This is a genomic window from Flavisolibacter tropicus, from assembly GCF_001644645.1.
In the GTDB taxonomy this organism is placed as follows: Bacteria; Bacteroidota; Bacteroidia; order Chitinophagales; family Chitinophagaceae; genus Flavisolibacter; species Flavisolibacter tropicus.
Genome location: NZ_CP011390.1, coordinates 5,705,075 through 5,762,745 on the forward strand (window position 1 = coordinate 5,705,075; position 57,671 = coordinate 5,762,745).

The 57,671-nt window shown below is 40.4% G+C and carries 58 protein-coding genes and 2 tRNA genes (2 of these 60 running past the window's edge); 17 read left to right on the top strand and 43 right to left on the bottom strand.

The window, feature by feature from the left end:
* From SY85_RS24220 to SY85_RS24235, 4 genes are all read right to left on the bottom strand, one after another.
* Nucleotides 1-2,508: the 5' portion of a valine--tRNA ligase gene (locus tag SY85_RS24220; protein ID WP_066408781.1), read on the bottom strand. It extends 123 nt beyond the left edge of the window; 2,508 of the gene's 2,631 nt are visible here — the first part of the coding sequence; it begins with the start codon at nt 2,506-2,508; its stop codon lies beyond the left edge, outside the window.
* Between the two features lie 69 nt (nt 2,509-2,577).
* Nucleotides 2,578-3,000: a response regulator gene (locus SY85_RS24225; RefSeq protein ID WP_066408783.1), complete on the bottom strand. Its 423-nt coding sequence runs from the start codon at nt 2,998-3,000 to the stop codon at nt 2,578-2,580.
* A 158-nt stretch (nt 3,001-3,158) separates the two neighbouring features.
* On the bottom strand, nt 3,159-3,806 hold the full coding sequence (locus SY85_RS24230) for a response regulator (RefSeq protein WP_066408790.1): 648 nt from the start codon (nt 3,804-3,806) through the stop codon (nt 3,159-3,161).
* Between the two features lie 2 nt (nt 3,807-3,808).
* Nucleotides 3,809-6,832, bottom strand: a complete 3,024-nt coding sequence (locus SY85_RS24235) for a PAS domain-containing protein (RefSeq protein ID WP_066408793.1) — start codon at nt 6,830-6,832, stop codon at nt 3,809-3,811.
* 231 nt (nt 6,833-7,063) lie between these two features.
* Here SY85_RS24235 and SY85_RS24240 point away from each other — a divergent pair, with 231 nt between their 5' ends.
* On the top strand, nt 7,064-7,795 hold the full coding sequence (locus SY85_RS24240; RefSeq protein WP_066408796.1) for an esterase family protein: 732 nt from the start codon (nt 7,064-7,066) through the stop codon (nt 7,793-7,795).
* Here SY85_RS24240 and SY85_RS24245 read toward each other — a convergent pair.
* The 7 genes from SY85_RS24245 to mtaB all read right to left on the bottom strand — a co-directional run bounded on the left by SY85_RS24245 (nt 7,792) and on the right by mtaB (nt 13,563).
* Nucleotides 7,792-8,103 (bottom strand): ATP-dependent Clp protease adaptor ClpS, encoded by a 312-nt coding sequence (locus SY85_RS24245; protein ID WP_066408799.1) that lies wholly within the window; start codon nt 8,101-8,103, stop codon nt 7,792-7,794. The genes SY85_RS24240 and SY85_RS24245 overlap by 4 nt on opposite strands.
* A 165-nt stretch (nt 8,104-8,268) precedes the next feature.
* Nucleotides 8,269-8,880 carry a hypothetical protein gene (locus SY85_RS24250; RefSeq protein WP_066408801.1) on the bottom strand — a complete coding sequence of 204 codons (612 nt, stop codon included), beginning with the start codon at nt 8,878-8,880 and terminating at the stop codon, nt 8,269-8,271.
* A gap of 231 nt (nt 8,881-9,111) precedes the next feature.
* Nucleotides 9,112-9,666, bottom strand: coding sequence for a glutathione peroxidase (locus SY85_RS24255; protein ID WP_066408806.1), 555 nt, complete (start codon nt 9,664-9,666; stop codon nt 9,112-9,114).
* Nucleotides 9,667-9,897: 231 nt separating this feature from the next.
* Nucleotides 9,898-11,436, bottom strand: coding sequence for a hypothetical protein (locus SY85_RS24260; protein WP_148661284.1), 1,539 nt, complete (start codon nt 11,434-11,436; stop codon nt 9,898-9,900).
* A gap of 376 nt (nt 11,437-11,812) precedes the next feature.
* Nucleotides 11,813-11,887, bottom strand: a tRNA-Val gene (locus SY85_RS24265).
* 93 nt (nt 11,888-11,980) lie between these two features.
* Complete coding sequence (locus SY85_RS24270) at nt 11,981-12,271, bottom strand: hypothetical protein (protein ID WP_066408814.1); 291 nt, start codon at nt 12,269-12,271, stop codon at nt 11,981-11,983.
* Between the two features lie 14 nt (nt 12,272-12,285).
* Nucleotides 12,286-13,563 carry a tRNA (N(6)-L-threonylcarbamoyladenosine(37)-C(2))-methylthiotransferase MtaB gene (gene mtaB / locus SY85_RS24275; RefSeq protein WP_066408815.1) on the bottom strand — a complete coding sequence of 426 codons (1,278 nt, stop codon included), beginning with the start codon at nt 13,561-13,563 and terminating at the stop codon, nt 12,286-12,288.
* Between the two features lie 460 nt (nt 13,564-14,023).
* Between mtaB and SY85_RS24280 the strand changes: the two genes are divergently transcribed.
* From SY85_RS24280 to priA, 4 genes are read left to right on the top strand one after another with little or no spacing between them, the layout of a single operon-like run.
* The gene (locus SY85_RS24280; protein WP_066408816.1) at nt 14,024-14,422 is read left to right on the top strand and encodes a hypothetical protein; all 399 of its coding nucleotides are present in this window, start codon (nt 14,024-14,026) and stop codon (nt 14,420-14,422) included.
* Nucleotides 14,422-15,180, top strand: coding sequence for a lysophospholipid acyltransferase family protein (locus SY85_RS24285; protein WP_066408817.1), 759 nt, complete (start codon nt 14,422-14,424; stop codon nt 15,178-15,180). Before SY85_RS24280 ends, SY85_RS24285 begins: the two co-directional genes overlap by 1 nt.
* A gap of 50 nt (nt 15,181-15,230) precedes the next feature.
* On the top strand, nt 15,231-15,638 hold the full coding sequence (locus tag SY85_RS24290) for a GxxExxY protein (RefSeq protein WP_066408818.1): 408 nt from the start codon (nt 15,231-15,233) through the stop codon (nt 15,636-15,638).
* A 25-nt stretch (nt 15,639-15,663) separates the two neighbouring features.
* The gene (priA, locus tag SY85_RS24295) at nt 15,664-18,105 is read left to right on the top strand and encodes a replication restart helicase PriA (RefSeq protein WP_066408821.1); all 2,442 of its coding nucleotides are present in this window, start codon (nt 15,664-15,666) and stop codon (nt 18,103-18,105) included.
* A gap of 1 nt (nt 18,106) precedes the next feature.
* Here priA and SY85_RS24300 read toward each other — a convergent pair whose 3' ends face one another.
* Nucleotides 18,107-18,781 carry an NAD(P)H-binding protein gene (locus SY85_RS24300; RefSeq protein ID WP_066408827.1) on the bottom strand — a complete coding sequence of 225 codons (675 nt, stop codon included), beginning with the start codon at nt 18,779-18,781 and terminating at the stop codon, nt 18,107-18,109.
* Nucleotides 18,782-18,809: 28 nt separating this feature from the next.
* Between SY85_RS24300 and murB the strand changes: the two genes are divergently transcribed.
* Together murB and SY85_RS24310 are read left to right on the top strand one after the other, a co-directional pair.
* Nucleotides 18,810-19,823: a UDP-N-acetylmuramate dehydrogenase gene (gene murB, locus SY85_RS24305; protein ID WP_082886680.1), complete on the top strand. Its 1,014-nt coding sequence runs from the start codon at nt 18,810-18,812 to the stop codon at nt 19,821-19,823.
* A gap of 213 nt (nt 19,824-20,036) precedes the next feature.
* The gene (locus SY85_RS24310; protein WP_066408833.1) at nt 20,037-20,582 is read left to right on the top strand and encodes a hypothetical protein; all 546 of its coding nucleotides are present in this window, start codon (nt 20,037-20,039) and stop codon (nt 20,580-20,582) included.
* Nucleotides 20,583-20,659: 77 nt separating this feature from the next.
* Here SY85_RS24310 and SY85_RS24315 read toward each other — a convergent pair whose 3' ends face one another.
* From SY85_RS24315 to SY85_RS24365, 11 genes are all read right to left on the bottom strand, one after another.
* Complete coding sequence (locus tag SY85_RS24315) at nt 20,660-22,198, bottom strand: MoxR family ATPase (protein ID WP_226998948.1); 1,539 nt, start codon at nt 22,196-22,198, stop codon at nt 20,660-20,662.
* A gap of 258 nt (nt 22,199-22,456) precedes the next feature.
* Complete coding sequence (locus tag SY85_RS24320; protein WP_066408835.1) at nt 22,457-23,554, bottom strand: vWA domain-containing protein; 1,098 nt, start codon at nt 23,552-23,554, stop codon at nt 22,457-22,459.
* 87 nt (nt 23,555-23,641) lie between these two features.
* Nucleotides 23,642-26,947, bottom strand: a complete 3,306-nt coding sequence (locus SY85_RS24325; RefSeq protein WP_066408837.1) for a glycosyltransferase family 117 protein — start codon at nt 26,945-26,947, stop codon at nt 23,642-23,644.
* 174 nt (nt 26,948-27,121) lie between these two features.
* Nucleotides 27,122-27,853: a YqjF family protein gene (locus SY85_RS24330; RefSeq protein WP_066408839.1), complete on the bottom strand. Its 732-nt coding sequence runs from the start codon at nt 27,851-27,853 to the stop codon at nt 27,122-27,124.
* Nucleotides 27,854-27,945: 92 nt separating this feature from the next.
* The gene (locus SY85_RS24335; protein ID WP_066408841.1) at nt 27,946-28,233 is read right to left on the bottom strand and encodes a putative quinol monooxygenase; all 288 of its coding nucleotides are present in this window, start codon (nt 28,231-28,233) and stop codon (nt 27,946-27,948) included.
* Complete coding sequence (locus SY85_RS24340; protein WP_066408843.1) at nt 28,230-29,057, bottom strand: SAM hydrolase/SAM-dependent halogenase family protein; 828 nt, start codon at nt 29,055-29,057, stop codon at nt 28,230-28,232. Before SY85_RS24340 ends, SY85_RS24335 begins: the two co-directional genes overlap by 4 nt.
* Before the next feature lie 82 nt (nt 29,058-29,139).
* Nucleotides 29,140-29,949, bottom strand: coding sequence for an SDR family oxidoreductase (locus SY85_RS24345; protein WP_066408846.1), 810 nt, complete (start codon nt 29,947-29,949; stop codon nt 29,140-29,142).
* A gap of 273 nt (nt 29,950-30,222) precedes the next feature.
* On the bottom strand, nt 30,223-30,954 hold the full coding sequence (aqpZ, locus tag SY85_RS24350) for an aquaporin Z (protein WP_066408849.1): 732 nt from the start codon (nt 30,952-30,954) through the stop codon (nt 30,223-30,225).
* A gap of 151 nt (nt 30,955-31,105) precedes the next feature.
* A complete protein-coding gene (locus SY85_RS24355) occupies nt 31,106-31,696 on the bottom strand; it encodes a nuclear transport factor 2-like protein (RefSeq protein ID WP_148661285.1) in 591 nt (196 codons plus the stop codon).
* A 115-nt stretch (nt 31,697-31,811) separates the two neighbouring features.
* Nucleotides 31,812-32,468: a YiaD family glycine zipper/OmpA-like lipoprotein gene (locus tag SY85_RS24360; protein WP_066408857.1), complete on the bottom strand. Its 657-nt coding sequence runs from the start codon at nt 32,466-32,468 to the stop codon at nt 31,812-31,814.
* A 17-nt stretch (nt 32,469-32,485) separates the two neighbouring features.
* Complete coding sequence (locus SY85_RS24365; protein ID WP_066408864.1) at nt 32,486-33,307, bottom strand: tetratricopeptide repeat protein; 822 nt, start codon at nt 33,305-33,307, stop codon at nt 32,486-32,488.
* Between the two features lie 937 nt (nt 33,308-34,244).
* On the opposite strand from SY85_RS24365, the gene SY85_RS25220 reads away from it, so the two are divergent.
* The 3 genes from SY85_RS25220 to SY85_RS24380 are packed head-to-tail and all read left to right on the top strand — an operon-like array spanning nt 34,245 to nt 38,500.
* Nucleotides 34,245-36,230, top strand: a complete 1,986-nt coding sequence (locus SY85_RS25220; RefSeq protein WP_082886681.1) for a tetratricopeptide repeat protein — start codon at nt 34,245-34,247, stop codon at nt 36,228-36,230.
* 49 nt (nt 36,231-36,279) lie between these two features.
* A complete protein-coding gene (locus tag SY85_RS24375) occupies nt 36,280-36,609 on the top strand; it encodes a nucleotide pyrophosphohydrolase (protein WP_066408866.1) in 330 nt (109 codons plus the stop codon).
* A 22-nt stretch (nt 36,610-36,631) separates the two neighbouring features.
* Entirely contained in the window at nt 36,632-38,500 is a 1,869-nt protein-coding gene (locus tag SY85_RS24380; RefSeq protein WP_066408868.1) for a DUF2075 domain-containing protein, read from the top strand.
* A 165-nt stretch (nt 38,501-38,665) separates the two neighbouring features.
* Here the strand turns inward: SY85_RS24380 and SY85_RS24385 are convergent, their stop codons facing one another.
* Genes SY85_RS24385 through SY85_RS24395 form a run of 3 tightly spaced genes read right to left on the bottom strand, consistent with a single transcriptional unit; the run spans nt 38,666 to nt 40,427 of the window.
* Nucleotides 38,666-39,445 carry an ImmA/IrrE family metallo-endopeptidase gene (locus tag SY85_RS24385; RefSeq protein ID WP_066408871.1) on the bottom strand — a complete coding sequence of 260 codons (780 nt, stop codon included), beginning with the start codon at nt 39,443-39,445 and terminating at the stop codon, nt 38,666-38,668.
* The gene (locus SY85_RS24390; protein ID WP_066408874.1) at nt 39,426-39,827 is read right to left on the bottom strand and encodes a hypothetical protein; all 402 of its coding nucleotides are present in this window, start codon (nt 39,825-39,827) and stop codon (nt 39,426-39,428) included. The genes SY85_RS24385 and SY85_RS24390 overlap by 20 nt, the downstream gene beginning before the upstream one ends.
* Nucleotides 39,828-39,830: 3 nt before the next feature.
* Entirely contained in the window at nt 39,831-40,427 is a 597-nt protein-coding gene (locus SY85_RS24395) for a hypothetical protein (RefSeq protein ID WP_066408880.1), read from the bottom strand.
* A gap of 190 nt (nt 40,428-40,617) precedes the next feature.
* On the opposite strand from SY85_RS24395, the gene SY85_RS24400 reads away from it, so the two are divergent.
* The 4 genes from SY85_RS24400 to SY85_RS24415 are packed head-to-tail and all read left to right on the top strand — an operon-like array spanning nt 40,618 to nt 43,259.
* Nucleotides 40,618-40,848: a DUF2188 domain-containing protein gene (locus SY85_RS24400; RefSeq protein ID WP_066408881.1), complete on the top strand. Its 231-nt coding sequence runs from the start codon at nt 40,618-40,620 to the stop codon at nt 40,846-40,848.
* 29 nt (nt 40,849-40,877) lie between these two features.
* The gene (locus SY85_RS24405) at nt 40,878-41,696 is read left to right on the top strand and encodes an SMODS-associated NUDIX domain-containing protein (protein WP_066408883.1); all 819 of its coding nucleotides are present in this window, start codon (nt 40,878-40,880) and stop codon (nt 41,694-41,696) included.
* 1 nt (nt 41,697) lies between these two features.
* On the top strand, nt 41,698-42,828 hold the full coding sequence (locus tag SY85_RS24410) for a nucleotidyltransferase domain-containing protein (RefSeq protein ID WP_066408885.1): 1,131 nt from the start codon (nt 41,698-41,700) through the stop codon (nt 42,826-42,828).
* 35 nt (nt 42,829-42,863) lie between these two features.
* Nucleotides 42,864-43,259, top strand: a complete 396-nt coding sequence (locus SY85_RS24415) for a type II CBASS E2 protein (protein WP_148661286.1) — start codon at nt 42,864-42,866, stop codon at nt 43,257-43,259.
* A gap of 252 nt (nt 43,260-43,511) precedes the next feature.
* On the opposite strand, the gene SY85_RS24420 is transcribed toward SY85_RS24415, so the two are convergent.
* From SY85_RS24420 to SY85_RS24480, 13 genes are all read right to left on the bottom strand, one after another.
* Nucleotides 43,512-43,778, bottom strand: coding sequence for an HIRAN domain-containing protein (locus tag SY85_RS24420; protein WP_066408891.1), 267 nt, complete (start codon nt 43,776-43,778; stop codon nt 43,512-43,514).
* Nucleotides 43,779-43,821: 43 nt separating this feature from the next.
* Entirely contained in the window at nt 43,822-44,505 is a 684-nt protein-coding gene (locus SY85_RS24425) for a recombinase family protein (RefSeq protein WP_066408894.1), read from the bottom strand.
* A 94-nt stretch (nt 44,506-44,599) separates the two neighbouring features.
* Entirely contained in the window at nt 44,600-44,815 is a 216-nt protein-coding gene (locus SY85_RS24430) for a hypothetical protein (RefSeq protein ID WP_066408896.1), read from the bottom strand.
* A gap of 132 nt (nt 44,816-44,947) precedes the next feature.
* Nucleotides 44,948-45,298, bottom strand: coding sequence for a hypothetical protein (locus SY85_RS24435; protein WP_066408898.1), 351 nt, complete (start codon nt 45,296-45,298; stop codon nt 44,948-44,950).
* Between the two features lie 56 nt (nt 45,299-45,354).
* Nucleotides 45,355-45,996 carry a hypothetical protein gene (locus SY85_RS24440; protein ID WP_066408899.1) on the bottom strand — a complete coding sequence of 214 codons (642 nt, stop codon included), beginning with the start codon at nt 45,994-45,996 and terminating at the stop codon, nt 45,355-45,357.
* Entirely contained in the window at nt 45,996-46,253 is a 258-nt protein-coding gene (locus tag SY85_RS24445; RefSeq protein ID WP_148661287.1) for a helix-turn-helix domain-containing protein, read from the bottom strand. Before SY85_RS24445 ends, SY85_RS24440 begins: the two co-directional genes overlap by 1 nt.
* Nucleotides 46,254-46,336: 83 nt before the next feature.
* Nucleotides 46,337-47,167, bottom strand: a complete 831-nt coding sequence (locus tag SY85_RS24450; protein WP_066408903.1) for a hypothetical protein — start codon at nt 47,165-47,167, stop codon at nt 46,337-46,339.
* The gene (locus SY85_RS24455; protein ID WP_066408912.1) at nt 47,151-48,404 is read right to left on the bottom strand and encodes a site-specific integrase; all 1,254 of its coding nucleotides are present in this window, start codon (nt 48,402-48,404) and stop codon (nt 47,151-47,153) included. Before SY85_RS24455 ends, SY85_RS24450 begins: the two co-directional genes overlap by 17 nt.
* A 154-nt stretch (nt 48,405-48,558) precedes the next feature.
* Nucleotides 48,559-48,631: transfer RNA gene (locus SY85_RS24460), tRNA-Lys, on the bottom strand.
* A gap of 62 nt (nt 48,632-48,693) precedes the next feature.
* On the bottom strand, nt 48,694-49,506 hold the full coding sequence (locus SY85_RS24465) for a hypothetical protein (protein ID WP_066408913.1): 813 nt from the start codon (nt 49,504-49,506) through the stop codon (nt 48,694-48,696).
* Between the two features lie 58 nt (nt 49,507-49,564).
* Nucleotides 49,565-50,509: a phosphate acyltransferase PlsX gene (gene plsX / locus SY85_RS24470; protein ID WP_066410132.1), complete on the bottom strand. Its 945-nt coding sequence runs from the start codon at nt 50,507-50,509 to the stop codon at nt 49,565-49,567.
* Nucleotides 50,510-50,595: 86 nt separating this feature from the next.
* Nucleotides 50,596-50,790, bottom strand: coding sequence for a 50S ribosomal protein L32 (gene rpmF, locus SY85_RS24475; protein WP_066408915.1), 195 nt, complete (start codon nt 50,788-50,790; stop codon nt 50,596-50,598).
* Between the two features lie 165 nt (nt 50,791-50,955).
* Nucleotides 50,956-51,507, bottom strand: a complete 552-nt coding sequence (locus SY85_RS24480; RefSeq protein WP_066408917.1) for a YceD family protein — start codon at nt 51,505-51,507, stop codon at nt 50,956-50,958.
* Nucleotides 51,508-51,596: 89 nt separating this feature from the next.
* On the opposite strand from SY85_RS24480, the gene SY85_RS24485 reads away from it, so the two are divergent.
* Nucleotides 51,597-52,691 (top strand): DUF3810 domain-containing protein, encoded by a 1,095-nt coding sequence (locus SY85_RS24485; protein WP_082886682.1) that lies wholly within the window; start codon nt 51,597-51,599, stop codon nt 52,689-52,691.
* 104 nt (nt 52,692-52,795) lie between these two features.
* The gene (locus tag SY85_RS24490) at nt 52,796-53,269 is read left to right on the top strand and encodes a TspO/MBR family protein (protein WP_066408932.1); all 474 of its coding nucleotides are present in this window, start codon (nt 52,796-52,798) and stop codon (nt 53,267-53,269) included.
* A gap of 14 nt (nt 53,270-53,283) precedes the next feature.
* On the opposite strand, the gene SY85_RS24495 is transcribed toward SY85_RS24490, so the two are convergent.
* Nucleotides 53,284-53,787, bottom strand: a complete 504-nt coding sequence (locus SY85_RS24495; RefSeq protein WP_066408935.1) for a hypothetical protein — start codon at nt 53,785-53,787, stop codon at nt 53,284-53,286.
* A gap of 664 nt (nt 53,788-54,451) precedes the next feature.
* On the bottom strand, nt 54,452-54,988 hold the full coding sequence (gene dcd / locus SY85_RS24500; protein ID WP_066408938.1) for a dCTP deaminase: 537 nt from the start codon (nt 54,986-54,988) through the stop codon (nt 54,452-54,454).
* A 67-nt stretch (nt 54,989-55,055) separates the two neighbouring features.
* On the opposite strand from dcd, the gene SY85_RS24505 reads away from it, so the two are divergent.
* On the top strand, nt 55,056-55,784 hold the full coding sequence (locus SY85_RS24505) for a 4'-phosphopantetheinyl transferase family protein (protein WP_066408939.1): 729 nt from the start codon (nt 55,056-55,058) through the stop codon (nt 55,782-55,784).
* Here SY85_RS24505 and SY85_RS24510 read toward each other — a convergent pair.
* Together SY85_RS24510 and treY are read right to left on the bottom strand one after the other, a co-directional pair.
* Nucleotides 55,777-57,102: a DUF2130 domain-containing protein gene (locus SY85_RS24510; RefSeq protein WP_066408941.1), complete on the bottom strand. Its 1,326-nt coding sequence runs from the start codon at nt 57,100-57,102 to the stop codon at nt 55,777-55,779. The genes SY85_RS24505 and SY85_RS24510 overlap by 8 nt on opposite strands.
* Before the next feature lie 165 nt (nt 57,103-57,267).
* A protein-coding gene (treY, locus tag SY85_RS24515; RefSeq protein ID WP_066408943.1) for a malto-oligosyltrehalose synthase crosses the window boundary here: on the bottom strand, nt 57,268-57,671 show its 3' end. The gene runs 3,811 nt beyond the window's last position; the window shows 404 of its 4,215 coding nt (coding positions 3,812-4,215); the start codon falls outside the window, past its right edge; it ends in the stop codon at nt 57,268-57,270.

Here is a 57,671-nt window from a genome sequence, read left to right on the forward strand (position 1 = left end):
TTTCTTCTCTACAGAGACCAAGAAGCCTTTAAGGTATTCCAGTTCTTTTTCCAATTGCTCTTTTTGTGCAGTTGTATCAAGTTCCTGTTCTGTTTCAATGTAAATTTTATCCTTTCCAACTAATACAGCAATAGCGCCTGCTACTGCATCGTTTACCAGGTTTACTTCTTTAGCATTTACTTGTTTAGTGAGAATGGATGTAATTGCTGCGTATTGACTACTTTGAGATGCTTGTACGTGTACATTAACCGGATCTTTCGGTTTAATATTATTTTTTACGCGTACATCGCGAATCGCTGAAATGGTCTGTTTTAGCAGATCGCCCTGTTGGAGTAAACTTTGTTGAATGTTTGCTGATTTGCTGAATTGTTTTACACAGAGATCATCAGTTTGATCTTTTAACTGATGATAGATTTCTTCTGTAATAAACGGCATGAACGGATGCAGTAGTTGCATTAGTTCTTCAAAAAAGCGAACAGTGCTTTGATAAACATTGCTATCGATAGGCTGTTCAAACCCTGGTTTTGCCCACTCCAGATACCAGCTACAGAAATCATCCCATATGAGAGAGTAGATGGTTTTTAGTGCTTCACTCAAGCGAAATTGAGCATACATTTCTTCCACCTGACCTTTTACTTCATTCAATCGTTGTTCAAACCATTGAACCGCAAAATGGGAAGACGAAGATTCGTTTGTTTGTGCTTGACGCGACTCCCACATTTTAACCAGCTTCAGTGCATTCCAAAGCTTGTTATTAAAATTGCGACCTTGCTCACAACTGCTATCATCAAATAATAAATCGTTACCAGCCGGAGCTGAAATAAGGATACCAAAGCGAACAGCATCTGCCCCAAAGCGCTCAATTAGCTCAAGCAAATCTGGTGAGTTACCCAGGCTTTTACTCATTTTGCGGCCTTGCTTATCGCGTACCATACCGGTGAAGTATACGTGATCAAATGGCTTCTCATTCATATACTCCATGCCAGCCATAATCATACGTGCTACCCAGAAGAAGATAATGTCCTGGCCAGTTACCAATACTGAAGTAGGGTAGTAGTAATTAATATCTGGATTATTCGGTTGGGTAATACCATTAAACACTTCCATGGGCCATAACCAAGATGAAAACCATGTGTCGAGAACATCTTCATCTTGCCTGATATCTCCGCCTTCAAGTTTCAGGTCTCTAGCTTCAAATTGCTTAAGAGCCTCTTCTCTTGTAGCGGCTACTACAAAGCTGCCGTCTGGTGCATACCAGGCTGGTATACGCTGACCCCACCAAAGCTGGCGACTGATACACCAATCTTTCACATTTTCCAACCAATATCTGTAAGTTGCCAAAAAGCGTTCTTCCGGGTGGATCTTTACATCTCCGCTAACCACTGCAGTTAATGCTTGGTCTGCCAGTTCTTTCATTTTTACAAACCACTGTGTGGAAATACGAGGCTCTACCACAGCATTTGTGCGTTGAGAATAACCTAAACGGGTTTGGTATTCTTCTTCTTTAATTAAAAGACCGTCAGTATGTAGTTTTTCTATAGCTTGTTTACGTGCTTCAAAACGATCTATGCCAATGAATACCTCTGCGGCTTCACTTAGCGTTCCATCCTCATTTAACGTGTCAACAATTGGAAGGCCGTGCTTTAGTCCTAGGTTGTAGTCATTAATATCATGGGCTGGGGTTACTTTCAGTGCACCGGTACCAAAGGCAGGGTCTACATACTCATCAAAAATGATAGGTACTTCGCGATTTACCAAAGGAACAATAACTGTTTTACCCTTGAGGTGCTGATAGCGTTCGTCATTCGGGTTTACGCAAACGGCCGTATCACCCATAATGGTTTCTGGGCGCTGGGTGGCTATTGTAATATATTCATTGGTGCCAGTTACCTGGTATTTTACATAGTACAGCTTGCCTTGTACATCTTTATACTCAACTTCTTCATCGCTTAAGGCTGTTTTTGCTTGAGGGTCCCAGTTGATCATACGAGCACCACGGTAGATCTTTCCTTTGTTGAAAAGGTCAATAAATACCTTGATCACGGCTTCATAATAATGAGCGTCCATGGTAAAGGTTACACGATCCCAATCTACACTACAACCCAGTTTTTTGATCTGGTGATAGATGATGCCACCATATTTTTCTTTCCATTCGAAGGCATGCTTCAAAAAATCTTCTCTGGACAGGTCATGTTTTGAAATGCCTTTCTCTTTTTCAAGCATTTGTACCACTTTAGCTTCTGTGGCAATAGAAGCATGGTCGCTACCAGGCACCCAGCAGGCATTAAACCCACTCATACGCGCTTTCCGAACCAATACATCCTGCACCGTTTCATTGAGCGTATGCCCCATGTGTAAAACACCTGTAACGTTAGGCGGAGGGATGACAACAGTGAAAGGTTGGCGCTCATCTGGCGTGCTATGGAAGTATCTTTTGTCCAGCCAGTGCTGGTACCATTTTTCTTCTATTTGCTGTGGCTCAAAATTTTTGGAAAGAGAACTGCTCATGCGTAAAATAAAATTGGTGTGCAAAGTTAGTTAATCTGCACACCAATTTTATTAATATTCCGATGGCTATTAGGCCTTGTTCATTTTGTCCTGAATTTCCTTGCAAATGAAGGTTTCCCCATTGTAAACCTGAATAATGGCCTGAAGCATCTCCTCTCGTGAAGAGTTTTTGGTAACATATCCTTTAGCCCCTGCTAAAAGCATGTTTTTGGCATAGGAGGGCTGATTGTTTATGGAAACGCCTATAACTTTAATGCTCGGGTAAAGTCTGCTGATTTCTTTAGTAGCTTCCAACCCATTCATGGGATACATATTTATATCCATGAGCATAATATTGGGGCTTAGAGACGCTGCCATAGCGATAGCTTCTTCGCCTGAGGCACAATCTCCGACTACCTGGAGTCGTTCATCTTTTTGTAACAACATTTTCCAGGTTTCCCTTACCATTTGGTGATCATCAACTAAAACAACGCGAATTGGGTCGTTTCTCATACAGCGTTTTTAAATCATTCTGCAATGAAATGACATCACAGGAAGGGTTATTCATGCAGACGGATTTTATGATAACGCCTCAACAGAATTGCCTTGTGCTGTATTTTATACGTTAGCTTGGTAATTAATGTTGGTACTATGAATATAGGTACTCCATTTTAATTATCAAACTCCAATTGGCTATTGTTGATGAAATTCACCAATGCAGCTGCGTTCTTAAGATTTAGTTTTTTGAGAATGTTATAACGATGCACCTCCACTGTTTTTACAGAAATATTAAGCGCATCAGCTATTTCCTTAGAAGAGTGGCCTTTTTTAATGAAAGCAATGATCTCTATTTCACGCTGAGATAGGGCATTTAAACCTGATTGCTGATCCTCACCGCTAATTACCTGCTCAGAAAGGATGTTCTTGATCTCTTCGCAGATATATTTTTTGCCACTTTGGATTTCCATCAAGGCTTTAAACATTTCTTCACGTGAAGAGTTTTTGGTAACATAGCCCATGGCTCCTTTTTGGATCATTTTCCGGGCATATGTAGGTTGTGTATGAAGTGATACACCAAGGATCTTGGTGCCAGGAGAGTATTTACGGATTTGTTGTGTGGCTTCAATTCCATTCATGCCTGGAAGGTTAATATCCATTATTACCACATTTGGGCGGAGTTTCTTGGCCAATTCAATGGCTTCTTCACCACTTCCGCTTTCTGCAACAACAGTAAAGCGCGGGTCAGTATTTAAAATGAAGCTCCAGGTCTCACGTACCAGTGTGTGGTCATCGGCTATAAGAATGGTAATTTTTTCCATAGTTAAATTGGATTTGTATGTTTTGGAAAGTTGATCATAATTAAGCTCCCTTTACCGGGGACCGAATTTACAGTTAATGTTCCGTTTGCCAAATATACTCTGTTTTGGATGTGTTTTAACCCGGAACCTTTTTTTACGGTGTCAAAGTTAAATCCAATCCCGTCATCTGCAATAAACAATTCAACTATTTGAGGGGTATCTTGAATCGTTATTGTGACATTTTTGGCTTTTGCGTGTTTTAAAGCATTGTTAATAGCCTCCTGAACAATTCGATAAATCATCAATTTTTGATTTTCAGACAACGTAGATTCCAGCCTATGGGCGGCTTTTAGCTTGATTTTTAACTTGCCCGTGAGGTTTATATTGTCAAGTAGTTCGTTTATCGATTCAATTAATCCCAAGTCGCCAAGACTTGGATTCATTAATGAGCGGGAGAGTTGCCTGATCTCATTAATTACGTAAATAATATTCTGAGAAGATTTTGCGATCAGCTCATCTTTCAATTCACTATTGCTTAGTGAAAGATCCAAATAGAGCTTAGTGGTTGTTAAAACCTGATTTACATTGTCATGCAGTTCCTTGCCAATTTCACTGCGTTCCTGCTCTTGTGTTTCTATAGTTGTTTGGCTAATAAACTTTTGTTTGTCCAATTCCTTTTTGAGCAATTGCATTTCCAGGCGCTTGCGCTCCGTAATATTTTGGGCTGCGCCAATCAGGCGCACCGGTTTGCCTTCAGCATTTCGTAAAATGATACCCCGGTCATATACAAAGTTGTACTGGTGGTCATCTCTTAGAAATCGGTACTCTACTTCAAACGTATCCAGGCCTGTATTGTGAAGGATATTATTTATTGTGTTTTGTACATGGAGGCTGTCTTCAGGATGTATTCGTCGCAACCAGGGATCGATAGTTCTTATGGCAGCATCATTTGAAACACCGTATACGTTTTGTAGACCTTCAGCATCTCTGTAGATATAGCCGCTTTCCAGGTCCCAATCCCATATTAAGTCGCTGGTAGCCTTGAGTATGGCATTGTAGCGTTCATTGCTTTCGGTTAGTTCCTTTTCTTTTAGCTTCAGGTCGGTAATATCCTGCATGGCGCCAATCATGCGATAAGGCTTATTGGAGCTGTCTCGTAAAATAAACCCCCTGTCAAATACATAGCGGTAAGAATTGTCAGCTGCTTTAAAGCGGTACTGCCCACGCCATATACTTTGGCTTGAGTGTTGAATAGCTTGTAAAAAAGAGTCTGTTACTCGTTGTACATCTTCTGGATGTATTAACGCCAACCATTTGTCATAGGTTATCTCTTCACTTTTATACCCAAATAACGTAAATAAGCCCTCTCCCCAATCCAGCGTATTATGCTCCAAGTCATAATCCCAGATAGCGTCCGAGGTGGCTTTACTTGCAAATAAGAAACGCTCATTACTTTTTAAAAGTTCCAGCTCTGCTTTTACCTGAGTGGTTTTATCATGAACAACAACCAGACGGGCTTTTTGGTTTTGGTATTCTATCGCACTGCTTCTTATATCTACAAATATGATTTCGCCGTTTTTCTTTTGATGCCGCCAAGAACTGCTGTTTGTGTCTTTTGACCTGGCTTCTTGAATGTTTATATTGGCTTCTTCCCTCTCATCGATAGGATGCAACTCCTGTATAGTCATCTGTTTAAACTCTTCCTTTGTATAGCCATAATGAGCTACAGCTGCTTTATTTACCTCTAAAAGCTGTTGGGTCTCGGGGTTATAGATCCAGGAAGGAAGTGGGTTATTAACAAACAGTGTACGGTATTTAACTTCAGAGTTGAGTAAACGTTGCTCAGCTAGTATTTTATCGGTAACATCCTGACAGGTTATAAGATTGATTTTTCGACCAACCTGTTCTATAATAGTGTGTCCAGTTAGGTCTACATAAATAATATCACCATCTTTTTTCTGATGTCTAAGCCCGGTTACTGAAAAATGTACAGCCTCTCTGTTAATGTCTGTTAAAAAGCGATGATCAAATGATTCATCCAGAGGTTGAATATCTTTGATGGTCATCTGTAGGAACTCTTCCCGTGAATAGCCGTAATGCGCAACAGCCATATCGTTTACATCCAGGAATCGTTGTGTTTCCGGGTCTAAGGTCCACATAGGTAGAGGACTGCTATAGAAAAGCAGCCGGTAATTAGCCTCGGTTACTTTATAGCTCGTAATATCGGTATGGGTTCCGATCATACGCAACGGTTTCCCGTTTTCATCCCAACTTACAATGATGCCCCTGGATAAAATCCACCGGTAAGTGCCATCTTTTGCTTTGATCCGGTAGGTGGAGTCATAAATGGGTTGATTACTTAATAAGTGTTTTTCTAAGGCGTTGTCTGTAATATGCCTGTCGTCTGGGTGTATTCGGCTCACCCATTCATCTATATGATTGATTAGCTCGTTATCTTCAAAGCCGTAAAGGCGTTTATAAGATGGTGAGTAGTACGTATAGCCTGTTTGTATGTCCCAATCCCAAAGGCCCTGATGGCTGCCTTCTGATGCATATTGCCAGCGACGCTCTGCTTCCTCCAATGCGATCTGGTTCTTTTTATCTTCAGTAATGTCGTAGGTGTTGATGATTATGCCAAGAATGTTACCTTTTTCGTCCTTGGCTGGACGGAATATATTGCGCAGAAATGTAATGTTCCCATCTACTAAGTGCGATGATTCTGTTTCTCGCTGATTGCCTTTTAATACATCTTCATATATTTCTTTGATAAAGGGCTGATTCTTTTCTGATGCTACATGAAGGAGGTTCTGTCCAATTTGCAGGTCAGTATGAAATAGTTTGAAAAACTGTTTCCGGGAGTTTTCGTTGATATACTGAATTATATAATTGCTATCCAATAAAATTACCAGCTCTTTAGAATTGCTTAATAAAATGGATAGTAAGGCGTTAGGATCATTAAAAGCAGGCTTATGCGCTTCTTTATTTGTGTTTATTTCGGGTTTTGGATTGGAAGTATTTTCTTTACTAGTGTGATTTTTTAAACTCACTTAGTCTGCTTTATATTGAAAATTATGTATAAAGGTTGTTAATGAAAATGATAAAGCGATTTTTTTTTTAAACAGATCGCCAATGTAGCATTAAACACGTAATGCAGTGATTTTTAAGTAATCACTCTAGTAAAATTACGTTTTTGTGAAGTTTGGTTCAAAATTTAATGGGTATGTTGTTGAGTTCAAAATTCTTATTGCTTTTGTAAATACATTCATTTAAAGTTGGGTATGGATAGAACAATCACTTCCTGGTACAGTCACCGTTTATCTAAAGAAATGCCAATAGCTACTTATGGTCATTATGGATTTGCGTTAATGCTAATACCAACAGCAGCGGCTGATTTTCTGGAATATGAGCGTTTTCAACTTATTGACCGCCTGCAGCCATTTATTGATAGCGGCAAAGTGAAAGTATTTTCTATAAACAGTATCAATAATGAAAGCTGGATGAATAATGATATGGATCCACGCATGAAAGCGATCCGTCATCAGCAGTTCAATAGTTATGTTTATGAAGAAGTCATTCCTTTCATAAAAACGCAAACTAGCCAGGAAACGCCAATTATCACCTGCGGAGCCTCTTTTGGCGCTTTGCATAGTATGAACCTATTTTTGAAGCGACCCGACCTGATAAATGGAGTCATTGCCATGAGCGGTGTGTATGACTTAACTGAATATACAAAAGGGTATTTTGATGATGATGTGTACTTTAATAGCCCGCAACATTATATGCCTAACCTTACCGATCATGTTATTTTAGAACAGATACGGCGTAGTACACACCTGCATATTTTTAGCGGGAGCGGGGCCTATGAAGCGCCAAATAGTGCGCGTGACTTTGCTGCTATTCTTTATAATAAAGGAATCAACTATGAGCTGGATATATGGGGTAGTGAATGGAAACATGACTGGGATACCTGGCGTACAGTATTGCCGCACTACTTGGGTACCCGCTTTTAACTGATAAGCGCCTCCACAGTAGCACCTATACCTCGTTCCGTAATGGCATCACATTGAGGCTTCAAATCCTCATAACTGCCATGTTTTACGGCATACTTTCCCCTGAAATGAATAATATAGGCACACTGTTCTGCCTGCTCATAAGAGTGCTTGCACACTTCTACAAGCGTTTCAATAACCCACTCAAAGGTGTTTACCTCATCATTCCACACGATCAAATGAAAAGGAGTTTCCTCTTCGATCATTACATCAACTTCTTCCGCCTCAAAAGGCTGTACATCTTCTTTGGTATGGTTGAGCCCTTTCATAGTTGGCAAAGTTACAAACCTTCCCTAATTATTTATTTATGTAGTAGATCGATAGACGTTACGATAATGTGAAAGCCTTATGCAGATATGGAAAAGGTGGGGGGTAAGAAAAAAGAAGCATGCTTTAAGGCGTGCTTCTTTTTTTATGATTAAAATTACTCTTGTTTACTTTGTAACCTCGTACACGAAAGTAGCGTTGCCCTGCATGGTGGGGTCGCTTTCTTCAAATACCTGTAAATATAACCTACTGTTGTCTGTAACAGTTTTCCAGTAATAAGTTGTTGGCTTCATGGCGATTTCTTCTTTGGTTGCAGGCCTTTTAGTATCAGATTTTGGGCAAGATGTATTTGATGCTGATCTGCTTGTTTTTACAGTTCTAAAATTGCCTTCTACAGGGTAGAGCGTAAGCTTTGAGCCTTCAAATTTCATGGTTCCTTTCAGCTGGGTAAAATATTCATTAATACAGGAAGATGTTGAACCTTCTACTACCAGAAGTTGTGCAAATTCAAAATATCCATCTTTGGTAACTTTATATTCACGGGCAGCTGAATAGGCATTTCCTACGTGATCGCCATTGTCATTGTAATATCCAATGGCTGATATGTTGCCGGATGTCCAAGTGCCAGGTGCTAAGGCATCCGGTACATCACTACGAGGAGATTTTTTATATAAATCAGAATCATAGTTGGTGGTGGCGTCAGTCTTATCATTCTTTTTGTCACAACTCGAAGCAGTTAGCGAGATCAGACCGCAAATAATAAATAATGCTTTTTTCATTGGTTAATTTTAATGTCTAAAATTATCAGAACCAGACTGCTTCTTATTCAGTATCGACGCTCATTTATTAATATGGGTAGTACTACTTATTCGTATTTAATATGGAATATTTTGACGCTTCGCTAATCTCTAATTGTTGCTAGATACCAAGCTAGCTTTAATTCTAAAACATCTAAAAAATAAAAAGCCTCTACTTGTGTGAGGTAGAGGCTTTAGACGGATTTATTCAATTTAATCTAAGCTCCAGGGCTGCTTAGTATTGTTTAATAGGCTGGTAATATCAGGGCTTAATGGGGAAATATCGGCCGGAAATACTTTGATTAACTGCCCATTCTCATCCAAGAGAAACTTGGTAAAGTTCCATTTAACAGGTTCGGTAACGGCCATTTTTTTTGCCTCTTCTATCAGGTACTGAAACACTGGATGGCAATTCGTGCCTTTTACAGTAGTTTGCTCAGTGATAGGGAAGGTGGCACCGTATGAATCTCTGAAAAAAGCCTGTATTTGTTTATTGGTTTTTAATTCCTGGTCGCCGAAATCGTTGCCTGCAGGAAACGCTATAACTACCAGTTTTTCTCTATAAGCACTGTATAGTTGCTGCATCGCCTCTATTTGAAAGGTATAAGGTGATTTGCAAGCGGTATTTACAATGAGTATCTTTTTGCCTTTGTAATCGGAGAAATTAATCTGCTTACCTTCTTCAATAGAGTTCGTCTTGAGTTCGTAAATAGTAGGTGTGTTAAATAAAAAGGTGCTGAATAGGGCAGCGAGTAAAAGTGTTTTCATGTTTAGGGTTTTTGGGATTATTAGGGTAAGCCAAATGTAAAAAGAATAAGGGAGTATGGCAATAGGGTGAATTATTTACGAATGACAAGGAAGAAGCATTAAATATATATAAGGATAAATGTTAGGAATATTGTGAACGACTGAAATATGTTTGGCTAGTAATCAATAAACAAGAACTGTCTGAGTCTTATCGGATTGTTAACGCTAAGTAGTTCAGCAAGCCGTTTTTATTTAATGAATGGATAAGAGCCAAGTGCGTTGTCCATTTAAGTTGAAGCTAGTTACTAGCAATGCGGTTGTTGCTATTGGTGAGTTTTTAAATGAAACAGCATGTTTGCCAGGTAGAAAGGTTTGAATGGGAATCTCGCTGATTAGTTTGCCATCAATAGCAGTAACCTTAAAACCCGCAGTTAGCGAAGTAGAACCTGTAATTGTAAATTTAAGCTCGCCAGAAGCGGTGAGACTTAAATTTGAAATAGCACCTATAATCGAAGTTTTTGCTTTTATGACTTTGGAATAACCAATTTGCCCATTATCATCCTGCCATTTTAATCGGTAGTAGTTTTCCAGTTTATCTGTTTTATGAGAAAAGCTGCCGTGTACAGTGTTTTTAATTTTGAATACATCACGAAAATTTATACCATCACTACTGTATTCTACTGTTAGCAGAGAAACAGTGTCTTCAAATTGCCATATTAGTTGGTTGATGTCTTGTGCTTCTATTGCGCTAAAATCTTTAAGTTTTATTGGTAATGCATAAGCTGGAATGAATTGGGTAAGATCAAAAGACCAAAGCTTTGGGGATATAGTAAATGTAGTAGGACCTATATTGATTGAAAACTGTTCATTACTAACATAACCATACGTTTGATTTCTAAAAGTTATTCCTTCAGCCTGGCCTATTACTGTTGCGTTGGGCAACTCAATCTTGCGTTTGTTCCCATTGAAGAACTTACCATTATTGTAGTCACTCAATATGTACAAATAGTGAGGACCTAGTCCTGTATTGTTATATCCAATGAGAACGATCACAGCCGTTCCTTTTATTTTATCAGCACCTGTAACTAAGAGGTTTGCGGGAAAGGTTTCAAATGGTTGAGCACTAAATGTGCCAGCATGGGTGCTATTAATACGATAATGCGTAGTCGTTTTATTTAACCAGTCTTTTGTAAACAAGTGTATGCCATCTTCATCAACAATCATGGCTTCGCAATCAAATGGCGTCTTTTGCATTTCTGTAGGTACTATTGGTTGCGGTTGGTCGGCATAGGTAAATTGTATAACTTCTATAGCGCTGGCGGGTATTGTTATTGAGGGTGCCGCAGAATGGTCTGGAATAGCCGTAGCAGGAAATTTATAGATCTTTAGATCTTTGCGGCCCCCATTATTATTGCCAAAATCACCAATATAAAAATAAGTGCCATCAAATGCCATGTCTTCCCAGTTAATATTGGTGGCACCTTCTAAATAAACCGTTTGCCAAATTGTGTTTGTGAGCGTGTCAATTTTATAAATAGCGGCCGCTCCATCATCGTTAAACGTCCATAGATTTTTACCGTCCCATTGGAGGTCACTTGTCTCTACTAAAGTTTCCGCAAGCGGGTTCACTTTTAATGTAGGATTATAAAAAGAATAGTTATACAAACAGCTGCCATCGGAAATGGTGGCGTTAGGATTATAATTATTAGCAGCTGGGTCTTTGCATCCTTTCACTTGACCGTAAAGGAGAGAAACACTAAATAGAAAAAGCAGTATTAATAACGGTCGCATGATCATACCCTGGCATTTTAAAAGCTGGAATGGCTAAAACGGGTAAGGCGGTTGGTTTGTCAAATAGAATAAATGGTGTTTTCAATTCTAAATCCGTTTCTGTAAAACGCGCTATCCTGTTTTAAAATATCAATAGTAGGAGTACTGATTATTTAAATTGAGCTTGATAAAAATCCTTTAGTAATAACGGATAGGGAAGATTGATAAAAGCAGCCATGAAACTAAACAATGTTATTGAGAAAAGAAATAGTTGTATAGACTTAGATTAGCTAGGGATATGCGTATCGTCAATTCAAAAGCTATCCTATACAGTGAAGGAAGAAGAGGCAATAATAGAAAAGAAAAAAGGTTCCAATTTGGAACCTTTTTTCTTTTGTGGGAGTTGACGGATTCGAACCGCCGACCCTCTGCTTGTAAGGCAGATGCTCTGAACCAGCTGAGCTAAACTCCCTTTTTTGTGTACCCCTTGTTTGTTTCGGGAGTGCAAAGATAAGGGGCGGATTCTTTCTGCAAAATTTTTTTTAGAAAAATCAGAAAAAAAATTTCAATTCAACTGCAATGCCGGTAATCGATAACTTAATCCATCCCAAAGAACAAGTTCCCAAACTTCCAGTTTCCAATATTTATATAGAGGTGATACCGACAACACTTCTTCTACTTCTTTTTTACTATCAGCGTTGATTGTGATCCAAACTTGTTGCACTTCCATGCTTACAGCATAATGCTCTATAATTTGTTCTTCAATCAATGAATTAATATAGGTGCGATGCTCTTCTAACTTCAGCGCCATTTCATCGCTCCATGTAAATTGTACTGTTACTAAAAATTTGCTCATTTACGATCCTCAAATTAACCTATGGTCCAATCAACAATCTGGTTTGCCCATTCATTCCGGAAGGGTGTTGTAATGCGGATATAGTTGTCCGTATAACCTTCCATCATGCCGCTCTTTTCATGTCCTTCAAACAATACTTTGCGCGCTTGTCCCCGATGCTGCTCTGTAAAGTGTTGCATCTTCATGTAACTAAGGTTGCGCAAAGTTTTATTGCGTTCATGGCGCACATTGATCGGCACCACGGGGTTTATTTCTAAAGCTTTTGTATTATCTCTTTCTGAATAGGTAAACACATGCAAGTACGATACTTCCAGACTATGCAGGAAGTCAAATGTTTCCTGAAAATGCTTATCTGATTCGGAAGGGAAGCCAACGATTACATCTACACCAATGGCGCAGTGTGGCATCAGTGATTTAATGATCTCTACACGCTCGGCATACAGTTCACGCTTATACCGGCGGCGCATAAGGCCTAGAATATCATTGCTGCCACTTTGCAGGGGCACATGAAAATGCGGCATAAACTTCTTGCTGCCTGCTACAAAGGTGATGATGTCTTTTGTCAGCAGGTTCGGTTCTATAGATGAAATACGATAACGTTCAATACCTTCTACCTGATCCAATTCCTGAATCAGGTCGTAAAAGTTCTCTTCTGTCTTTTTAGCACCATCGGGTCCCTTACCAAAATCGCCCAGGTTTACACCTGTAAGCACAATTTCTTTTACACCTTTGGTGGCTAGTTCTTCTGCATTTCGTACCACATTGGCAATACTATCACTGCGGCTCTTGCCACGGGCCATAGGAATAGTACAAAAAGAACAGGTATAGTCACAACCATCCTGCACCTTTAAAAAGGTACGTGTGCGGTCGTTTACCGACCAGGAGGAGTTGAAGCCGGATACATCTTCAATATCGCAAGAAGAGATCTTTGCTGAATCGCCCTTGGTTAACTCTTTTAAATGAGCCCCCAGGTTAAATTTCTCGGCAGCACCCAATACCAGGTTCACACCCGGAATTTCAGATATTTCCTTAGGTTTTAGCTGCGCATAGCATCCGGTAATCACCACCAGGCTTTCCGGTGCTTTCCGCTGGATGCGGCGAACCAGCTGGCGGCATTCTTTGTCGGCATTGTCTGTTACCGAGCAGGTATTGATCACATACACATCGGCTACCTCTTCAAACTCCTTTTTCAAAAAACCTTCTTTTTCCAGCTGGCGGGAAAGGGTAGAAGTTTCCGAAAAGTTGAGCTTGCAGCCCAAGGTGTGAAACGCTATAGAACGCTGTTTTTCCATCAGTCGGCAAAGGTAGCCAAAAGCGGGCTTGAAGGTGCAGGGAAAATGTTAAGGGACTTCCGGATAGCGGGCCAAAAGGAGTAACGTTTCAAGTTCGGGATTTTGACGTTTTGTTTAGCCAATTGGTTGATACCCGTTCCATTATATATTTTAAAAGAAATCACTAGATCCAAGTGTTTGAGTAATTGGCTCGATTAAAAGCCTCATTAAGACCGTTTTATGTGTAAAGTCGGGTATTTCTTGCTTTTCTACCTAGGCTTTTTCTACTCAACTCCGTAACCTTACGGAGTTGAGTAGAAAAAATCCAGACTTACATTAAGCTTTTGGCCGGTTTGAGGACTAATTTGGGGTGGAGGAGCTATACCTGAAATGTTGGGTTGATTAAAAAATGGAAAAATGATCACTTCGCTTTCTTGTTTTCACACAGGGGAAGAAAAGTATTAATTTGCCCTATTGTCAAATGAAATCGCGCAACGTTATCCTTACTCTTGTCTTTATCCTGCTTTTATCGGGCATATTTCTTTGCCGCAAGTGGCAGGAGCCTTCACGTAAGGAAGCATTGAACCGACGTCCCGATCTTTTGACCTATTCTTCCCTGGCAGTTTGTTTAATGAAGTGTCAGCAAATTGAGGAGGAAGAAATTGAACAGATTTTAAAGAAAGGAGTGATCCTTTTAAATAAAAGTAACAGATTTAGCAGGCCTTGCCCCACATTTGCAGTTCAGGGCAGTATGGCAACAGGCAAGAGTTTACGGCTAAGCGTGCAACAGTGTGGAAAAGAAACAACCGTACTAGCCTGTACTATTGTCAATGAAACGAATCCATGTCAATGTCCTGATGAAAGAAATAATGTGAATTAATGCGCTGGCTAATCAAACCATTTCAACTTTTATATTGCATCTATGCCTTATTGCTATTTGTAGCATTGATGCTGATTGTTTTTCCGTTTGCCATCCTTTCTTCATTTTTTGGAAGGATCAATGGTGGCAATATGCTGTACCGCCTTTGTATGGTTTGGGCCGACCTGTGGTTTCCGCTGGTAGGCATCTTCCATAAGAATATATATGAGCAGCCTTTACGAAAAGGCGCTTCTTATGTATTTGTAACCAATCATACATCCTATTTAGACGCCGCTATCATTCCTAAGGCGGTTCGCCAGCCGGTACGTCCATTAGGGAAAGTGGAGATGGCTAAAGTGCCCATCTTTGGCTACATCTATAAGAATGCGATAGTAACAGTGGACCGTAGTTCCGCGGAGAACCGCTCTAAAAGTGTGCGTATACTACGGTCGGTATTAAGTAAAGGGGTTTCCATTCTCTTTTTTCCCGAGGGTACTTTTAATGAATCCGGTAAACCGTTAAAGTCGTTCTATGATGGTGCTTTTCGTATTGCTATAGAGACTAAAACTCCCATTAAACCAGTGCTTTATGTAGACGCTTACGAGCGATTGCATCCTCATAATATCTTTTCTTTAACGCCAGGGAAAAACCGTGTTGTGTTTCTTCCAGAAATTCCAACGGAGAATCTAACGAATAAGGATATTGCTGCATTAAAGCAGCAGGTGTATGATTTAATGGATACTAAGCTTCGCGAATACGGTGCTTCATGGATTGTCTGAACCGGGATTTGGGTAGATTTAGGGATTAATAAGATGAATATTGGGAACTTATGGAAGACTATAAATACAGGGATATAACGGAAAAGATTATTGGAGCTGCAATGCGTGTTCATGGAACATTGGGTAATGGCTTTCAGGAGGTTATTTATCAAAGAGCTTTAGAAATTGAATTCCAAGATGTTAATTTGAGGTTTACCCGAGAGTTGGAAATGCCAGTTTATTATAAAGGGCAACAAGTAGGTGAGCGCCGGGTAGATTTTTATGTAGAGGAAAAGATTATGGTTGAATTGAAAGCAATTATCCAATTAGAAAATGTTCATTTGGCTCAGGCCAAGAATTATTTAGAGGCATATAACATGGAAGTTGGGCTGCTGCTTAATTTTGGGGCAGCAAGTTTGCAATTCAAAAGGTTGAAAAATCCAAAGTTTATAGAAACAACTTTTCTACCTAATCCCTAAATCTCCCCAAATCCCGGTTCCGACAATGTACGCCGAAATTATCATACCGCTGGCCCTCCCGAAAAACTATACCTGGGAAATTCCTGATCATTTATTGGCCAACCTGAAACCAGGTTGCCGCGTAGAAGTAAATCTAGGGAAGAATAAAAAATACGCCGGTATTGTTAAGCGCATACATGCCGATAGGCCACAAAGTTTTGAGCCGAAAGAGATCATCAACGTTTTAGATGCTACGCCTGTTATTCAACCCTTCCAGCTGCAATTATGGGAATGGCTGGCATCTTATTATATGTGTTCAGAAGGTGAGGTGATGGCAGCAGCTTTACCTTCTCACTTCAAACTTTCCAGCGAGACGGTTCTCGTTTTCAATGAAGAATATGGTGAAGACTTCTCCGCATTGGATAACGAAGAATACCTTATAGCGGAAGCCTTGCTGATGAAGCACGAGTTACGACTCAATGAAGTACAATTGATCCTGGATTCCTCCCACGTGTATCCGGTAGTAAACCGGTTAATTGGAAAGAAGGTGTGTTTTGTGTGGGAGTCGCTAAAGCAAACCTATGCTCCCAAGAAGGAAACCTTTGTGCTGCTCAATCCGGAATACGATAATGAAGAAAAGCTTTCAGAGCTATTAAATAACTGGAGCCGCGCGCCTAAGCAGATGGAGCTTTTACTAAGCTACCTGCACCTGATGAAAACAGAAGGAGAGGTGAGCAAACCTGACCTATTAAAGAAATCCAATGCTACCGATGCGCAGTTAAAAGGCTTGGTAGAGAAGAACATTCTAAGGACAGAGAAGCGTGCTATCGATCGATTGCACTACCTGCCAAAAGATGTAAATATTGATTTTGAACTTTCACCAGCGCAAAGCGAGGCTTTTGAAAAAGTGAAACAGTCCCTGGAAGTAAAGAATGTATGTTTACTACATGGCGTAACATCTAGCGGAAAGACACAATTATACATCAAGCTCATAGAGCAAGTGATCCGCCAGGGAAAGCAAGTGTTGTATATGCTACCGGAAATAGCACTAACGGCACAGATCATCCGCCGGTTGCAGAAATTCTTTGGTGGTTATATTGGTATTTATCACTCCAAGTTCAATCATAACGAACGGGTAGAAATATGGAATAAGGTAAAGAGTGGCGAGATGAAAGTGGTACTGGGTGCCCGTTCTTCCTTGTTCATGCCCTATCAGAACCTTGGCCTGATCATTTGCGACGAAGAGCATGATGGCTCTTACAAGCAACAAGACCCTGCACCCCGCTACAATGCCCGTGATGCGGCTATTTACTTGGGAGGCTTAACAGGGGCTAAAGTATTATTAGGAAGTGCAACACCTTGTTTGGAATCTTACCACAATGCCAAAACGGATAAGTATGGCCTGGTGGAACTGATGGAGCGTTATGGCGACGTGAAGCAGCCTACCATTCAGATGATTGACCTGCGCGCTGTGCCTAGAAAGCCAGGCGAGAAAGTCATGTTCTCCATGCAGCTAATGGAATCCATTAAAGCTACTGTGGCCCGTGGTAAGCAGGTGATCTTATTTCAAAACCGTAGAGGATACTCGCCATACCAGACCTGTACGGTATGTGGTTGGATAGCACAGTGTAAGCATTGTGATGTATCGCTTACTTACCATAAGTTCTCCAATAAGCTAAAGTGTCACTATTGCGGTAATATTTATCCGCCGGTGCATACCTGCATGGCCTGTGGCAGCGATAAACTGGTACAACGCAGTTTTGGTACCGAGCGTATTGAAGAAGTGTTGGATAAAGACCTGGACGGTGTTAAAATAGGACGGATGGATTTTGATGCCATTCGTAATAAGAACGCGCATGATGTGCTTATACAGCAGTTTGAGCAGAAGAAGGTTGATGTGTTGGTGGGCACGCAGATGGTAGTGAAGGGACTAGATTTTGATAATGTAGAGCTGGTAGGCATCTTAGATGCCGATGCGTTAGTGCACTTTGCTGACTTCCGTGTGAACGAACGAGCCTTTCAGTTGATGGAGCAGGTGAGTGGGCGTGCCGGCCGGCGCGATGGAAAGGGAATGGTGATGATTCAGACCTCGCTTCCTAACCATCCGGTGTTACAGCAGGTAGCGCGCCATGATTTTGTAGGTATGTATGTAGAAGAGATTGAAAAGCGCAAACAATTCTTTTATCCTCCTTACTCACGGATTATCCAAGTTCACTTCAAGCACAAGGAACGCGATGTGGTGCAAGATGCTGCACATCGGTTTACCCAATCTATGGATCCTGCTTACGGACAATACCTAGTAGGTCCTGCCGAACCAGTGATCAACCGTGTACGCAATTTATATTTAATGGAGTTGTTGATAAAGCTTCCCCGCGACAGCCAATTGATTGCCAAGTGTAAACAAGATATTCAGAAATACATAGCGGTGCTACACAATGAAAAGCGCTTCCGAAATGTATTGCTTGTTCCAGATGTAGATGCTATATAATTTATTGCCTGGCTAGTGCTTTTATCTGTTGGTACTCGAGGATATTGAAGCCTGGCTTTTGTTCTTTAGCGGTAAGCATCATGGCCTTGGCCACGTCTGCGGAATGTATGGGTTTGTACTTGCTTAATTCACCAAACATACCCAATGCTAAAAAGGGCATAACGGCTTGCGCTATTTTTTCACCAGCACGTTTTTCCTGCCGGTTACCTAATAATAATGATGGCCTGAAAACAGAAACACTGGGCAGATTCAGTGCCTTTACTGCTTCTTCCACTTCACCCTTTAGTTGCAAGTAGAAGTTACTGGCCTTAGGGTTAGCACCTACTGAGGAGATCAATAATAATTGAGGACATTCTGTTTCCTGGCAGAGACGAGCAGCTTTCACTGGAATATCATAATCTACTTTGCGGTAAGCTTCTTTATCGCCTCTTTCTTTTTGCTGGGTGGTGCCAACAGCAACAAACACCGTATCGCTGCCATATATACCCAATTTAAAGGATTCTTCATCCGTAAAGTCAATTAGCTTCACCTCTGTTTTAGGATCTTTGTTTTCTATTGGGCGACGAACCAATACGCGAATGGTATGATAATAGTTGTCTTGTTGCAACAATTCTAACAAGTGGCCTCCTATAAGCCCTGTAGCTCCAATTATAGTTGCTGTTTTTGTAGTCGCCATTTTTCAGTAACCTTGCTTTTTAGTGATTATGCAAATACGTGAAAATATCTCCCTTCAACCCTATAATACCTTTGGCTTAGACGCCAATGCCCGCTACTTTGCTCCCTTTGAAACAATAGACGAGCTTACCACATTATTAAATTACAAACTACCTGCCACAACCCCTAGACTTATTCTTGGCGGCGGTAGTAATATTTTATTGACGAGAGACTTTGATGGACTGGTGTTGAAAAACGAGGTGGGTGGTATAGAAGTGGTAAAGGAAGATGAGGAATATGTTTATGTCAAAGTGGGTGCGGGTATCAACTGGCATGAGTTTGTGCTGTATTGCATTGGAAGGAATTATGCGGGTGTAGAAAACCTGTCCCTTATTCCGGGTAATTGTGGCGCATCGCCCATGCAGAATATTGGTGCGTATGGCATAGAGATTAAAGATGTGTTTCATGAACTGGAGGCCTTTCATATAGGTGATCTAGTCGTTAAAAACTTCTCATTGGAAGAATGTGAGTTTGGATATCGTGAGAGTGTCTTTAAGCGACAGTACAAGGGTCAATTTGTGATTACATCAGTAACATACCGCTTACGCAAACATCCAGTATTCAATACGTCATATGGCGCTATTAACCAGGAACTGGAGCGGATGGGAGTGAAGGAGTTGAGTATACAAGCTATTTCACAGGCGGTGATTAATATCCGTACTTCCAAATTGCCAGACTGGCGTGAAGTAGGGAATGCGGGCTCTTTCTTCAAAAACCCGCAAGTACCTAATGCAAAGTATGATGAACTAAAGCAGGCCTTCCCAACCATAATAGGCTATCCGCAAGGTAATGGAACTAAACTAGCTGCTGGTTGGCTGATAGAGCAATGCGGTTGGAAAGGATATCGTAAGGGGGATGCAGGCTGTTATCCTAAGCAGGCGCTGGTTTTAGTGAATTATGGAAAAGCCACTGGCGGTGAGGTGTATGCGCTAAGCGAGGAGATCCTGCAATCTGTTAAGGAAAAGTTTGGGGTATTATTAGAGCGGGAAGTGAATGTTATTTAAAATTCAAGCACGTTTGAGGCTAGCATTATGTTTTTAGCTTCTACATATTTAGCATATAGTAGTCGAGCCATTAATCGTTGATAGTTCGAAATACTCATTTGAATCGCTATAAATGGTTGTTGATCCAGTAGTTTAGTTAGCAAAAAACTTTTTCAATTTACATTAGCGATTGCTAAATATTACTTATGTATTCCCAAATGGATCATTCCTCTTATGATTAACCGACCGTATAAAACTTGGCTGCTGATTATTGCCAGTATTTGTTTTGTTATGCATTCTAATGCACAAAAACGTTTTGCTTTAGGTGTTGGTGCTTCATTTGTTAACGGTGCTGAAGAAAAAGATGACCTGTATGCTTTTGTACCGGTGACACTTTATTTCTCCTATTCTTTTATTAATACTCCCAGCACTAGGGTTGCCATTGAGAACTTTACATCTTTCCGATTGAAAGACGATGGTAATGAAATCCGAAATGGGTTTGCAATGACATTGCCAATTACATTTGAGTACCGGATATCCAAGTGGAGTTTGTATACCGGTGTAGGTCCAGCATATGTGAATCAGAGTGTTGAATATAAGTATGTAACCAAACAAAAAGAGCACGGTGATTTTTTGGATATAAACGCGGGTTTGGGCAAGCGAACTGCTTCTGAAAAGTTAACGGGAGAGATTGGTGTTCGGCTTCATTACTTAAAGAGATTCTCTGGTATTAAAGAAGATGGCTTTATGCTTTCATTTTACATTTCTGGCCCTAAATAATTAGGGTGGGTTCAACAGTCACAAATAGTAAAGCCCGGGTTTGGCCCGGGCTTTACTATTTATAAAGGTTCAGTTGATTAATTGAAATCTTCTTCCTCTTCATCATCAAGCGAAGAAGATGATTGCATATTGAACATACTTCCCATCAGGTCTTTAAATTCAACCGCATTTTCCAGGATCTTTTTGCTAATCAAAGAATAAGAGGCCAGTCCGTGTAAAACAAACTCCATGAGTAAGGCCGCTTCTTTTTCATTGGCATGACTGAAGGTTTTCTTTACCAAGGCAAATAAGCCATCCACCGCATATAGCTGATTGATCTTATCCTGATCTTTGGCTGAGAAGAATAGGTTAATATGATTACCCTTGTCAAACCAATTAATGATAGAACGATAGGGATTATAAACCACTTGTGGTGTTTCACCTTTGCGGGAAGCTCTTTTCTTCAAGGTTTCCGGATTAGGGAAGTATTGCACAAAGTTGGTGCGTATCGATTTGTCCAACAGGTTCATAGCTACCTGGTAAGGGCCTTCCTGTTCGCCTTCATACACTAGTTCAATTTTACCGGTAATTGAGGGAATGATACCAATCAGGTCTGAGATCCAAACATGCGTTTGCTGATCGCCATGAACAATTGACCGGCGTTCTGCAGCACTTACAGCATTTTCAAAGGCAGAAATAGTTAAGCGAGCACTAACCCCACTTTTCTTGTCAACAAACTCACTAGCGCGGGCTTCAAAAGCTACTTGCTCTATCAGACGTTTTACCAGGTCGCTAACCTGTACTATTTCTTTTTGTACATCTTCAATAGAGGCCTCCTGTTCTGTAATGGCCAAGGCCTGTTCCAGTGACTTTGGATAGTGTGTAAGAATCTGGCTCTGTATACGGTCTTTAAGGGGCGTAACAATAGAACCCCTGTTCGTATAATCTTCCGGGTTAGCCGTAAACACAAATAAGATATCTAATGGCAGGCGTAGCTTGAAACCACGGATCTGTACATCTCCTTCTTCAAGAATATTGAACAAGGCCACTTGAATGCGTGCTTGTAAGTCGGGCAATTCATTGATAACAAAAATGCCTCTGTTGCTTTTGGGAATAATGCCAAAGTGAATCACACGTTCATCCGCAAAGCTTAAGCGTAGGTTGGCCGCTTTTATAGGATCAATATCGCCAATCAAATCAGCAACACTTACGTCTGGAGTTGCCAGCTTCTCGCCATAGCGTTGACTGCGGTGCACCCATTCAATTGGTGTAGCGTCGCCTCTTTCATTGATAAGGTCTTTGGCATATTTGGATAGCGGCTGCAATGGGTCGTCGTTTACTTCGCTACCTGCTATAATGGGAATGTATTCATCTAACAATTCGGTCATTTGGCGCGCCATTCGCGTTTTGGCTTGTCCCCTTAATCCAAGAAATAAAATATTGTGCTTACTTAGTAACGCCCGCTCCACATCGGGAATAACACTGTCTTCATAACCGATAATACCAGGGAAGGTTTCTTCTTTACCCTGTAATTTTTTAATGAGGTTTTGACGTACTTCATCCTTTATGCTCTTGGTTTTATAACCAGCTTCTTTCAGTTCGCCTAACGTATTTATATGTTTAATGTCTGGAACCACGATTGGGGGTGATTTAAGTGATTAAATGGAAAGTAAGTTTCCTAATGACTTACTTGTCTCTGAAAATTTATAGATTCTACTGTTTCTGTATGACAGATTTTTCTGGTGTATCTATTTGAAGGTTTAATAATTTTGGATTTAAAATAGACGTGTATTAGTGCTTACCATGACTTTGAGTTTTGTTTCTTATCGACTTGTCTTCCTTCATCAGCTAATCTTCACATTAGCTAATCAGCTAATTTCCCAAATCATGGTTCTTTAATAAACGGTCTTTCTCTTGCCGCTTTCAAAATCCTTGAAGATGAAAGCTCCCAAGCGATCTAAAGAGGCAAAGAAGGCCTTACCGTTATTGGTTTCTGTAAATTCTTGCACAAACCGCTGTAAATAGGGGTCTGATGCAATCATGAAGGTGGTTATTGGTATTTTTAGCTTCTTGCACTGGGCCGCCAGGTTCATACAACGAGTAGTTACTTTCCGGTCCAGACCAAAGCTGTTTTTGTAATAGCGTTTACCAATTTTCAAACAGGTGGGCTTGCCATCAGTGATCATGAAGATCTGTTTATTGGGATTTTTACGCCGGCGCAAAATATCCAAGGCTAGCTCCAGGCCTGCTACCGTATTGGTATGATAAGGACCCACTTGTAAATAGGGAAGGTCTTTGATTTCTACTGGCCATGCATCGTTACCAAAGACAACGATATCCAATGTGTCTTTGGGGTATTTAGTAGTGATCAACTCACTCAAGGCCATGGCTACTTTTTTGGCAGGTGTAATCCGGTCTTCGCCATAAAGAATCATGGAGTGGGAGATGTCGATCATTAAAACTGTTGAGGTTTGGGATTTAAAATCCGTTTCCCTGATCTGCAGATCATCCTCCTGCATCGTAAACGCATCAAGGCCATGGTTGATCTGCGCGTTTCGGATCGATTCTGTAAAGTCAATCTGTTCTAACATATCCCCAAACTGGAACGGTCTGGTCTCTGGACTTACTTCATCACCTAATCCCGGTTTCTTGGTGTCATGATCGCCCTGCTTTGTTTTCTTCAGCTTACCAAATATCTCTTCCAGGCTACGCTTACGTATACCTTGTTCTGTTTTTGGAGTGATTTTTATTTCTCCCCTTTCATTATCGTCTGTGATGTAACCTTTGTCTTTGAGCTCATCAATAAAGTCGCCAATACCGTATTCCTGGTTGGTCAACTCATACTGCCGGTCCAGTTCATTTAACCATTGAAGGGCTTCGCCTACGTCACCACTTGTATAGGTCAGCAGTTGCATGAAGAGGTTTAGCAATTGTTCAAATCTCGACTGACCATTTGCGCGGGGATCAAACTTTGAAAATTGAAATCCTAGCATAGTTCTTACAATCTACAACAATCAGGCAACATTTGTTCATTGCCATATGTTAAAGAAAAAACCCTTGCCGAGGCAAGGGTTTTAAACTTATTTCTTAGTGGCACTATCGGCTGCCTGTTTGGGGTTTTCCTTAACAGGAGCTCCTGCTGCCGGATTATACTGTTTTTCTATTCCATCAAGCAGTTGCATCAAAAACTCATTGATTTCTGCTTCGCGAGATACTGTGTTATAGAAATCGCCTTTTTCAGCTCTCATATAATCGTAGTAAGCCTTTTGGTCCATCAGGTCTTTTCTGATAGCGGCTTTTACTTTATCAGCCAACTGGGTATAGCCAGCCTTGTAAGCTGCTTCCAAATACAACAGGCCTGTTTGGTTGTGAGAATTATATCGGCTTGCCATTGCATAAGGCAAGTTCTCCGTATTCAGCAGGCTTTCTGCCTTATCCAATAATTTCATGGCATCTTGCTTACGGCCTTCATCTGCCATATTACCAGCAGCTTCACCAAATGTGGAGCGAATGCTTAACAAGTGACGACGGTTCTCTTCATCAAAGTAAACACCAGGCTTGTTTGCACCACCTGACGTAAACTTCGTCATCAGGTTGTTGAACATCACATCGGTATTGTTGTCCCTGATAGAAGTGCCTCTTAGTGCTTGTTCTGTCATCCAGTTTTGCTGAGGAAACTTGTTCTTCACTGGTACCAAGCGATAGGTCAATCCATCTTTTCTCAAGTATTGTCCAAAGCCTAATTCACCATAAGGGGATGTAAAATAGATCGGACGCTTCCAGCCATTCGCGGCGATGATGTTTAAGATGGTCAATTGATCCAGTGTCAGGAAGTTCTTGTCTGCAGGAAGATCAAATTGCAATTGTGCGTAAGTCGAATCCGTTGGATTTACTACACCATACTTCTGTAAAGAACTTGCATCTACAGGAACCACAAACTTCTTAACGGGGAATGTAGCCTGCACCTGTGATTTATCTTCGCCATTCAGCATTGGCCCAATGACATTCTTCATTACATCTGACAATGGATAAGCACGTTGTTGGTCACCTTGTGGGCGGAAAGTAATATAGGACAAACCGCTGATTTGATTTGGCGTCCAGATCACATCGATCGGATCACTTTGGTTGACTTTATAACGCAGTTGGTTTACATACCAATCAATACCTAACAGGCTGGTATTGATAATACGAATGTCAGGGCGAACACCTTCTACTTCCTGTGCAAACCATAAAGGATAAGTATCGTTATCACCAAAGGTGAACAGAACAGCATTAGGCGCGCAGCTTTCTAAATAGTTGCGGGCCATAGATGGTGCAAGAGTCTTAGAACTACGGTCATGATCATTCCACTCTTCAACAGCCATTACAGCAGGAGCGATCATACAAAGAATAAAGGCCATTACAGTTGCTGTACGTAAGTTTCTATTGGCTCCGCCAACTGCACGAACAACATAGAACATGATGCCTGTAAATGCTGCAAATACAATAGGTAATGCAAACGTACTTAAGGCAGATCCTCCATGAATATTGATGAAGAAGCTTAATACTAAAGTAGCAATGCTACCGTAGATCATGATGTTTTTAAAGGTGGTTTGGTCTTCCCTTTCAGTAGCCATACGCACCAGTGCGATCACTGCCAGGCCAATCCATATAGCAAATGCATAGAAGGATCCTACATAGGCATAGTCACGTTCACGAGGCTGATTACCAGGTTGGTTCAGGTAAAGTACAACAGCTATACCTGTAAAGAAGAATAGCAGGAAGGTAACGATCCAATCTCTGCGATCTTTCATAAAATGGTAAATACAGCCCAATAGTCCAAGCACAAAAGGCAATAAGAAAAGACTATTGTTAGCTTTATTATGCTTTAAGCTTTCAGGCATTTTATCCTGGTCACCTAAACGAGAGTTATCAATAAAGGCAAACCCGGTTTTCCAGTTGCCATCTCTTTTGCTACCAAAACCTTGGATGTCGTTTTGTTTACCGGCAAAGTTCCACATGAAATAGCGCCAGTACATATGCGCCATTTGGTAGGTAAAGAACCAGTTAATGTTATCTGCGTAAGTAGGAGCTTCATAACCCTGCTCGCCAGTCTGAGGGTTTTGTGTGGCCTGTAAGCCTAACCAGTCAGCATAGAAAGTAGCATGTCCCTGGTCATTGCTACGATCCCAAATACGAGGAAACAGTTGCTTGTCTTTGCTGTCGAATTCAGGTTCCTTATCTACACCCAGCTCAATATACTTATTGTCGCCTTTTGAATAGCGCATTGAGCCTTCTTTCATTACCACGCGGCCATCATCACCATATTTATAGTCGGCCTGGAAGTGTGGTCCATATACTAAAGGTGCTGAACCATATTGTTCACGGCCCAGGTAATAGTTCAAGCTCATTGGGTTGTCTACGTTGTTCATGTCAATAGCAGGATTAGCGCTAGAACGAATCATTGTAGTAGCATAAGTAGCATAACCCAGCATCATGAATACAAAGCACCATAGACCCAATTGTAAAAAGCCAATACCTTTTTGACGGGCATAACGAAGGCCTAACAAAACGGCAACCGTTAATAGAACAAAGAAGAAGATAAAGCCAGAGAAGAAGGGTAGATTAAAGCCATTCACAAACCAAACATCAAACTTACCCGCCAGCTTTATGGTCCATTGAATAACCGCTACTTGTACAACGCCTGTAATAACGCAGCCAATAAGGAATGCCCAAATGGCACTATTGCGTGTGTATTTATAGCGCTTATAATAGTAGATCATTACAATGGCCGGAATGGTCAACAGGTTTAGTAAGTGAACGCCTATTGATAAACCCATCATAAAGAAGATGAACACGATCCAGCGGTCGGCACGTGCTTGTAAAACACGGTCGCTCCCAGCTGCAAAGTCAGCACGTTCCCATTTCAACATCGCCCAGAATACCAGTGCAGTGAAGAAAGATGAAAGGGCATATACCTCACCTTCAACTGCGCTAAACCAAAAGGAGTCAGAAAAAGTGTAAGCAAATGCACCGACAATACCTGCGGCCATGATAGTAGTCGTTTGCGCACTATTAGGTTCTTCATTAAAACCTACCAGAAGTTTACGACCAAAATGCGTAACTGTCCAGAAAAGGAACAAAATGGTGAAGCCACTGGCTATGGCACTCATCACATTCACAGCATATGCTGGATTGGTGCCGCCAAATAAAACAATAAAGAAGCGACCTAGCAGCGTGAAAAGTGGCGCTCCAGGTGGGTGTGGTAGTTGAAGTTTATAAGCACTAGCTACAAACTCGCCACAATCCCAAAAGCTACCATTGGCTTCTGCCGTTAAGATGTAGACCAAGCAAGCGATCACACAAACGATCCAGCCGGTAATGTTGTTGACTTTTTTAAAATTCATACAGTGAGAGGATTGGTTTTCCGTCTTTTTATTTTTTCAAAGACAAGCAAAAATAGGGAAGGGGCTAAAATAAACGGAAATAGGGTTGATTAAAAGTTAAATCGGGAAGGAGGGAGTCACAATTTTAGAATAGCAGGAACGACAGGAAACCTTGAATGACAAGAGATTAATGAACTATCCCATGCTTGTTATAATTGTTTTGCCACCTTTCATGACTTTAATAGCGGAGCCATCTGCCAGGAATACAGATTGGGGCGGTTGCTGAAGCGCCTGAGCAAATGCTCTGCCATACAAGGGCTCTACACTGCATTGAATATTGTATTCCTTTACTTTATGAATATTCCAGCGGGGGTGACTTACTTCATAATGACCCGTTGCCTGGCTATTTATTTGTGTATACCCCCAATAGTGTTCGGTAATAAATTCTTCAGCTGAACCTTCTGCTACCAGCGTTGCTTCTTTTTCTGCAATAGCGCTAAGAAAATTCCACTCTTTGCCAACCTTCCAATGATAGCTTACTTTGAGTTCTTCTTCTGAATAAGCCCATTGATGGTACATGGAGTGTGTGGCATATTTCTCTTTATAGATGGTATTGGCTACAAAAGAAATCATGCGCTTCGGTACTATTTCTTTCACAAACACTACGCCTCGCTTCCATTGTCCTTTGTCTTTATAGCGAACATAAAACCGAAGGTTAACTTCTTCAAACGTGCGGTGAAAAGGAACACCAATGCCACGAATCCTGGTATTGGTAAATAAAAAGCCTACCAAGCTTACGTAGTGAACACCATCAAATGTATCTAATTCGGTATAGGCTGGAACAAACGGTTGCAAAACTTTAGGGTCGATGACATAATTGGCCATGAGCAAGTTTCGCCACTCTGCTGAAAGAAAGATGTTGTTCATCCTTTTAAAGGTAAGTGACTTCAAAGGAATAGTTATACATGGAGTGAATCAGGGAGAAAACAAAAAATACTGGTAACCTTTTTAGTTTTCCTTTACATCCGCGGTTCCACTGTCCAAGCTTCTGGTTTGGCAGCAAACTTCTGCTTGGTTAATGTCCAAGTGTCGGCAAAGAAATCGGAGGAGCGATAGGCATTTAAGTGCGATTCAGAATGCCAGTGGCTATAGGTAAAGAATACAGTTGGATCAGCTTTGTCTTGCCAAAGTTCTAAATGGGTGCAACCCTCAAAGTTTCTTATAAGTTGTCTGCGTTCTTCAAAAAAGGTTTGAAATGCGTTGATCTCTTCTTCACGAAAAGTCATTTTCACAATACGAGTGATCATTCAAAAAACACTTTTACGGTTTGATAGAATAGGCGGTTCTGCACCATGGTGCTGGTGGCTGTGTGCGTTTCGTTATATCCGCGCAAGCCAAAAAGTCCTGCTGCATTTCCCTTGTTAATAGCAATTTCCATATAGCCGGCACTGTTAAACATTACCAGCTTTTCGCCTTGGGGCACATCGGCATATGAGCCACTGATTCGGTCTATAACTTCATCGCGTTTAAAAACAATTTTGAAGCGGCGACCTCTGCGCTGCTGCTCAAACTGTTCCTGCGTAATATTAACAACAACATTTTCAAAGTTGTCGATGAAAATGATCTGGCCTTCTATCCAGCTCTCGCCTAACATTGGGCGTAGTGGATTTTTTTCAATATAGGAAGGGTCGGGATTGCCTATTCGTTGTATAGGCTCACCATTTACCAATTGTGTAATGGCCTTGGCTGCTACATCAATACAATACAGGGTATTCTTAATGGCTGTTTTTTCAAAGGGAATACCAATCACCATATCGGGTTTGTCTTCCAGGATCATACCTAATAGTCCATTGTCGGCACAAAGCACATATTGGTCCTTATGAAAAGCAAATAAGAGTTGATCAGGCTTTGACTCAAAGAGATTGATTAAGACTATATGAAAGGTGAACTCTGGAAAATTCCGGATAGCGCTTCTGCATACATAGGCACCCTGAGGGTAATTAAAGGGCGACAGGCTATGTGAAATATCAATGATCTGAAATTCGGGATTGATGCGTAACAGACGACCCTTGGCAGCACCAACTAAATAGTCTTGTTGGCCAATATCGGATGTCAGGGTTACCAATGGCATTGAGAAGCGTAAAATTGGGTATTAATGCGGAAAAATTCAACCGCATTAAACGGATTATTTATTCAGTTATTAACATTCTGGCCTATTTCACCAGCTTTCCATCTCTAAAAAAGAAATTCTTTACCAGCTTATCGGCTAATGAAGGAAAGAATTTGTTCATAAATACTGTTTGCTTTCCTTTAAATGTTAAAACCAAGGTTCTTTTCTTTTTATCAATGGCTTCTAGCACATAGGCTGCACACGCTTCGGAACTCATTAATTTGCTTTCATCCATCGGCGTTTCACCCTGTGGCTGGCCATTTTTATCTAAAGCTGCATTTCGAATATTAGAAGTAGTGAATCCTGGGCAAACCCACATAACGTGTACGCCACTGTCTAATAACTCCGTGCGAATGGCTTCCAGCCATCCTTGTAAGGCAAATTTTGAGGCGGAATAGCCACTTCGGCCGGGTAAGCCTCTATATCCTGCAATAGAAGATACACCCACAATACTTCCTTTTCTTTCAATGATAGAATTCAACGCATACTTTGTACAATACACAGCACCAAAGAAGTTGGTGTTCATTACTTGGTGCAACACATCGGTTTTGAGGTCTGTTAATAAGGCACGCATAGAGACGCCTGCATTATTAATTAAAACATCAATACCGCCAAACACTTTAATGGTTGACTCTATAAAATGGCGGCAATCATTTTCACTGCTCACATCTGCTACTATAGTATGTAAGGGGTAAGAAGGGAAGGAAGACTGTAATTGGTAAATTTTGTCATGGTTTCTGCCGCAAGTAGCCACTTTGGCACCTTGTGCTAGTAGTAGTTCTACTAATGCTTTTCCAATGCCGTCTGTACCTCCGGTTACAACTACTACTTTATCTTTAAAGGATGTGGCCATGAAATTAGCTTTGATGCGCAAACGTACTCCAAAAAGCAGATTGTAAAAAGGGTTTTGAGAGAAATGCGTAAAAGCTTTTTCTTATTGGTTGCTAAGCAATGTTATAGATCAAGTTTTTGATTAGTATTTAAAGTAAGGTGCCCGTTTAGGTGATCTAAATAGTAAAAAGGTTAAGGGCAATCAATTTCTATGATTGCCCGATAGTTACTTTTGTTTTAGGATGAAAGAAAAAAATTAAAAGCGCTTTTTGTAAACGTTCGCTTTTATTTTTCTTTAATGGTGTGGAACTACTGTTACACTCTCATTACTAGCCATAATTGAACCTGTTTCAGGTTTTGTCAGGAATCTATAAACAAAGCCAGCTACCATAGCACCGGCAATTGGGATTATTATAAATAACCAAAGCTGTGAAATTGCCCAATCGCCAACAAATAATGCCTGGCTTATACTTCTTGCAGGATTGACGGATGTATTAGTTACAGGAATGCTGATCAAATGAATTAGGGTAAGTCCAAGCCCAATAGCAATACCGCCAAATGATTTAGTAGCATGATTGTCAGTGGCTCCTAAAATGATAATTAAAAACATAAATGTCATTACAAACTCGCAAACTACGGCGGCACCCATGCTATAATGGCCGGGCGAGTGTTCTCCATAACCATTAGCGGCAAAGCTTCCAATACTTGAACCATTGCCAGTTGCAAGAATGTAAAGAACACCGGCACCAGCTATGCCTCCCAATATCTGGGCTATAATATAAGGGAACACATCTTTGTTGCTCACTCTGCCTCCTGCCCAAAGGCCTAGGGTAACCGCTGGGTTTAAATGGGCTCCAGATATATGTCCCAGCGAGTAGGCAATGGTCAAGACCGTGAGGCCGAATGCAAGCGAAACACCTAATAAGCCAATACCGACATCAGGAAAGGCTGCCGCCAGAACTGCACTTCCGCAACCGCCTAATACTAACCAGAAGGTTCCTATGAATTCTGCTAAGTACTTTTTCATAACAGTGAATATTAGATTTATATAATAGCGTTTAAGTAGTTCAAGTTTTTCAGTACGTAGCTAACTATTAAGTCCTTTGTTTGCTTCAGCATTAACTAAGTTTCTTTTATCTTATCGATTACACGATGCTCTGCCATTTGTCATGTTGTAATTACTTATTTGTTATTTCATCAAGCTTTTTGATACCAACGCGTGAGGGACTTAATTGAAGCGTCAACAAATAATTTATTTTTCCATCCTTGATCTTCCATAGATCCTGGTAAAGTAATGAATCTCTAACGCGGTCATTGTACGTCCATTTATTATACACCAATACATTGACCCAATCTTCATTATGGTCAATATTATGAATGGGATAAGCGGCTATGATCTCATTTGAGGTGGACAAATAGTGGTTTCTTGCCTTAACAAGCTCCTCAACCATTTTATCTCTTGCTGCTGCTCGTCTTTTACCATCGGGTAATTCCATAATGATCGAGTCTGCCAGTAATGCTTCCATATCCTTAATGGACTTTTCATCCCAGGCTTTATACATCTTTAACACGGTACGGGTATTTTCATGCGAACCCATTTCCCAGTTTTTATACAGAACCGGTACGTCAAATACTTTGTCCTCTGTATTTACATCTGTAGAGGCCTGGCTTGGAGTGTCGGCATTTGAACTTATAGCATTGGTAGAAGATGACTTCTCATTACAGGAAAATAGGAGCATCATGTATACGAATGGAAGTAATGGACGCATAGTCATTGCTTTTGATAGAAATCTCGTTTTATAATAGTACGTGGTTCCTAAGAATATTACTATCAAAGGATATCCCAGTAAATGATATTAACAACCAGACAGGCTTTCCCATTTATTACTTCTCTAATTTTCCTTCCTTAGCTTCTTGCTTCATTTTTTCATTGGCAACTACAGCCAATTCAACCCGTCTGTTTTTCTTACGGTTTTCTTCATCTGTGTTTGGATACTTGGGTTGTGTTTCTCCATACCATTTAGCCTGCAGCCTGTTGGCATCTACACCCTTTGAAATAAAAAAGTCTCTTACTGCTTCTGCTCTTTTCTGCGAAAGTGTCATGTTTATTTCATCCGACCCTGTATCATCTGTATGACCCTCAATTACTATATTGGTTTCCGGGTATTTATTAAAAACTTCGGCTGCGCTTGTTAGATCGGATTTATAACTTTCACTGATCGCGTAAGAGTTGATCGGAAACATTAACCCGGATTCAAACGTAACATTTATCCCTTCGTTTACCCGTTCTACTTGTGCGGTAGGTATAGCCTGTTTTAAATCCTTTGCCTGCTTATCCATTTTCTTGCCAATCAGGTTGCCGGCAGTGCCGCCAATTGCAGCACCTGCTAATATGCCCCAGATACTTCCTTTAGTAACAACTGCGCCTAAAGCTGCTCCACCTGTTGCGCCAATTGCGGTTCCTTTTTGCTGCTTATTCATGGTCTTGCAACCAGATAGTAAAACAGAAAAGACTATTATTATCGTCAATATTTTTTTCATTGTATCACCGGTTTTGGTTATTTACAAATTAGAGAAGCTACCATATCTACCTGCATATCTTTTTGGCCAAAGGAAGTAGCCTTCTTTAAGTCGGCACATAATAGTTTTTTTTCGTCTGCGGTCATTTTGCTGCGTAGCTCTTGAACATTCGTTGTATGGTATTTATCCTGTAGCATTTTCAAACGGGCATTGCTACGAATGGTATACATTTCATAGTCGGTTTTGCCCATTTGCACCGCCTTGTCGTATTGGGTAAAAGCATCATTATATTTTTTCTCATTAAAATAGATGTCTCCCTTTTGTACAATAAAATCTGCGTTATCGGGTTGCATGTTTATTGCCTTTTCTATATAGTAATGAGCACTATCGGGTTTATTTAATTGATGCGATTGTACGGAGGCCATTAATGCATAGTTAGATGCCCGTGTTTTTGTATCCTGGTTTTTTTCAGTGAGACTCATCATTTGTGCAAATGTTTTGCTGGCTTCTTCGTGTTGCTTCAATCCGTTTTGAGCAATGGCTTTTTGGAATAGCCCCATTAGGCTTTTTCCTTTGGTTACTTTTAGCGCCTTCTCACTTTCAGTAATTGCTTCCTGATACTTCTTTAGACCGTTAAAGGCCTCTGCTTTACCAACAGCCCAGGCTTCTTTAGCATCTTTAGTGTTGCATGACTTTTCCATTTGTGAAAAGGTTTGTAACGCTTCATCATATTTCTTGTCCTTCAACTGATTTATGCCTGCCTGATTCTTTTCTTTACAGTTTTTGCCCATGGTAAAGGTTTGTGAGAAGGCTTGGCTGTAGATAGATAGACAAATGATAAACAGAATAGTGCTTTTCATGATCCCTTTTTTAGAATTAGCTACAAGTCATCAATAAGAAGCTCAACAATGTGTTTATACAGAAACAGTATTTAGTTAAATAACTAATTGGTTACGTGTATTAGTTATAAAAGGATTTGGAGTTGATCTATTTACAAATTGTAATCAAGGGAAGATCGATGTACATAAGGTGCAGTCTCGTTTACACAGAGAGGGAGTAAGCGAATAGAGAACTTTATTTTCTTAATACGTTAACGAATAGGTTCTACTGATAAGATGAAAAACAGACAATAACAATTGACTCTCTAAATTAAATATTTGCCAAGAATCCCTAAAATAAACCCGGACAATTTATCCAAGCTTTTCTGTAGGAGTAGCGGTAATACTAGTTTAAATCTTTTAGTACATCTGGATAGTTGACAGATGACAGTTAACAGATGATAGTGGAGCGCTGGCAACGGTCATCTGTCAATTATCCATTGCATATGTGCTGGATTAGTAAAATAGGTATGACAAATTAGGAGGGCGGACTTTTTTTAGTTCGTTTCTTAAGTCCCAATTGCCAGTGATAATAGAGAAGTTTTCAAAAGTATTTATGGTGCGTATAATGAGCGGTAAGTACTAAAAACAAAAAAGCCTTAAGTGAAACTTAAGGCTTTTTTCTGTGATCCCGCTGGGACTTGAACTATTTTGAGAAACACCCTGTAAAATCAATGTTTTCACCAATTTTCTATCCTTTCGGTGAAGAAATAGTGAATTTGCTTCACTTTGCCACATTATGGATCGGCAAATCATTTAAACTAAGCTAAAGATAAGTTTTTAGCGCATACCTATATATATAATATATATAAGTGTGGCTATTTGGGCTGAATTGTGGGCAATTAAGTAATCCTACTTGCGAAAGTGACCTATTTTTGAGGCCAATCTTTAAGTGTTAACGCAATTGTAGAATCCGCAAATGACCATTTATCATAAAATAGAGGACTTTCTTGCTGAACTTTTTCCTGGGATAGAGTCTACCGGTGATCTTGATGTTCTCAAAGATCAATTAAAACGGTATTATACCTATGGGGCTTATGAGCCCAAAGTATCTATAGAAGGCGATTTAGTACGAATAGACATCGACACGCCAACCATTCTTAACCAGGATGCCGACTACCGCAAAGTTGTATCCCTTTGCGATAGTGGAAAGTTCAGCGATGCTAAAAAGCTATTAAAACCATTAATTGATAAAAACCCTTCCAATTCAGAATACCATCGGATCTACGGGCAAATACTCTCTGAAGAAGGCAATCAAGAAGAGGCCATCAATTACCTTATTGATGCCTTACGCTGGAATCCTAAGAACGGTTATGCCTTATTGATGATGGGAAATATTTTTGCCCGATACAAAGAAGATCTACATACAGCCAGGAAATACTACGACCAAGCGTTGAAGGTTAATCCAACAGATCATATTACTATTAATAATATAGGCGGAAACTTAATCCGACTGGGAAAACTAGAGGAAGGGGTGGAATACTTAGAGAAAGCCTATGCTATCGAACCTACTTACCCTAATACCTCCCTTGGGATTGCGCTTGCCTACGAACAGCTTGGTTACCCTCTGATGGCCTTTGATTTTGCCATTAATTGTATGAAGTATGCTGGAAAGGATGAAAGGCTTTATCAAGTGGCTTATTCTACAGCGGGCAAACTAGCGCAACAATATATGGCTTCTGGTAGTGGAAAAAGGGTTTTCGATGAATACAAGGGCTTTTTAGAGGGGAAATATAAAAAGGAGATTAGAGTTGAAGAGGATTCTTCATTGCCTACAGCTGCCAAACTAGAATTTGCTGAAAAATATAACAGAGATTACCATCTTATTAAATACAAACCGCAATATGATGCCGTTGAACACTTAATGATGCATGAATTAGTTCATTTGGAATTTGCCAGTGAAGCTAGAGCTGAGAGTGCCAACATGCTATTTATTTCTGGTGCGGAAAAAAGAGTGCAATTCCTAAGGGATCATTCGAATGATCGCAGAAAACTACAAAAAGAAGGCATCCCAGAAGCTTCAGTTGCAAATTACTTTGAAGCCTTATACGATGGTATTAACCTTCAAGTTTACAATACCCCAATAGATCTGTTTATTGAAGACTATCTTTTTGAAAATTACAAGGAGTTACGTCCATATCAGTTTATCTCCTTACTACAGTTAATAAATGAAGGTAAAGTAGCAGTAACCGATAAAAGGGCAGTAAGCCTTGCACCTCGCAACATTCTTACCGCTTCTAAGGTATTAAACTTACTTAATGCTATTCTATTTAAAGACCTGTATGCTGTTGATTTGGTGAAGCAACACAACCCATTGCCATATGAACAAAAGGAGGCAGAACGGATGTGGGCTGAGTTTGTTGAATACCGAAAAGATCGCAAGCCAGGAGAAGAATATGAGATTATTCAGCACTGGGGCGAAGACTTAAAACTTGAGAAGTATTTTGAACTAGTAGACGAAGAAGACTTTTACAATAGGCCACAAACCATTGATGAAGTACTTAATTCAGCTATAGAAGATCCGTTTGGAACTGATATTGATAAGAACTTTAAGGACAAGCAGACAAAGAAGTTCTTGAATAATCAAGAGGCTATCGGCACCAACATGGCTGTAGTTATGTTTATGGTTGACGCACTACAGTTTTTCAAGGGAATGTCAAAGGATAAAATAAAACAACTCGCCTTTGAAATAGCAATGATTGGCACTGGTGGTATTAACCCTGCACCTGGTAACACCTATCATGTCCGCTCTATTCCTGGTAAAGAGTTTTCAGGTTACCATCTACTAGCTTATTACTATGTTAGCTGGAAACTGGCTGTTCCAGAAATGCTGGCAGATTTACGCCTGCCCTTTGATGAGGAATACAAACTAGCAGAAATGATGCATGGGGGTGGCACAAAGTAACCAGTCTTCATGACTATTATATCATGATAAAATTTAAAACCGAACCTCTGTGAATGATATTGAAGAAATAAGCAATGCCCTCTTAAACTTTAGGAACGAAAGGGATTGGAAGCAATTTCACAATCCAAAAGACTTGGCAATAGCTATCAGTATTGAAGCCGGTGAGCTGCTTGAAGCTTTTCTTTGGAAACCAGCTGAAGATGCGAAAAAGGACAAGATAGAGGAAGAACTGGCCGACATATTCTCCTTTGCCTTTCTACTAGCACATGAGAAAGGGCTTAATGTTAAACAAATCATTTTGAACAAAATTGAGCGGAATCGAGAGAAGTATCCAGTAGAAAAAGCAAAGGGCACAGCCAAAAAATACAACGAATTATAGCTTACATTACCAATCCTACCTGATGATAGTATACCAAAACACAAAAGAAGACTTTAGCAATGACATTCTCACAAATGAGATAGACAGGATCATTGCAACCCAGATTAAACAAAAGACCGGGAAAGAAGTTGCTCCAAATGAATTAAAAGCCTTTAAAAACTCCCTTGGTTTTATGGATAAGGTGCTCCAGGATCGAGCAATTCCGGATGATTGCGGTATTTCTATAGAATACCATATACCTCAGACATCCAAACGAGTTGACTTGATTATTACGGGCTCAGATGGGCAAAAGGATAATGTGATTATCATTGAATTAAAGCAATGGTCTGAAGCCCGGCTAACCGAAAGGGATGGAATTGTGGAGACTCGCTTTCAAGGGGGCTACAGCCATACCAGCCATCCTTCTTACCAGGCTTGGTCTTATGCTGCACTATTGCAATCCTTCAATGCAACAGTAGAAGAAGAAAATATTGGCCTACATCCCTGTGCTTATTTGCATAACTATGAATATGATGATGTTATCACGAATGAACATTATAGCTATTACATTGAGAAAGCGCCGGTTTTTCTAAGACCTGACGCTCTTAAGTTGAGGGAGTTCATTAAGAGGTTTATGAAGTATGGTGATAAATCGAACATCATGCTGCGTATTGAAAGTGGACGTATTAGGCCTACAAAGAGCCTTGCTGATAGCTTAAAGTCCATGATCAAGGGCAATCAGGAGTTTATCATGATTGACGACCAAAAAGTGGTGTACGAAGCAGCTCTTGAGTTAGCTAAATACTCCCATGAAAAGAATAAGAACGTACTAATTGTAGAGGGTGGGCCTGGTACAGGTAAATCTGTAGTGGCTATAAATCTATTAGTTGAGCTTAACAGGCGCGGTAAGTTTGCTCAATACGTAACTAAAACCAGCGCACCCAGGGAAGTATATTTTGACAAGTTGCAGGGGGCGAAAAAGATGGTTGAGCTTAAAAATTTATTTGTTGGATCTGGAACATTTATTAAAACTCCGCAAAATACTATTTCAACGCTGATTGTTGACGAAGCTCACCGCCTAACGAAGCAAACTGGTTTTTTGAAAATGGGCGATAACCAGATTAAAGAAATCATCAATTCTGCACTTTTCACAGTATTCTTTATTGATGAAGACCAACGGGTTCACATCGATGACTATGGCGAGATCAAAGTTATAGAGCGGTTTGCTGCTGATGCTGGAGCAAAGGTCCATAAGATGAGCCTGTCTTCTCAATTCCGGTGTAATGGATCAGATGGCTATCTGGCCTGGTTAGACGATGTGCTGCAGATAAGGGAAACGGCTAATGAGACCCTACAGTCGGCCAATTACAAATATGATTTCAAGGTCATTGACAATCCGGCTGAATTGCGTGATTTAATCTTTGAAAAGAATAAAATTAATAATAAAGCTAGGCTGGTAGCTGGCTACTGTTGGGATTGGAATAGTGATAAGCGGCCATCTGAATATGATATTAAGTTTTCAGAGTATGACTTTAAAATGCGTTGGAATTTAAAATCTTACGGTTCCACGTGGATTATTGATCCCAGCTCAGTGAATGAAATAGGTTGTATTCATACTTGCCAAGGTTTGGAGGTGGATTATGTTGGCGTAATAATAGGGGAAGATCTCATTGTTAGAAATGGGGAGGTGTTGGTTGATCCATCTAAACGTTCAAGAATGGATAAATCAATTAATGGGTATAAGAAGTTGATGAAAGAGAAGCCCGAAGAAACTAAAACCCTGCTTAGAACTATTATTAGAAATACATATCGAACACTAATGACCAGGGGGGCAAAAGGATGCTATATATATTGTGTTGATGCAGAGACTAGGGAGTATTTTAGAAAAAGGTTATCAATACCTCCTTTATAATAATTCTATCTCAATCTTCTTTTATTTTTTTGTAGCATCAAGCCTTGTTTATAAAAGCCAGGTTAGATGCTACAAAAAGAGAAATATAGTATAAAGCAAAAGTTCAGTGTTGTTAAAGTATAAAGTACTTCTAATATGCTACAAGTGCTATTTTTTTAAGCCAAGCTATTTAGTCCATAAGCAGGAAATCAATCCATTATCTGAAACCTGAAAACACTGCTCGTAAAATTTGAGGTTGTTATTATAACGTAGCCTACTGTCTTCTGGGAACCACTCAATGGCATCAATTAATTCAGGTTTCTCCTCTAGACCTTTGCCATTAAAGAAATCACCGGCAACCGTCCAAACTGGCACTTTTGATCTAAGTGGCAGGTATTGAAGTGGAAAATCTTTAGATGATTGTTTCCATTTTATTATTCCATCTTCAATAAAGATGACCATCAACGGGTAATCTCCAAGTTCTTTATATTTTAGAAAAGCTGCGGTCATGGATACCTGGAAGTAAGCAGCAACCTCTTGAATCAAGTCTAGGCTTAATTTTTTCTTTCGAACCTTCTGGGTAAATATACCTGTTGGCATAAGAAGTTCGGCTGCAAATGCATTTGCTTCTAGCTCTTGGGGGCCATTCTTAAACCAATCTGATAAAGTTTGTTGAGTATCAGAATATAATGGTTGCACATTACGATGCATTACATAATGGCCGATTTCGTGAGCTAAAACAAAGTTTTTCTTGCCCTCATTTGTAATATTCTCGTTAACTGTAATAATAGCAGAGTTCCCGCTGATTAGAATGCGCCCCTCCGATCCTTCCAATTTTGTATAACGTAGATGGGCACCTAAAGCAGATGCTATTTCATCTAAGGTTAGATCCCCAGGTTGTGTCCAGCCTAATTGATCATGAACATGCCATGCAGCCTTAATAGGGTTATTTGTTGCCGCTGGCATCAATACGGTTTTTTAATAGTTCTAAAAACTGAAGTAATTCCTCGTCTTCTGTGATAGATTGCTGATCTTGATCACCCAACTCTTCAAATTTTCTAAATAAAGGTACCAGTGCAACCCTCTCTTGCGGCAGAAATAACTTTTTCAATTCTTCAATGCCCTTCTGTTTCAACAATGCAAGTTCATGTATAGCGTTTTGAAACCTAACCTGATTAGCTTTGGCTTTAGCCTTTGCGGTAAGTTGCTTTATTTTCGACAGGTGTTTATTTATAGTTGGGTCAGGCTTTTCGTTCAGCTCGGCTAAAACATCCTCGTCAGGCTTCAGCAGGTTGATTTCCATTTGTAAGCCATAGAAATTATGGATTATTTGATTTGCTTTTGCCATTGGTTATGCTCCTTTTGTTTGAAAGTTCCGTACCCTGCGGAAGAACTTTTCCCTTAGTTTACTTAATTGTTTTACAGTAATATCTAGTAGGCTTGCGATGTCTCTAGCTTTGTACCCCTCTTTCACGCCTTCCCAAAACATGACCAACTCCGCATCGTCTTGGATAGCTGCTTCGATCAGTTGGACTTGCCGATTGCATTCTTCTTGAACTTCTTCTGTATCATCTTCGTCAGTATTGTCATAAAAGGAGGTTTCCAGATCATCTCTGTATTCTACTCGAACAGTATCTTCTGGTAGCCCTTTATAGCGTTTAACCTCTTTACTGATATAACTATCAATAATTAATATCATTTGTTCTGCAAGGGTGTGTGATTCCTTCCATTCCCACTCCCCAGAAAGGATTTTGGTATAACCAATACTTAGATAGTGGTCTATAGCATCTGCACCCAGATTTGTAGAATGGTGAGCTCCGAAACTTGTTTTTTGGCGCAGCCGCAACCGGATATGCTCCTTTGCTTTACCCAAAGCTACAGCCCAATCTCTATCCTGGAGCGTGCCAATCCTTTGGTGATTCTGATTATAATATTGCCCTTCCTCCATAAATTATTAACCCTTAAAAAAATTTTTTACCCCAGATGGGGATTTTTTTTCTAAAGCTGGTTATATATAGTATAGAAGGGTGCAGGAACCTTTGGTAGGCCAGTTTAGTAAAGATATTGCTATGTGCCACAATTTTCCAAAACATCCTTTCCATATTATTAATCAGTAACCTGTAAAACAAAAATTACAAATGGCTAAACAACAACATGTAGTAAAACATCAGGATGGATGGGCGGTAAAAGGAGCCGGTAACCAAAAAGCTACCAAAGTCGCTCCGACGCAGAAAGAAGCTATAGAGATCGCCAAACAAATTGCACAGAATCAGAAAGGAGAAGTAGTTATTCACGGTAAGGATGGCCGGATAAGGGATTCAGATAGCTATGGCAATGATCCTAACCCTCCTGTGGACAAAAAACATTAATAAGGCACTAAAACATTTGAAAGGAACTAATGAAACGAAAGACAATAAGTGAAATAATTGTAGTGGCCATCAGCTTTAGCTTGGCCCAATGGGTGGTTGGGCCAAATCTTCAGCCTGAATTAAACGGTTTAGCTATTGGTGTTGCGATAGCATTACTGATCGAATGGATCTTCCATTTGTACGATCAGCGCGGGTTTATCAGACTCTATTTAAAATGCCTGCTATCCAAGAGAAGCTTAAGGTTGTCCATTGCCTACCTGTACAAAATTGAAGTGAGGGGTAAATACCTGTTGGTGAAAAGTAACAGAATCCAGGGAGCCTACCAACCGGTTGGTGGTGTTTACAAGTACTTCAATCCAGAAGGGAAAAAGCAACTGGAATCAATAGGGGCAATCCCAGACAATAATATCGAAAATGATGATGCTAGCGAACATGACTTACGGTTAAAGCTGCGAAACAGGAGGAATCTTAAGGATTTCATTCAATGGTTTTTCAGTAGAGAACACCGGGAACTAGATCCATGGCGAGAGTTCTATGAAGAACTTGTTGAACCAGGCCTGCTACCACAAGCTTTGTTTCCATACATACACTATGAACTGGTGGGGCAGAGCTATGAGCAAATTCATTACGACGAGCATTTTAAGACCGATACGTTTAAATATTTTGACATCTACAAGCCCAAAACCCTAAATCGCAGGCAAGAAGATGCACTGGAGCAATTATATATGAATCCTCCTGATGGAGCCATCTGGGTTACTGAAGAGGAAATAAAGCGAGAAATAGCCAGTGATGGGAAGCGCATTGCTCCCCACACTTATCACATATTCGAAACCAGAAAACTAGACTAATATGTTACTTATAGAAGAAAAAAGAACTCAAATCGACGATCTGCTGGATAAAATGGCGGAAAACCTACAGTTGGATGCTACTCGGCAACAACGGATGAAACAACATTATGAAGCGGTTAAAGATTGGATTGAAGCAGACCCCGTCTTTTTTGGCCCTTACAAATACGATGTATATCCTCATGGATCGGTGCGTATACTTACTACAGTGAAACCTGTGGAAAGAGAGGAGTTCGACCTGGATATTGCAATTCACTTAAAACCGGGGATGGGTAGCCATTCCCCAGCCCGTATATACGCTGAAGTGAAAAGGCGTCTAGAGGCTCACGAAACGTACAAGGGTATGTTAGAGCCCAAAAACAGGTGTCTTCGCTTGAACTACTCTGGTGATTTTCACATGGACATCTTACCGGGTGTACAGGAAAGTGAATGGGATGAAAACAAACTTAAAGTTCCGGACCATGATCTAGGGCGTTGGGTCAGCAGCAACCCCAGGGGCTATGCCGATTGGTTTTTGGCTAAAGCAAACTTGGTAAAAATGAGCTTGTTAGAAAAAGCACTCCGCGCCGAAAATCTTCCTGCTGATAACTTCGACCAAAAGAAGCCACTACAACGTGCAGTACAGCTTATAAAAAGGTATCGTGACCTTTACTTTCAGGAACGCTTCAGTGATCATAAAACATCCAGTATTGTTTTAACTACTCTTGCTGGCATGTATTATACGGGAGAGGAAAGTATTTTTGACACGGTCGACAACATTGTTTCAACGATTGGCAGAGAAACTGCTGTGGCCGAGAAGAGAATAAAAGTGTTCAACCCTGTGAACCCTCAGGAGGATTTTACAGATAAATGGGAGGATGACCCACGGTACTATATAGGGTTTAAGGCCTTTTGCAAACACCTACAAAGTGAATGGCAGGAACTGAAAAAGCATCATGGCATTCCGGATGAAAGTAGAATATTGAAAGGCCTATTTGGAGAATCTGTTGTAACAAAGGCGTACCAATCACAAGCTAGCCATTTGGAAGAATTAAGAGGCGGTGGCAAACTTGGAATTAACCGTACCACTGGTATTTTGAGTGCCGCTGGAAGTATGGCGTCTACAGTAAAACCAAACACTTTTTTTGGCGCATGAGTAGTTATGGATTTAAACCTCGGCAAAAAACCATTATGGAACAAGTGGCAGCCATTAAGAGTAAGTTTAAAGGCTTCTCTGTATCTGCCGGGAGATATAAGTTAAAAGCAAAAGGCATTCTGCAGCCTACAGCCAGGAGTGCTCAATATACAGTTGAAGTTATTTACCATTTAAACGGTGCTCCAGAAGTTTCGGTTCTTGATCCGGTACTTCAGGAATCCGCTAATGGTGAGGCTATCCCCCATATATATCCTGGTAAGAAGCTTTGTTTGTATAGACCAAAATACGGTGAATTTAAATCTAGCGACCTACTTGCTGACACGATATTACCCTGGGCTTCTTTATGGCTTTACCATTATGAAAATTGGCATGCAACAGGGGAGTGGATGGGAGGTGGTGAGCATCCAAATTCTAAATCTAACTCAAATTAAATAGGTTAGTATGAATAGGTTCTTGTTTATAAACGGAAATCCAAATTTGCCTTGGTGGTTTATCTTTTTAAGAGCAGAAGATATTGCTTTTCTGTATCAGTAATATCTTCTGCTTCTACTAATAAAACATCCAAAGAACGCCAGTTGCTTAATGGGATGTCCAAATAGTAAAACATTAAGATCAAGCTAATGTTATACAGGGATAAAATAAAAGGCTGATTAAATTTAATCAGCCTGGATGTTTGGGAGTGGTTAGCGAAAATTAATCGCCACAACAAGTCGGTTATCATAAACCTCTATTACTTCTGCGATTAACAAGCCTTGCTTCAGCTTCTTAAAGACCTTTTCATTTGCTTTGCCTTCTTTTGCGATGTATCCCATCTTTTCACCTTGCCTGTTGTGTACCGCTACTGCTTTTTTGTCAAAGGTGTTTTCTGGCTCTGTAATCAGGATAACAGGATCATAGATATGAGGCTTTTTGAACTTATAGTGGCGAAGGCCAAGTGTATTTACAATCATTAATTTAGTTTTAGTTAATTGAATGGAATGTGCTGTCCGGTAATCAATTCTTTTGTGGACAGGTTGTTTTACTACCTTTTTCAGGGGAGTTTTCAGCTATGATTTTATGGACACCACTCTTGGAGATGGGCTTGCCGTTATGGTTGCTATATCCTTGAACTTCTTTTGCAATAGCCCTAATCGATTTTCCTTGCTGGTGCAATTCCATTACACTGTTAATGATTTGGGTGGAATAACCTTTACGGCCCCATTTATTGCCTTTGTGGGAAAAGGTGCCGCTTTCTTTTCTTTTAATGGCCATCTTTACCCGATTAGACTTCACCTTGCTTTCATCTTCGGCTATCCAGCCGACAATCTGTAGCATGAATCCATCCATTATTTCATTCCAGGGCTCTGGCAAATTATGGATCTCATTGACCCATTGCTGGTTGTAGCTGTGAACCTTAACGCCATAATTCTTACAAAGCGTTAGAAACTCCACCAACCGCTTGCGGTTGCGGTAAAGGCGATCCAAGCTCCAAACATAAAGTGCAGTTACCTTACGGGCTTTGATGGTTTTTAATAGAATATCAAACTGTGGCCGTAAAACATTCTCCTTCCAGGCGGATTGCTGTTCTTCTAAAAGAAGGTGATCAGCTGGAGGGTTTAATACTTGAATATCTCGAAGTTGCAATTCAGGGGTTTGCAACTCCGTTGATGTGCGGATATAGATAATAGCCTTTTTCATAAATAAAATGTGTAATTAAAAAGAAATAGGGTAGGATTAAAAGGAGAAAAGCTGCCTGGCGATTGAGGCTTACGATTTTTCAAGTGTTGCCAGGCTAGCTTTTCAAGGTGCTGGAAAAGTAGCGAACATCTTCAACGGTACCACCGAGCAGCCGCAGCACTTTACCCGCTAGGTAAAGCCCACCTACCAGGATGGCTGCACCCAGTACAATGCGCACCGGTTTCGTATCAAACAGATCTTCAATATCATAATCAAAGTTGAATTGAGGCTTGTTCCTGGGTGGCTTGCTTTCGGAATTGGTATAGTGCATAGATAGATCCTCCAATTAGTAGCGTAATCACTACTGGTATTAAAATGGGTTGAAAGGCTGCTAGCTTATTTGGGGTAGCAGCCGGTAATAAATCTGGGTTCAGGGGTTGAATAGAAACTGTGGTATAATCAATCATCTCCTTACGATTTTAAACTGCTCTTTTTCGCAAGGCACTATGATATAGCAATATGTAGCATGGTAACGATTTCCGTTATATGTATCGATGTGGGTACTTACTCCAAAATCGAAACCCTTGCCTAGTAAATACTGTTTATGGAAGATCGCTTCTTTCTTTCCTTTCATGAGCTCACTAAGGATGTTGTAATTAACGTGCAAAGGCCGGTTAATAGACGATTTTTCCAATCGTAGTTGGCTAGCCCTGTTATTATGGTATTTAATTCGGTTGGAAGCGGAAGAAAACCGTTGGTTTCTACGTTTTGCCAGGAACTTTTCACCTGTTAATAAATCGGTTTGCTGCATCATGTTTTTGTTTTAAAAGTAGAAAGCGTAAAAACGAACTATAAACAATTATTTGCCACTTACATAGCTATTGGATCAATACAATTTAATAGGCATTCATCCGTATTAAGTTGCTTTACTATGGGCGGTTTTGTGAGAAAATGGGAGGATCTGCCAAAGGATCGTTGTTTTTGGGTGCCATACAGCTCTTTTACCAATAGATACTTTTTAAATCCCTCTACATTATTGCATAATTCTATCTCGTATCCCTGGCTTCGTTTTTTCTGCATCATTTCACGAAACTCCTTTCCCTCAATTCGTTCAATGGCCATCATAAGATGAATGTGCTTTTTAAATTTTTCATCACCTACATCCCTGGTCCATACGTAGCCTAAGATGATCATATTCTTCCGCCGCAGCTTTTTTTTGAAATCGGAAATAAAGGCTCCGATGCTGGGATAGCTATCTTCATAAACTACAATGAGCATTATCGAAATATTTTTGGTAGTAAAAGGTTTTTGATATATATCCCGAAATAGCTCTAGCGCGGTTTTTTTTCTTTTCTTATTGTAAGCTAGATCTGTGGTAATTGAAAGCTCCCCAGTAATAGTATTTTGAAATACTATAAACTTCCTGGCTTCCTTAGGTAATAGTCCTGAGTTATCGGTTACATTAGAGGGTTCCGCAATAGGGCGGAAACCCTTAAAAATCCAGTCTTGCATTACTTGCGATTTTTCTCCAGGAATTTGGTGATGGAATCACGGTGGATAAACTTGCGCTTACCGATGGTAACGACGTCAAGTTCCCCGCTGTTTAGTAGGGCAGCGATTTGAGTATCGCCATAGTCTAGGAACCGCATAAGGATTTTCTTTGGAACCCAGTCTGGTGATACCGAAGATGTTTCTTGCTGGAGGAGTTGATTTTTGAGGTCAGCTATTTCAGTGAATAGCTTCGAGATAAGGTCTAATACTTGTTGCATAGCATAAAAGTTATGCATGCAAATTGGCTCTTAGTGTTGGCTAGTGAGGGACAGAAAAATTACGGCTTCCGTAAAATTTTAGTTCACTTTTTATAAATGAATCTCCAAAGTGTTTTTGCCCTATAGGTTTTATAGCTATCTGACTCATTTTTGCTATTTAAGTATTCATCCATACCTGGTAGAGGAGTTAATAATGCAAAAAGATCATATACTGAATCTAAGAATGTGGTTCTACTCATTTTGGTAGAGTCGTAGTCAAAGCTTTGCTCTAAGAGCTCAGGTAACAATAGTTTATCAGAGTTGCCTTTAGATAAATCTACTATTGTTTTCATGTTAAAGCCCTTAATTTGAGATGAGGCCTTTTTGATTACAGTGTTAAGCTGCTGATTGAGCACACCTTCATACGTATATAGAAAGGTCTTAGGTTCATCAGCATTGGCATCCTCTCGTCTCCGTTTTAGGCTTATTAATTTTTTTGTAAAATCAGATACCTTTTTATTCTGATGGCTTAGATTTTCGGTTCCTGTTAGAAGAACGCCATTGGCTGCTCGAATCTCTAGATAAAGTCTAATATACCCGAATAGGTTAAAGTAATGGATCTTTATACCTGCGGTTTTTATATTGTTTATCTGAGTTTTCAGATCCTTCATTGAAACAAAGCAATTCAGTTTATCTTTTGGAAAACGAAGGTCATCCAGTAATTTGAATGACTCTTCGTCATCTGTAAAAATGAGGTTGCGGCATATCTTGAGAAGTTCAAGTAAAAAATCCTCATAGCCTTGGTTGTTTAACACTTCTTGTAAGAAGCCTGATTGCAATAAAGCTTTTGCCTGTGAAGCATCTTGCTCCTCTAATTGTACAATCATTGGGTATACTAATTCCAAGACTTCTTCATCTTCAGGCTGCAACTTCATAAAAGGTTTTGCCCAAAAATACTTCAAACTTTCGTTTAGCCTCAAGAAGCCCTGTTTCAGTTATTGCATAGTACACGCTATCAATATCTCCTCGTCTGCTTCGACCCATCATTCTAGCTATTACCCCATAATCTTCAATTCCAGCCTCTGAAAGCATTTGCCTGAATGTATGTCGCCCAATATGAGAAGTGAGCTTTATGGGGATGTTAGCTAGCTCTGCAAGCATTTTTAATTGAACGTTAACCTTCTGATTGGATCGTGTTGGTAGAACGAGGCCAGTAATCTGATTTTCCGGTTTTGACTTATACTTTTTGATTATTTCAATTGCATGCGAGGTGAGAAATTGTTCTACTGGTTCTTCCGTTTTTAACCTGGTTGTTTTTAATTTGATGTTACCATCGGGCCTAAGTTCTAAATTTTCGTTTTTGAGTAACATAGCATCGATGTATGCAAGTCCTGTATATACTTGAAATAGGAATAGATCCCTATATAGAGCTTGCGTTGGAAAGTTTGTAAGATCTAAATCATTAAGCTGCTTTAATTGAGAAGCCGTTAGCCTATCTCTCATAGGCGAGGTATTGTTCAGCTTTATTATTTTAAAAGGATTTCTTTCTAGTAGTTCCTCATTTATTGCCCGATCAATTATGGTTCTGAACTTTTTAATAATACCAGCCGCAGAAGCATCAGTCATACCTTTTCTATTTTGGCAATGCTTATTGCCCTTCAGATAATCGTTGAATTCTAAAGCCACATTGTTATTAATTTCTGAAAGAAGAATGCCTGGTGTTTTTCGCAGTTCCAAAAACTTGATCATGTGATTAATAGCCTTTCTATAGCCTTTGATGGTGCCCTTAGCAATCTTAGATTTATTTACTACTACTTTGTTGTAGTAGTTTTCTATATATGCCAGAGCTACAATATTTGAAGTTTCGCCATCCTTCATAATGACATCAATTATCCGTTTTGCAGTATACTTACTAAGAGTGGTGGCATTAAGGATTTTAAATTCGGTAAACTTCTGATCTATGCTATTAATTATTTGATTGGCTTTTGAATTCCTATCACTAAATCGCATAGTGGCTAAATCCCACTTATTTAAATCCTGCATAGTTACATCTGCATTGAGCCTAGTTTCTGCTTTTTGGCCATTCATGCATACACGGAGATACATTGGGATCTTTCCTGTCTTGGTACTTTTTTTTGCTTTGTTAGGGTAGAAAACGATAGAAACTTTCATGTTGTCTGATTTTGGTGAAAAGGTCAATTTTTTGGTGAAAAGCCGGTGAACCAAAATTTTACGACAAAGCGAAAGTGAGTGAGGGGTATTGAAACAGAAAACCCCTGCATCTATTGATTTTGCAGGGGTTTGAGCTTTTTTGAAGTTCTATCTGTGATCCCGCTGGGACTCGAACCCAGGGCCCATACATTAAAAGTGTATTGCTCTACCAACTGAGCTACGAGATCGTGTTGTTCATTTCGTAATTGGGAGTGCAAAAATAGGAGCCGTTGTGTTACATTCCAAAAAATTATTGCTTTTCTGAGAAATTTTTTTTCTGCAATCCTAAGTAAGCATACAATTTCTCCAGTAGTAGAATCTGCTGCAACCTGTGTCCATGCTCAGCTTCAACGTTTATGTAGGGCCGCTTTTTCTTGCCAAAAAAAATACTTAACGATCCATCATCTGTAAAAAGATCTTCTCGTTGTAAAATAGCATTCGTCATTTCATTCTTATAAAAATTATAGATCACGCTGTCTGTAGTTAGTATAAAGTCATCTATATCATGACTTGCATTTTTAGTTACAGCAGCAGTTTCATTTTTTAATGGCAGTGTATCGAACGACAACACCGATAAACGGTCATCAGTATTATTATGTACAGCCACAATAATCCCTGTATCTGGCAAATGAGACAATATAAATTGACCAAAGTTTCTTACTGCTCGTAAGGCTGCGGTGTCGGGACTGCTTAATAGTTTTAAATTGGAAATAATTCCACTATCGCTGAACATCCGGTTGGGATCAAATGTGTAGAATTGATTGTTTAATTGGAAACGAATATTCCGCATCTCTTTGTTCTCAATACTCAAAAGCTGGCCGCCATATTGTTCTAATAAGTTTATGGCTGCTTTTTCCGCTGTACTCTCATTATCGTGTAAGTGGACAAAGAAGAGAGGCGAGGGTTTATTATATGTATGCTTAATGATCTTTACCGGCGTTGTGCCTAAGTAATGCGTAAACGTATCCGTGATTGATGTATAGTTCTCTGAAGGTAACGGCTGCGCACATGATAGCAGCCCAAAGATGCAGGATAGGAATAAATAATTTAAGCGCAACAACATGTTCCAAAGCTATAGTAAAAACTATGCCTTTGTCGTTGCGCTTAATAAAAGAGTTTAATTAGTCGGCTGCTACTTCGGTTTTCAACTTGTCCATGATACCAGTCTGGATCATTTTTTCTGCCAGTAAAATCATGTTTTTGAAAGCTAACGCTTTTGATATACCATGACCAATAATAACGGGCTTGGCTACTCCCAATACGGGCGTGCCACCGTAGTTCTCAAAGTTGAATCGATCGAAGTATTCGTGCTGAATATTTTTCTGCTGGGTAATGCTGTGAAATGACTCGGCCATCTTTAAAATGATGTTACCGGTAAAGCCATCGCAAACCATTATATCAGCTTTATCCAGAAATACATCACGACCTTCTACATTACCAACGAAGTGAATGTGTTTATTTTCCTTTAGTAGGGGATAAGTAGCCTGGGCTAACAGATTGCCTTTGCCTTCTTCTTCGCCAATGTTAAGTAGTGCTACTCTTGGCTGTTCTATACCCAATATCTGCTGGGCATATACGGTGCCCATAGTAGCAAATTGGTTTAAGTGCTCAGGCTTACAATCAGAATTAAGGCCTACATCCAGCAACAAACCGGTTTTGCCATTTTCTTTTGGAATAATGGTAGAAATGGTAGGACGAAGTACACCTTCCACTGGCTTCAGGCTGTATAAAGAACCTACCAGCATAGCTCCAGTGTTTCCTGCGCTAATAAAGGCATCGATCTTGCCCGTGGCCAGCAAATGGAATCCTACAGCTATAGATGACTCACGCTTTTCTTTTAACGCCTTTGTCGGGTGTTCATGCATATCTATGACCTGGGGTGCATGAATTAGCGTAAAATTGTCTGCAGGCAAATTATACTCGCTAAGTAGCGGGTTGATCTTTTCTGTATTGCCGATTAAAAACAGGTGAGCAGGCGTTGAGGCAGATGAAAAATAATCATGGATGCCTATTACCGCTTCAAGAGGAGCCAAGTCGCCCCCCATCATGTCTAAGCCTATATTCATAATCCTTCCCAAAAATAAAATTCCAAGACTCAAGGATAACACTGGTTAACCCCGAATGTTGGAATTCAGAATGTTTTAAGATCCGGTTATTTCTTAATAGGTGTATTCTCAGCTACCACCTGGCCTTTGTAGTACAATTTGCCTTCGCTTACGTGAGCGCGGTGACGAACGTGGATCTCACCAGTCGTTTTATCTGTAGAAAGCGTAGCAGCTACTGCCTTATAGTGGGTTCTGCGCTTTGCGCTTCTTTGCTGTGAATGTCTACGTTTGGGATTTGGCATAACTCAATAATTAAAAATGCTTTCAAATAGTTTTATTGGTTCAGCTTTTGTTTCTCTCGCCACTTTCCTGGCTCAACTCCTTGTACTGCAACAAGGGATATTGTACATCGTGAAACGTGAAATGTCAAACGTGAAATTACACACATTAACTATTCACCATTCACATTATTGTTCGCTATCAAGACCTTTAAACTTCTCCAAACCTTTCCATAATGGATTGCTTGGTACATCGTCTCCTGGTTTCATTTTGTTCAACAATTCACGGGCGGCCGGATTACAATAGGGGCCATCCATGTTTTCGTAAGAACAGGTCTTTTGCATCGGGATGCTCAGATTTACAAATTCATAAATCCAGTTCTTAACATCCAAATGGCTTTCTCCACGTGAGATATAGTAGACATCCGGGTCTTCTTCCTGATCATTCATCAGGTCCGGATCTTCTACCATTTTTACTGTTATGGCAAATTCGTCAAACAGCTCAAACGGGAGCTCGTTATTGCACCGGTCGCAGGTTACTTCCGCTTTTCCACCAACCTCAAACCTCAGTAACATAAAACTATTATTCTTTTCTAACAACAGCTTTATATGAGCCTTAGTATGGCGAAAATCCTGCTCCTGGTATTCTTCAAAGAACCTATCGTCTATCTCGTAATTGAACTCATGAACTCCGGGTTTTAGTCCTACAAACGCAATTTCATATTCCCGGCGATTGCTCATGTTCCCTTTTTTAGAGTTTGCAAAGGTAATGTAAATAGCCTAAAATCGCATCTTTGAAAAGAATATTTTAACGAAATCAGCCTCCAAATATGCTAATAAAACACGTAATGAAGGATAAATCGCTGCTTTTTCTTTTGCTGGCGGCCTTGGTAATCCGTCTTTTTTCATGGAATGAGGCTTGGGTAGAGCGGTATTATACCTATGGCGTTTATCCATTCATTTCTCTTGTTTTACGCACATTGTTGGGTTGGATTCCCTTTAGTATTGGTGATATCCTCTATTTTTTTGCCGGCTTATTTCTATTTATAAGCTTTATAAAATTGGTCCGGCGTATACGGGCGCATATGGCTGATAAGTTTTTCTGGGTTGTTTTTACACAGAAAACTTTAAAAGGATTGCTTTGGATTTACCTATTATTTAATGTCTTGTGGGGATTGAATTACGACCGCCAGGGGATAGGCCATCAGCTGAATTTAGAAGTTTCCCACTACGCAACTGAAGATATTCGGCAATTGGTTACCGTATTGCATAAACGTCTCAATACTGCAGCGGCGCAACTAACCCAAAGTCAGCGTCAGGCTTTAGATAACAATACTACTATTCACCAGCTGGGAATACAGACTTACCAGGAGGCCCGTTCGAAGTATCCCTTTTTGAATTATAAACAGCCAGCCATCAAAACATCTTTTTATACCTATGTAGGTCAGTACTTTGGCTTTACTGGTTATTATAATCCCTTTAGCGGTGAAGCCCAATTAAAAGCCACCGTTCCACGCTTCCTCCAGCCATTTATTATTAATCATGAGATTGCCCACCAGCTAGGGTATGCTAAGGAAAACGAAGCTAACCTGGTTGCCTACCTTACAGGCAGTCACGCTTCTCAGCCAGCAGTGCGTTATTCCACCTATTTTGAAACCTACCTATATGCCATACGCGATCTAGGTAGGAGAGATAGCACCATGGCCAAATCATTGCATACTACTTTACATCCACAGGTGCAAAAAGACCTAGTAGAACTAATGGAGTATTTATTGAAAAGTGAAAATGCGGTTGAACCTTATATCTCTAAGTTTTACGACCAGTTTCTAAAGCTAAATCGTCAACCAAAAGGAACACGTACCTATAATGAGGTTGTGGCCTGGTTGATAGCCTATCAGAAGAAATATGGTCTGGAGGCGATCTAAAAGTTTAATGTTTAAGGTCAAGAGAATGATGAAACCTAGATTGTAGTAAACAACTTTAATCCTTAGACTTTAAACATTAAACGTATTATAATTGTTTCAGTGAAATGAAATCTTGGCTAAAACTTCTTATTGCACTAATCATCCCTCAACTGGTTGCCGCTAGTGGTGCCTATTTTACCGTTACCGGAAACGGTAGTTGGTACCAAGCGCTGGAAAAGCCTTCCTGGAATCCGCCCAACGGAGTGTTTGGCCCGGTGTGGACAACCTTGTATGTATTAATGGGTATAGCGCTTTACCTGGTATGGAAATCAAATGCACCTGACAAACATAAGCGCTGGGCTATTAGTTTTTGGGGAATTCAGCTTTTCTTGAACCTTTTATGGTCATACTTGTTTTTTGGACAAGAGCAGATCTTGGGTGCCCTGCTGGAAATGATAATTCTCTGGCTGTTTATATTGTTTACCATCTTCGCTTTTGCCCGTATTAATAAGCTGGCTGCCTGGCTTTTAGTACCCTATATCAGTTGGGTAAGTTTCGCTGCCATTCTTAATTATACTATATGGGATTTGAACCGGTAGATAAGCAGGGAAGACTAGAGTTCTATATGGTGCAGTTTACCTAAACGTTTTAAAGCCTCTGCCGCTTTGTTGGGCTGGCGGGTACCTATCAAAAGCTTGGTGCCATCTTTAAAAATCAATTGAATACCAATGCTTCCCGAAATATTATAAGCCCATCCATGTCCAAATAATCCCATCCTGATTCCCCAGCCACCATATTCCCTAAGTGGATTATACTCTCTAACATAAGCTTGGTGAATAACTTCCCAGGGATAGAATTTATGTTTCATATGAAACGGTGAAAAGCGTACATAGATCCCATCGGTTTTGATCTTGGTTTCCATCCGTATAGAGAAGATGAACACACTTAAAAGGGCCAGGAGGGTTAAGGCAATAACTATATTACCCAAACTTTCCTCTTTGGTAATGTATTCAACGCCACAAAGAATAACGGCAATAATGATGGTGACCGGCAAAAAATAGCGCAGCCAGCCTTGGCTAAAGCCTTGTTGCTCAATGAAAACGGTTTCTGGTTCCATAGGACATAGTGTTTGTATGTTTCTTCTTATAAAGGTAGATTTTTGAGGGGATTAAGAAGAAAAGAATCATTAACAAGGAACAAGGAAGGAAGAATAATGAAGGAATGTTCAATGCGCAATATTCAATGTTCAAGGCACAAAGTCCAAGGTGCAAGGAGGAATGTTGGAACGGGGATTGAGGGAGATGAAGGGAGGCGGCGTAAAGGTGGGCTGTATTTTGTATCTTTATAGCCTTCGCTTTCAGAGCATTTTCAGCTCTTCGTATTACACATTTATATACAATTTCTTCAGGGTTTACAGCTGTCACCAGCTAGCATGATACGGCTTAAGGTACGGGTGCGGAAGGGCTGTGATACGGAGTAAGGGAGGCTTCCATACGGAGTAACCTAGTGTTGGATACGGAGTAACCATGAAGAGCCAGAGGAATAGTAGAGGAGGAACGTAGGAGTGATAGGCAAGGTAGAAAGGCTATATAAGGGATTGGAGATTTAGGGATTAAGAGAATGAAGAAAGTTCGTTTCCTCCATAAAAAATGCACTCGTTGGAAAGAGTGCATTTTTCTAATAAAAGGATTTGATCTGTTGGTTTTGTGTGTTGGCTTCTTTCACGTTTCATTTTTCACGTTTCACGAGCCGAGCCTCTTTAGGCTGGGGTGCATAGGGAATTAAAACTTATTCTTCCACATCATACTCTCAATCGGGCGGTTAGGCTGTCCGCTGTACTTGGCATTGGCTTTCTGGTTGTATTTAACCTCGATCTCGCCATCGACAGGGAAATAGATCAGCTGGCCTACAGGCATCCCGGCATAAACACGTACTGGTTGCTTAACAGAGATCTCCAGTGTCCAGTTGCCGCAAAAACCTACGTCGCCCTTACCGGCCGTAGCGTGGATATCGATACCCAGACGACCAGTAGAAGACTTGCCTTCTAAAAAAGGTACATGAGAGTGTGTTTCAGTATACTCAGCTGTAACACCCAGGTAAAAAACATGGGGCTGCAGGATAAAACCTTCTTCCGGAATTTCGAAATACTCAATCTGGTTGTGCTTTTTAGCGTCCAGCACCTCGTCTTTATACTTGGCCAGCACCTTTCCCAAATGCACATCATAACTGTTACTGCCCAAGCACTCGCGGTGGTATGGCTCAACTTTTATGGTGCCTTTTTCCATCTCTTCAAGGATACGCGTATCGGAAAGGATCATGAGTATTTTGATTTTTAGCGATTAAGCATTCATCTTTGGAGGCGCCAAAATAATTCTTTTTTTACCAATGGCTCTGTTTTTTCAACAGGATATCGATGAAACTACCCGGCTGGCACTGTGGAAAATAGAGGAGGACGAAGCCTTCTTTACTCAGCATGTGCCTCTGCAACGCACCATTACGCATCCTCATAAGCGGCTGCAGCACCTGGCAGGGCGCTACCTGTTGAAATACCTGTTTCCGGATTTTCCCATTGCCTTGATTCAAATTGCCGATACCCGCAAACCTTACCTGAAGGACGAGGCCTACCACTTTTCCATTTCCCATTGCGGTGATTATGCCGGCGTGATTGTTAGTAAGAACCGAAAGGTGGGAATGGATATAGAATTGTTTACACCCAAGATTGAAAAAATCGCACACAAGTTTGTGGCAGATGCTGAATGGGAAATAATCAGGAATCGGGAATCAGGAATCGGAAATGTGCGGACGGGTTTGCAGGGAGAAGAGGAATTGGAAAAAGGAGAATTGAAGGGAACGGATGAACAAGCAATTCCAAATTCCTCACCTCATAGCTCCTTACAACTGTTAACCCTCATTTGGAGTTGTAAAGAGGCCCTCTTCAAGTGGTACGGACTAGGGGAGGTTGGTTTTATCCGGCATATGGAGTTAAGGCAGGTGGAGACTATTGGTGAGCAGCAATATGAACTGGGCTTTCTATTTAAAAAAGAAAAAGACCTATTGCTAGGTCTTCGTTCTTGCTTTTTTAATGAGTTGGTATTGAGTTATGTGGCTACTTAACGAGTAAGCGTTGGTCTTCTTCCTCTTCCATACCATCATCTTCCAGCAAAGGAATATTGCCAACAGATGCACCAGCAATACCTTTTATAGACCCATACAAACCGGAAGTGCTCATTAATACTTTATGTAATTGCTTTTCTCTTTCCTTCCAAAGCTTTTCCATTTGTATTCTTTCTTTATCAATGGAGGTTTTCATAGACAAGAAGCCTTCTACAATGGTTTCCATTTGCTGACGGAACTCGTTACCAGTCAGGTAATCGTACAGCAACTGCATTTTCTCTCCTTTGTTTTCTTCACCTTTTTTGGTTTCTGCAACACGCATAATGGTGTGTCGCATGGCGGTTGTAAGTGGCAGTACTTCACTGAAAGAACAAACCCATACTCCATCCAGCTCACCAAAACACTTAAAGTCTTTAGGATAGGTTTGGGTAACTAAGATTGCTACATCAGCGCCTTTGCTGCGCATATCGGCTTTTAGCTTGTCAATCCAACCATTATTGAAGGTCTTGGTACGCTTGCTTTCAAAAATGATCTTTCCACAGTCGTTGCCTAAATGATTCCGTACGGTTTGAATACAGTCGGCCCCTTCTACGCCTTTTCCTACTTCTCCAATAATGTCAAACGGGAAATGATCTTTCAGTAATTCTTCTAAAAGTAACTCCTGCACTTCGCCCTGGCGCTGCATAGAGCCTTGTTCTGCCCGGCGCTTCATTTCCTCTATCAGCTTTTTTTGTTCTTCCAGCTGCATCTGCAGGTCCTTCATTTTAAATAGGTGTTCCTCTTCTTTCATTGCCAGGCGCTGCTCTTCATCTTTGCGCACCTGCTCCAGTAAGGTCTGTCTTCCTTCTAACAGTTTTTTCTGAAGCTGCAGTTCTAATTCCTGTTCTTTATTTTTTAGTTCCTGCTCCTTTTTCAAAAACTCCAGCTCTTTCTTCTGTGCTGTTCTAAGCTTCTCTTCTTTTTCTTCATCCGATTGTTTGAGTATGCGCAATTGGTTCTCGAAATCCTGAGATATGGATTTACGAAGTTGCTGTTGTAAGTCCACTTCCAGCTTTTGCTTATCGGCAAGGGCCTGGGCTTCCAGCTTTTGTTTTTCTTTTTCTAGCTGTTGGCGAAAAAGCTCATTCTGGTTCTTGCGCTTTTTCTCAAACTCTTCTTCCTGTTCGGTAAGTTTTTTCCTTTCCGCCTCTATTTGTGATAGTGATTGCTGTAATCGCTTCTCGTATTCGAGTTTCAGTTTTTGTTCTACGTCGGCAGATAATACATCCTGCACATCAAATGAGGTAGCACAGGCCGGGCATTTTATATGGGTAGGCATTCACTCAATTTTTTACAAATTAAGGAAGACTTCCTAAAATATTTAGCAGATGTGGAAAAGTTAGTATTGGAAGGCAATTGGGTGAATACCATAAGCTACAAGCTACACGCTGCAAGCTGCACGCATTGAAATCGCTTGTAGCGTGCAGCTTATAGCTTACAGCCATCAGCGATTATACAGGTAGACCCATTCCCGCAGCTGGTGTTCAACGTTACCATGCAGCTGACCGGGTTGTAAGCGCCAGCCCCAGTTGTTTTCAGTAGAAGATGGTTTATTCATGCGGGCGCTGCCATCGAGGCCTAATACATCCTGTAAGGGAAGAATTACCATGTTGGCCACAGATGCATAGGCCATGCGCCCCAATTCCAGATGGACATTATCTCTATTGACCTGCTTTCCTGCGTATTGTTCCAAACGCCTTTTGGTAAGCTCGTCGACTTCCTGATCGTACCAACCCACTATTGTATTATTATCATGCGTACCTGTATAGGCAACAGCGATGGGTTCATAAGTGTGTGGTATGTGAATAGAGCGCGGCATGTCTTCTCCAAAGGCAAATTGCAAAACTT

Excerpts from the sequence above, each read along its gene's own strand:
- SY85_RS24360 (WP_066408857.1), bottom strand. The coding sequence starts at position 32,468 with ATGAAAAAAATATTGACGATAATAATAGTCTTTTCTGTTTTACTATCT.
- SY85_RS24335 (WP_066408841.1), bottom strand. The coding sequence starts at position 28,233 with ATGATCACTCGTATTGTGAAAATGACTTTTCGTGAAGAAGAGATCAAC.
- SY85_RS25220 (WP_082886681.1), top strand. The coding sequence starts at position 34,245 with ATGACCATTTATCATAAAATAGAGGACTTTCTTGCTGAACTTTTTCCT.
- murB (WP_082886680.1), top strand. The coding sequence starts at position 18,810 with ATGCAAATACGTGAAAATATCTCCCTTCAACCCTATAATACCTTTGGC.
- SY85_RS24410 (WP_066408885.1), top strand. The coding sequence starts at position 41,698 with ATGTTACTTATAGAAGAAAAAAGAACTCAAATCGACGATCTGCTGGAT.
- SY85_RS24260 (WP_148661284.1), bottom strand. The coding sequence starts at position 11,436 with ATGCGACCGTTATTAATACTGCTTTTTCTATTTAGTGTTTCTCTCCTT.
- SY85_RS24300 (WP_066408827.1), bottom strand. The coding sequence starts at position 18,781 with ATGGCGACTACAAAAACAGCAACTATAATTGGAGCTACAGGGCTTATA.
- SY85_RS24430 (WP_066408896.1), bottom strand. The coding sequence starts at position 44,815 with ATGCACTATACCAATTCCGAAAGCAAGCCACCCAGGAACAAGCCTCAA.
- priA (WP_066408821.1), top strand. The coding sequence starts at position 15,664 with ATGTACGCCGAAATTATCATACCGCTGGCCCTCCCGAAAAACTATACC.
- SY85_RS24225 (WP_066408783.1), bottom strand. The coding sequence starts at position 3,000 with ATGAGAAACGACCCAATTCGCGTTGTTTTAGTTGATGATCACCAAATG.
- dcd (WP_066408938.1), bottom strand. The coding sequence starts at position 54,988 with ATGATCCTTTCCGATACGCGTATCCTTGAAGAGATGGAAAAAGGCACC.
- SY85_RS24310 (WP_066408833.1), top strand. The coding sequence starts at position 20,037 with ATGATTAACCGACCGTATAAAACTTGGCTGCTGATTATTGCCAGTATT.
- SY85_RS24490 (WP_066408932.1), top strand. The coding sequence starts at position 52,796 with ATGAAATCTTGGCTAAAACTTCTTATTGCACTAATCATCCCTCAACTG.
- SY85_RS24345 (WP_066408846.1), bottom strand. The coding sequence starts at position 29,949 with ATGGCCACATCCTTTAAAGATAAAGTAGTAGTTGTAACCGGAGGTACA.
- SY85_RS24485 (WP_082886682.1), top strand. The coding sequence starts at position 51,597 with ATGCTAATAAAACACGTAATGAAGGATAAATCGCTGCTTTTTCTTTTG.
- SY85_RS24455 (WP_066408912.1), bottom strand. The coding sequence starts at position 48,404 with ATGAAAGTTTCTATCGTTTTCTACCCTAACAAAGCAAAAAAAAGTACC.
- SY85_RS24445 (WP_148661287.1), bottom strand. The coding sequence starts at position 46,253 with ATGCAACAAGTATTAGACCTTATCTCGAAGCTATTCACTGAAATAGCT.
- SY85_RS24480 (WP_066408917.1), bottom strand. The coding sequence starts at position 51,507 with ATGAGCAATCGCCGGGAATATGAAATTGCGTTTGTAGGACTAAAACCC.
- SY85_RS24505 (WP_066408939.1), top strand. The coding sequence starts at position 55,056 with ATGGCTCTGTTTTTTCAACAGGATATCGATGAAACTACCCGGCTGGCA.
- SY85_RS24250 (WP_066408801.1), bottom strand. The coding sequence starts at position 8,880 with ATGAAAAAAGCATTATTTATTATTTGCGGTCTGATCTCGCTAACTGCT.
- SY85_RS24340 (WP_066408843.1), bottom strand. The coding sequence starts at position 29,057 with ATGCCATTGGTAACCCTGACATCCGATATTGGCCAACAAGACTATTTA.
- SY85_RS24465 (WP_066408913.1), bottom strand. The coding sequence starts at position 49,506 with ATGTTGTTGCGCTTAAATTATTTATTCCTATCCTGCATCTTTGGGCTG.
- SY85_RS24365 (WP_066408864.1), bottom strand. The coding sequence starts at position 33,307 with ATGAAAAGCACTATTCTGTTTATCATTTGTCTATCTATCTACAGCCAA.
- SY85_RS24510 (WP_066408941.1), bottom strand. The coding sequence starts at position 57,102 with ATGCCTACCCATATAAAATGCCCGGCCTGTGCTACCTCATTTGATGTG.
- SY85_RS24420 (WP_066408891.1), bottom strand. The coding sequence starts at position 43,778 with ATGATTGTAAATACACTTGGCCTTCGCCACTATAAGTTCAAAAAGCCT.
- SY85_RS24400 (WP_066408881.1), top strand. The coding sequence starts at position 40,618 with ATGGCTAAACAACAACATGTAGTAAAACATCAGGATGGATGGGCGGTA.
- plsX (WP_066410132.1), bottom strand. The coding sequence starts at position 50,509 with ATGAATATAGGCTTAGACATGATGGGGGGCGACTTGGCTCCTCTTGAA.
- SY85_RS24280 (WP_066408816.1), top strand. The coding sequence starts at position 14,024 with ATGAAATCGCGCAACGTTATCCTTACTCTTGTCTTTATCCTGCTTTTA.
- SY85_RS24245 (WP_066408799.1), bottom strand. The coding sequence starts at position 8,103 with ATGAAAGGGCTCAACCATACCAAAGAAGATGTACAGCCTTTTGAGGCG.
- SY85_RS24395 (WP_066408880.1), bottom strand. The coding sequence starts at position 40,427 with ATGGAGGAAGGGCAATATTATAATCAGAATCACCAAAGGATTGGCACG.
- SY85_RS24425 (WP_066408894.1), bottom strand. The coding sequence starts at position 44,505 with ATGAAAAAGGCTATTATCTATATCCGCACATCAACGGAGTTGCAAACC.
- SY85_RS24285 (WP_066408817.1), top strand. The coding sequence starts at position 14,422 with ATGCGCTGGCTAATCAAACCATTTCAACTTTTATATTGCATCTATGCC.
- SY85_RS24330 (WP_066408839.1), bottom strand. The coding sequence starts at position 27,853 with ATGAACAACATCTTTCTTTCAGCAGAGTGGCGAAACTTGCTCATGGCC.
- SY85_RS24380 (WP_066408868.1), top strand. The coding sequence starts at position 36,632 with ATGATAGTATACCAAAACACAAAAGAAGACTTTAGCAATGACATTCTC.
- SY85_RS24435 (WP_066408898.1), bottom strand. The coding sequence starts at position 45,298 with ATGATGCAGCAAACCGATTTATTAACAGGTGAAAAGTTCCTGGCAAAA.
- SY85_RS24290 (WP_066408818.1), top strand. The coding sequence starts at position 15,231 with ATGGAAGACTATAAATACAGGGATATAACGGAAAAGATTATTGGAGCT.
- SY85_RS24415 (WP_148661286.1), top strand. The coding sequence starts at position 42,864 with ATGGAACAAGTGGCAGCCATTAAGAGTAAGTTTAAAGGCTTCTCTGTA.
- SY85_RS24405 (WP_066408883.1), top strand. The coding sequence starts at position 40,878 with ATGAAACGAAAGACAATAAGTGAAATAATTGTAGTGGCCATCAGCTTT.
- rpmF (WP_066408915.1), bottom strand. The coding sequence starts at position 50,790 with ATGCCAAATCCCAAACGTAGACATTCACAGCAAAGAAGCGCAAAGCGC.
- SY85_RS24240 (WP_066408796.1), top strand. The coding sequence starts at position 7,064 with ATGGATAGAACAATCACTTCCTGGTACAGTCACCGTTTATCTAAAGAA.
- SY85_RS24495 (WP_066408935.1), bottom strand. The coding sequence starts at position 53,787 with ATGGAACCAGAAACCGTTTTCATTGAGCAACAAGGCTTTAGCCAAGGC.
- SY85_RS24320 (WP_066408835.1), bottom strand. The coding sequence starts at position 23,554 with ATGCTAGGATTTCAATTTTCAAAGTTTGATCCCCGCGCAAATGGTCAG.
- mtaB (WP_066408815.1), bottom strand. The coding sequence starts at position 13,563 with ATGGAAAAACAGCGTTCTATAGCGTTTCACACCTTGGGCTGCAAGCTC.
- SY85_RS24325 (WP_066408837.1), bottom strand. The coding sequence starts at position 26,947 with ATGAATTTTAAAAAAGTCAACAACATTACCGGCTGGATCGTTTGTGTG.
- SY85_RS24390 (WP_066408874.1), bottom strand. The coding sequence starts at position 39,827 with ATGGCAAAAGCAAATCAAATAATCCATAATTTCTATGGCTTACAAATG.
- SY85_RS24230 (WP_066408790.1), bottom strand. The coding sequence starts at position 3,806 with ATGGAAAAAATTACCATTCTTATAGCCGATGACCACACACTGGTACGT.
- SY85_RS24355 (WP_148661285.1), bottom strand. The coding sequence starts at position 31,696 with ATGCGTCCATTACTTCCATTCGTATACATGATGCTCCTATTTTCCTGT.
- SY85_RS24450 (WP_066408903.1), bottom strand. The coding sequence starts at position 47,167 with ATGAAGTTGCAGCCTGAAGATGAAGAAGTCTTGGAATTAGTATACCCA.
- SY85_RS24255 (WP_066408806.1), bottom strand. The coding sequence starts at position 9,666 with ATGAAAACACTTTTACTCGCTGCCCTATTCAGCACCTTTTTATTTAAC.
- SY85_RS24440 (WP_066408899.1), bottom strand. The coding sequence starts at position 45,996 with ATGCAAGACTGGATTTTTAAGGGTTTCCGCCCTATTGCGGAACCCTCT.
- SY85_RS24270 (WP_066408814.1), bottom strand. The coding sequence starts at position 12,271 with ATGAGCAAATTTTTAGTAACAGTACAATTTACATGGAGCGATGAAATG.
- aqpZ (WP_066408849.1), bottom strand. The coding sequence starts at position 30,954 with ATGAAAAAGTACTTAGCAGAATTCATAGGAACCTTCTGGTTAGTATTA.
- SY85_RS24385 (WP_066408871.1), bottom strand. The coding sequence starts at position 39,445 with ATGCCAGCGGCAACAAATAACCCTATTAAGGCTGCATGGCATGTTCAT.